The organism is Nicoletella semolina (assembly GCF_004345745.1).
Lineage (GTDB): Bacteria > Pseudomonadota > Gammaproteobacteria > Enterobacterales > Pasteurellaceae > Nicoletella > Nicoletella semolina.
The window spans coordinates 1-57,671 of sequence record NZ_SLXJ01000010.1; the positions used below are offsets into that span (position 1 = coordinate 1).

At 39.0% G+C, this 57,671-nt stretch carries 57 protein-coding genes (1 of these 57 running past the window's edge); 51 read left to right on the top strand and 6 right to left on the bottom strand.

Features of this window, described 5'->3' with window-relative positions; genetic code table 11:
- Positions 1–610: 610 nt before the first annotated feature.
- The 24 genes from mnmG (at position 611) to rbsK (ending at position 23,976) form a co-directional block, all read left to right on the top strand.
- Positions 611–2,500 (top strand): tRNA uridine-5-carboxymethylaminomethyl(34) synthesis enzyme MnmG, encoded by a 1,890-nt coding sequence (mnmG, locus tag EV693_RS06830; RefSeq protein ID WP_132501620.1) that lies wholly within the window; start codon positions 611–613, stop codon positions 2,498–2,500.
- 165 nt (positions 2,501–2,665) lie between these two features.
- Positions 2,666–3,295, top strand: coding sequence for a 16S rRNA (guanine(527)-N(7))-methyltransferase RsmG (gene rsmG / locus EV693_RS06835; protein ID WP_132501621.1), 630 nt, complete (start codon positions 2,666–2,668; stop codon positions 3,293–3,295).
- A gap of 206 nt (positions 3,296–3,501) precedes the next feature.
- Positions 3,502–5,154, top strand: a complete 1,653-nt coding sequence (locus EV693_RS06840) for a peptide ABC transporter substrate-binding protein (protein WP_132501622.1) — start codon at positions 3,502–3,504, stop codon at positions 5,152–5,154.
- A gap of 343 nt (positions 5,155–5,497) precedes the next feature.
- Positions 5,498–5,878: an ATP synthase subunit I gene (locus tag EV693_RS09770; protein ID WP_132501623.1), complete on the top strand. Its 381-nt coding sequence runs from the start codon at positions 5,498–5,500 to the stop codon at positions 5,876–5,878.
- A gap of 29 nt (positions 5,879–5,907) precedes the next feature.
- The gene (gene atpB / locus EV693_RS06850) at positions 5,908–6,699 is read left to right on the top strand and encodes a F0F1 ATP synthase subunit A (RefSeq protein ID WP_132501624.1); all 792 of its coding nucleotides are present in this window, start codon (positions 5,908–5,910) and stop codon (positions 6,697–6,699) included.
- 108 nt (positions 6,700–6,807) lie between these two features.
- The gene (gene atpE, locus EV693_RS06855) at positions 6,808–7,062 is read left to right on the top strand and encodes a F0F1 ATP synthase subunit C (RefSeq protein WP_132501625.1); all 255 of its coding nucleotides are present in this window, start codon (positions 6,808–6,810) and stop codon (positions 7,060–7,062) included.
- Positions 7,063–7,127: 65 nt separating this feature from the next.
- Positions 7,128–7,598 (top strand): F0F1 ATP synthase subunit B, encoded by a 471-nt coding sequence (gene atpF, locus EV693_RS06860; protein WP_132501626.1) that lies wholly within the window; start codon positions 7,128–7,130, stop codon positions 7,596–7,598.
- A 13-nt stretch (positions 7,599–7,611) separates the two neighbouring features.
- Positions 7,612–8,145, top strand: a complete 534-nt coding sequence (atpH, locus tag EV693_RS06865; RefSeq protein WP_132501627.1) for a F0F1 ATP synthase subunit delta — start codon at positions 7,612–7,614, stop codon at positions 8,143–8,145.
- A gap of 12 nt (positions 8,146–8,157) precedes the next feature.
- Positions 8,158–9,699, top strand: a complete 1,542-nt coding sequence (gene atpA / locus EV693_RS06870) for a F0F1 ATP synthase subunit alpha (protein WP_132501628.1) — start codon at positions 8,158–8,160, stop codon at positions 9,697–9,699.
- A 23-nt stretch (positions 9,700–9,722) separates the two neighbouring features.
- Positions 9,723–10,589 (top strand): F0F1 ATP synthase subunit gamma, encoded by an 867-nt coding sequence (atpG, locus tag EV693_RS06875; protein ID WP_132501629.1) that lies wholly within the window; start codon positions 9,723–9,725, stop codon positions 10,587–10,589.
- 20 nt (positions 10,590–10,609) lie between these two features.
- Positions 10,610–11,983 carry a F0F1 ATP synthase subunit beta gene (atpD, locus tag EV693_RS06880; RefSeq protein ID WP_132501630.1) on the top strand — a complete coding sequence of 458 codons (1,374 nt, stop codon included), beginning with the start codon at positions 10,610–10,612 and terminating at the stop codon, positions 11,981–11,983.
- A gap of 57 nt (positions 11,984–12,040) precedes the next feature.
- Positions 12,041–12,460 carry a F0F1 ATP synthase subunit epsilon gene (locus EV693_RS06885; RefSeq protein WP_132501631.1) on the top strand — a complete coding sequence of 140 codons (420 nt, stop codon included), beginning with the start codon at positions 12,041–12,043 and terminating at the stop codon, positions 12,458–12,460.
- Positions 12,461–12,730: 270 nt separating this feature from the next.
- Positions 12,731–13,801 (top strand): ABC transporter substrate-binding protein, encoded by a 1,071-nt coding sequence (locus EV693_RS06890; RefSeq protein ID WP_132501632.1) that lies wholly within the window; start codon positions 12,731–12,733, stop codon positions 13,799–13,801.
- 11 nt (positions 13,802–13,812) lie between these two features.
- Positions 13,813–14,610, top strand: coding sequence for an alkaline phosphatase family protein (locus tag EV693_RS06895; RefSeq protein ID WP_132501633.1), 798 nt, complete (start codon positions 13,813–13,815; stop codon positions 14,608–14,610).
- A 17-nt stretch (positions 14,611–14,627) separates the two neighbouring features.
- Positions 14,628–15,464 (top strand): ABC transporter permease, encoded by an 837-nt coding sequence (locus EV693_RS06900; protein WP_132501634.1) that lies wholly within the window; start codon positions 14,628–14,630, stop codon positions 15,462–15,464.
- Positions 15,465–15,468: 4 nt separating this feature from the next.
- Positions 15,469–16,266, top strand: a complete 798-nt coding sequence (locus EV693_RS06905) for an ABC transporter permease (protein ID WP_132501635.1) — start codon at positions 15,469–15,471, stop codon at positions 16,264–16,266.
- On the top strand, positions 16,266–17,258 hold the full coding sequence (locus EV693_RS06910; protein WP_132501636.1) for an ABC transporter ATP-binding protein: 993 nt from the start codon (positions 16,266–16,268) through the stop codon (positions 17,256–17,258). The genes EV693_RS06905 and EV693_RS06910 overlap by 1 nt, the downstream gene beginning before the upstream one ends.
- Positions 17,255–17,908: an HAD family hydrolase gene (locus EV693_RS06915; protein WP_132501637.1), complete on the top strand. Its 654-nt coding sequence runs from the start codon at positions 17,255–17,257 to the stop codon at positions 17,906–17,908. Before EV693_RS06910 ends, EV693_RS06915 begins: the two co-directional genes overlap by 4 nt.
- A gap of 48 nt (positions 17,909–17,956) precedes the next feature.
- Entirely contained in the window at positions 17,957–18,946 is a 990-nt protein-coding gene (locus EV693_RS06920; protein WP_132501638.1) for a substrate-binding domain-containing protein, read from the top strand.
- A 111-nt stretch (positions 18,947–19,057) separates the two neighbouring features.
- Positions 19,058–19,477 (top strand): D-ribose pyranase, encoded by a 420-nt coding sequence (gene rbsD / locus EV693_RS06925; protein ID WP_132501639.1) that lies wholly within the window; start codon positions 19,058–19,060, stop codon positions 19,475–19,477.
- 64 nt (positions 19,478–19,541) lie between these two features.
- The gene (gene rbsA, locus EV693_RS06930; protein WP_132501640.1) at positions 19,542–21,023 is read left to right on the top strand and encodes a ribose ABC transporter ATP-binding protein RbsA; all 1,482 of its coding nucleotides are present in this window, start codon (positions 19,542–19,544) and stop codon (positions 21,021–21,023) included.
- A gap of 80 nt (positions 21,024–21,103) precedes the next feature.
- Entirely contained in the window at positions 21,104–22,051 is a 948-nt protein-coding gene (gene rbsC / locus EV693_RS06935; protein WP_132501641.1) for a ribose ABC transporter permease, read from the top strand.
- A 65-nt stretch (positions 22,052–22,116) separates the two neighbouring features.
- Positions 22,117–22,989, top strand: a complete 873-nt coding sequence (gene rbsB / locus EV693_RS06940; RefSeq protein WP_132501642.1) for a ribose ABC transporter substrate-binding protein RbsB — start codon at positions 22,117–22,119, stop codon at positions 22,987–22,989.
- A gap of 57 nt (positions 22,990–23,046) precedes the next feature.
- A complete protein-coding gene (gene rbsK, locus EV693_RS06945; protein WP_132501643.1) occupies positions 23,047–23,976 on the top strand; it encodes a ribokinase in 930 nt (309 codons plus the stop codon).
- 58 nt (positions 23,977–24,034) lie between these two features.
- On the opposite strand, the gene dapF is transcribed toward rbsK, so the two are convergent.
- Positions 24,035–24,859, bottom strand: a complete 825-nt coding sequence (gene dapF, locus EV693_RS06950; RefSeq protein WP_132501644.1) for a diaminopimelate epimerase — start codon at positions 24,857–24,859, stop codon at positions 24,035–24,037.
- A 160-nt stretch (positions 24,860–25,019) separates the two neighbouring features.
- Between dapF and EV693_RS06955 the strand changes: the two genes are divergently transcribed.
- Complete coding sequence (locus EV693_RS06955) at positions 25,020–26,342, top strand: anaerobic C4-dicarboxylate transporter (RefSeq protein ID WP_132501645.1); 1,323 nt, start codon at positions 25,020–25,022, stop codon at positions 26,340–26,342.
- A 120-nt stretch (positions 26,343–26,462) separates the two neighbouring features.
- Here EV693_RS06955 and EV693_RS06960 read toward each other — a convergent pair whose 3' ends face one another.
- The gene (locus EV693_RS06960; protein WP_132501646.1) at positions 26,463–27,992 is read right to left on the bottom strand and encodes a YifB family Mg chelatase-like AAA ATPase; all 1,530 of its coding nucleotides are present in this window, start codon (positions 27,990–27,992) and stop codon (positions 26,463–26,465) included.
- Positions 27,993–28,216: 224 nt separating this feature from the next.
- On the opposite strand from EV693_RS06960, the gene secE reads away from it, so the two are divergent.
- From secE to phoR, 8 genes are all read left to right on the top strand, one after another.
- Positions 28,217–28,624 carry a preprotein translocase subunit SecE gene (gene secE, locus EV693_RS06965; protein ID WP_132501693.1) on the top strand — a complete coding sequence of 136 codons (408 nt, stop codon included), beginning with the start codon at positions 28,217–28,219 and terminating at the stop codon, positions 28,622–28,624.
- 1 nt (position 28,625) lies between these two features.
- Positions 28,626–29,186, top strand: a complete 561-nt coding sequence (gene nusG, locus EV693_RS06970) for a transcription termination/antitermination protein NusG (protein ID WP_132501647.1) — start codon at positions 28,626–28,628, stop codon at positions 29,184–29,186.
- A gap of 599 nt (positions 29,187–29,785) precedes the next feature.
- On the top strand, positions 29,786–30,826 hold the full coding sequence (pstS, locus tag EV693_RS06975; protein WP_132501648.1) for a phosphate ABC transporter substrate-binding protein PstS: 1,041 nt from the start codon (positions 29,786–29,788) through the stop codon (positions 30,824–30,826).
- A gap of 79 nt (positions 30,827–30,905) precedes the next feature.
- A complete protein-coding gene (gene pstC / locus EV693_RS06980; RefSeq protein ID WP_132501649.1) occupies positions 30,906–31,856 on the top strand; it encodes a phosphate ABC transporter permease subunit PstC in 951 nt (316 codons plus the stop codon).
- A complete protein-coding gene (pstA, locus tag EV693_RS06985; protein WP_132501650.1) occupies positions 31,856–32,704 on the top strand; it encodes a phosphate ABC transporter permease PstA in 849 nt (282 codons plus the stop codon). The genes pstC and pstA overlap by 1 nt, the downstream gene beginning before the upstream one ends.
- Positions 32,705–32,723: 19 nt before the next feature.
- Positions 32,724–33,494, top strand: a complete 771-nt coding sequence (gene pstB, locus EV693_RS06990; RefSeq protein ID WP_132501651.1) for a phosphate ABC transporter ATP-binding protein PstB — start codon at positions 32,724–32,726, stop codon at positions 33,492–33,494.
- Positions 33,495–33,622: 128 nt separating this feature from the next.
- Positions 33,623–34,318, top strand: a complete 696-nt coding sequence (gene phoB, locus EV693_RS06995; RefSeq protein WP_132501652.1) for a phosphate regulon transcriptional regulator PhoB — start codon at positions 33,623–33,625, stop codon at positions 34,316–34,318.
- Entirely contained in the window at positions 34,318–35,610 is a 1,293-nt protein-coding gene (gene phoR, locus EV693_RS07000; protein ID WP_132501653.1) for a phosphate regulon sensor histidine kinase PhoR, read from the top strand. The genes phoB and phoR overlap by 1 nt, the downstream gene beginning before the upstream one ends.
- An 83-nt stretch (positions 35,611–35,693) precedes the next feature.
- On the opposite strand, the gene EV693_RS07005 is transcribed toward phoR, so the two are convergent.
- A complete protein-coding gene (locus EV693_RS07005; protein ID WP_132501654.1) occupies positions 35,694–36,266 on the bottom strand; it encodes a protein-methionine-sulfoxide reductase heme-binding subunit MsrQ in 573 nt (190 codons plus the stop codon).
- Positions 36,266–37,219, bottom strand: coding sequence for a protein-methionine-sulfoxide reductase catalytic subunit MsrP (gene msrP / locus EV693_RS07010; RefSeq protein WP_132501655.1), 954 nt, complete (start codon positions 37,217–37,219; stop codon positions 36,266–36,268). Before msrP ends, EV693_RS07005 begins: the two co-directional genes overlap by 1 nt.
- 126 nt (positions 37,220–37,345) lie before the next feature.
- Between msrP and EV693_RS07015 the strand changes: the two genes are divergently transcribed.
- The 8 genes from EV693_RS07015 to menH all read left to right on the top strand — a co-directional run bounded on the left by EV693_RS07015 (position 37,346) and on the right by menH (position 44,665).
- The gene (locus tag EV693_RS07015; RefSeq protein ID WP_132501656.1) at positions 37,346–37,918 is read left to right on the top strand and encodes a sigma-70 family RNA polymerase sigma factor; all 573 of its coding nucleotides are present in this window, start codon (positions 37,346–37,348) and stop codon (positions 37,916–37,918) included.
- A gap of 23 nt (positions 37,919–37,941) precedes the next feature.
- Entirely contained in the window at positions 37,942–38,124 is a 183-nt protein-coding gene (locus EV693_RS09795) for an anti-sigma factor family protein (RefSeq protein WP_132501694.1), read from the top strand.
- A gap of 53 nt (positions 38,125–38,177) precedes the next feature.
- On the top strand, positions 38,178–39,422 hold the full coding sequence (gene proA, locus EV693_RS07025) for a glutamate-5-semialdehyde dehydrogenase (protein WP_132501657.1): 1,245 nt from the start codon (positions 38,178–38,180) through the stop codon (positions 39,420–39,422).
- A 21-nt stretch (positions 39,423–39,443) separates the two neighbouring features.
- A complete protein-coding gene (locus EV693_RS07030; protein WP_132501658.1) occupies positions 39,444–40,307 on the top strand; it encodes a virulence factor BrkB family protein in 864 nt (287 codons plus the stop codon).
- Complete coding sequence (gene dtd / locus EV693_RS07035; protein WP_132501659.1) at positions 40,304–40,738, top strand: D-aminoacyl-tRNA deacylase; 435 nt, start codon at positions 40,304–40,306, stop codon at positions 40,736–40,738. Before EV693_RS07030 ends, dtd begins: the two co-directional genes overlap by 4 nt.
- A complete protein-coding gene (tilS, locus tag EV693_RS07040) occupies positions 40,739–42,028 on the top strand; it encodes a tRNA lysidine(34) synthetase TilS (protein WP_132501660.1) in 1,290 nt (429 codons plus the stop codon).
- Positions 42,029–42,103: 75 nt separating this feature from the next.
- Entirely contained in the window at positions 42,104–43,810 is a 1,707-nt protein-coding gene (gene menD / locus EV693_RS07045) for a 2-succinyl-5-enolpyruvyl-6-hydroxy-3-cyclohexene-1-carboxylic-acid synthase (RefSeq protein WP_132501695.1), read from the top strand.
- A 21-nt stretch (positions 43,811–43,831) separates the two neighbouring features.
- Positions 43,832–44,665 (top strand): 2-succinyl-6-hydroxy-2,4-cyclohexadiene-1-carboxylate synthase, encoded by an 834-nt coding sequence (menH, locus tag EV693_RS07050; protein ID WP_132501661.1) that lies wholly within the window; start codon positions 43,832–43,834, stop codon positions 44,663–44,665.
- A gap of 88 nt (positions 44,666–44,753) precedes the next feature.
- Here menH and pepQ read toward each other — a convergent pair whose 3' ends face one another.
- On the bottom strand, positions 44,754–46,076 hold the full coding sequence (gene pepQ / locus EV693_RS07055) for a Xaa-Pro dipeptidase (RefSeq protein WP_132501662.1): 1,323 nt from the start codon (positions 46,074–46,076) through the stop codon (positions 44,754–44,756).
- Between the two features lie 26 nt (positions 46,077–46,102).
- Between pepQ and tusA the strand changes: the two genes are divergently transcribed.
- Complete coding sequence (tusA, locus tag EV693_RS07060) at positions 46,103–46,342, top strand: sulfurtransferase TusA (RefSeq protein ID WP_132501663.1); 240 nt, start codon at positions 46,103–46,105, stop codon at positions 46,340–46,342.
- 104 nt (positions 46,343–46,446) lie between these two features.
- Here the strand turns inward: tusA and tpx are convergent, their stop codons facing one another.
- Entirely contained in the window at positions 46,447–46,941 is a 495-nt protein-coding gene (gene tpx, locus EV693_RS07065) for a thiol peroxidase (protein WP_132501664.1), read from the bottom strand.
- Between the two features lie 212 nt (positions 46,942–47,153).
- On the opposite strand from tpx, the gene EV693_RS07070 reads away from it, so the two are divergent.
- The 9 genes from EV693_RS07070 to EV693_RS07110 form a co-directional block, all read left to right on the top strand.
- On the top strand, positions 47,154–47,894 hold the full coding sequence (locus tag EV693_RS07070) for a 1-acylglycerol-3-phosphate O-acyltransferase (protein ID WP_132501665.1): 741 nt from the start codon (positions 47,154–47,156) through the stop codon (positions 47,892–47,894).
- Positions 47,895–47,909: 15 nt separating this feature from the next.
- Positions 47,910–49,319, top strand: coding sequence for a multicopper oxidase domain-containing protein (locus EV693_RS07075; RefSeq protein WP_132501666.1), 1,410 nt, complete (start codon positions 47,910–47,912; stop codon positions 49,317–49,319).
- A 152-nt stretch (positions 49,320–49,471) separates the two neighbouring features.
- Positions 49,472–50,131, top strand: a complete 660-nt coding sequence (locus EV693_RS07080) for a 7-cyano-7-deazaguanine/7-aminomethyl-7-deazaguanine transporter (protein WP_132501667.1) — start codon at positions 49,472–49,474, stop codon at positions 50,129–50,131.
- 261 nt (positions 50,132–50,392) lie between these two features.
- Complete coding sequence (locus tag EV693_RS07085) at positions 50,393–53,353, top strand: type I restriction endonuclease subunit R (protein WP_132501668.1); 2,961 nt, start codon at positions 50,393–50,395, stop codon at positions 53,351–53,353.
- Positions 53,354–53,499: 146 nt separating this feature from the next.
- Positions 53,500–54,639: a Fic family protein gene (locus EV693_RS07090; RefSeq protein ID WP_132501669.1), complete on the top strand. Its 1,140-nt coding sequence runs from the start codon at positions 53,500–53,502 to the stop codon at positions 54,637–54,639.
- Positions 54,640–54,660: 21 nt separating this feature from the next.
- The gene (locus EV693_RS07095) at positions 54,661–54,894 is read left to right on the top strand and encodes a hypothetical protein (protein ID WP_132501670.1); all 234 of its coding nucleotides are present in this window, start codon (positions 54,661–54,663) and stop codon (positions 54,892–54,894) included.
- Positions 54,895–54,963: 69 nt separating this feature from the next.
- Complete coding sequence (locus tag EV693_RS07100) at positions 54,964–56,031, top strand: restriction endonuclease subunit S (RefSeq protein ID WP_132501671.1); 1,068 nt, start codon at positions 54,964–54,966, stop codon at positions 56,029–56,031.
- A gap of 17 nt (positions 56,032–56,048) precedes the next feature.
- Positions 56,049–56,663 carry a DUF6037 family protein gene (locus tag EV693_RS07105; RefSeq protein ID WP_132501672.1) on the top strand — a complete coding sequence of 205 codons (615 nt, stop codon included), beginning with the start codon at positions 56,049–56,051 and terminating at the stop codon, positions 56,661–56,663.
- A gap of 33 nt (positions 56,664–56,696) precedes the next feature.
- On the top strand, positions 56,697–57,671 hold the 5' portion of the coding sequence (locus EV693_RS07110; RefSeq protein ID WP_132501673.1) for a type I restriction-modification system subunit M. 639 nt of this gene lie beyond the right edge of the window; only the first 975 of its 1,614 coding nucleotides appear in the window; it begins with the start codon at positions 56,697–56,699; the stop codon falls past the right edge of the window.

Sequence of the window (57,671 nt, forward strand, 5' to 3'; positions counted from 1 at the left end):
CTATCTCAAATCTCATCAAGCACAACAGTGCGCCGTTGTGTGCCGTGCATTATAGGTAAATTCAAAATCTATGCAACCTATTTTTGCAATTTTTTTTATTAAAAAGGAATAACCGATTATAAAAAATACAACCAGCATTTATTTAACTCTACTAGCGGTTGAGTTTTAAACAAAAATAACAACACCATCGCAGAATTACAGCTAAACGAATTGCTTACTTGAATAAAAACTAGTCTAACAATAAAAAGATCTTTAATTAGCTTTTATCCTGTGGATAAGTTAGATCATTACCTGTAATTAACTTGAGATCTTACTCATAATAACTTATTGACCAGGCGCAATTGTGGATAACTCGTCTTGTTACCCACAACAAAAACAGCACATATAGCCACGATCTATACACATCTCATATATATACAACCTATTGAATAATCTATCAAAAAATCAATTATCCACATAAAAATGGATCCCTAATCATTATAAAAATAAAAGATCTATATATAAACGATCCTATTATTAGGATCTAAACAAATCGCCGTTTTCCCTGTATTAAATACTCATTTTTAAGGTAGAATAAGTTCCTTACGATCTTAAGTACAGAGAACAAACAATGATTTACCGTGAAATTTATGACGTTATTATTATCGGCGGTGGACACGCAGGAACAGAAGCAGCACTTGCACCTGCAAGAATGGGATTAAAAACCTTATTACTAACACATAATATTGACACTTTAGGACAGATGTCTTGCAATCCAGCAGTAGGTGGAATTGGAAAGGGACATCTTGTAAAAGAAATTGATGCAATGGGCGGTTTGATGGCAACAGCTACTGATCACGCAGGTATTCAATTTAGAACGCTAAATTCAAGTAAAGGTCCAGCAGTTCGTGCAACACGAGCACAAGCAGATAGAGTGCTTTATCGTCAGGCTGTGCGTACTGCTTTAGAAAATCAACCTAATCTTGATCTTTTTCAACAGGAAGTCATAGATATTGTCATTGAAAATAATCAAGCCACAGGTGTTGTAACTAAAATGGGGCTAATATTTAAAGCTAGATCTATTATACTTACAGCAGGGACGTTCTTAGCGGGAAAAATCCATATTGGATTAGATAATTATACAGGTGGACGAGCAGGTGATCCAGCGGCAACCACTCTTGCACAAAGATTGCGTGATCTTAATTTGCGAGTTGATCGTCTTAAAACGGGAACACCTCCACGTTTAGACGCTCGTACCATTAATTTTGAAGTATTAGCAAAACAACAAGGTGATGAAGTGCTGCCTGTTTTTTCTTTTATGGGATCAGCAAAGCAACATCCTCGCCAAATTCCTTGTTATATCACTCACACAAATGAGCAAACTCACGATTTAATTCGTCGAAGTCTCGATCGTAGCCCAATGTATACGGGGGTTATTGAGGGAATAGGTCCACGTTATTGCCCATCAATCGAAGATAAGGTTATGCGTTTTAGTGATCGCAATAGTCATCAAATCTACTTAGAACCTGAAGGATTAACTACGATAGAAGTTTATCCAAATGGTATTTCGACCAGTTTGCCATTTGATGTACAAATGGGAATCGTCAATTCAATGAAGGGCTTAGAAAATACACGAATAGTCAAACCAGGTTACGCAATTGAATATGATTATTTTGATCCAAGAGATCTCAAACCAACCCTTGAAACGAAAACAATAAATGGACTCTTTTTTGCAGGGCAAATTAACGGTACAACGGGTTATGAAGAAGCCGCAGCACAAGGGTTATTAGCAGGTATAAATGCAGGATTACAGGTTCAAGGCAAAGAACCTTGGTATCCCACTCGTGATCAGGCCTACATAGGCGTGTTGGTTGATGATCTTTGCACACTAGGGACAAAGGAACCTTACCGTGTATTTACATCTCGTGCAGAATATCGATTATTACTGCGTGAGGATAATGCCGATAGTCGCCTAACACCTATCGCACATAAATTGAGCTTAATTGATGAAGCTCGCTGGTCTCGTTTTAATCAAAAAATGGATAATATTGAAAGAGAACGATCAAGACTTAAGCAAATTTGGGCTCACCTACAAATGCCAAATTTGAATGAAGTGAATCAGTTATTAAATAGTCCATTAGCTCGTGAGGCGAGTGGAGAGGATTTATTACGTCGTCCTGAAGTGAGCTATCAAGCATTAACCCAAATTGAACCTTTCTCGCCAGCTTTAGAGGATCTTGAAGCTGCAGAGCAGGTCGAAATAGCGATCAAATATCAAGGCTATATAGAACATCAGTATCAAGAGATTGAGAGACATAAACGCCACGAAAATACCTTAATTCCAGCAGAGTTTGATTATCACAAGGTCGATAGTCTTTCTAACGAAGTGCGAGCTAAGTTGTTACAACATCGTCCTGTATCTATAGGGCAAGCCTCTCGCATTTCGGGGATTACACCTGCGGCAATTTCTATTTTACTCGTGGCATTGAAAAAGCAAGGAATGCTGAAGCGAGGTGAATAACTTAATTGATGTTTACTATTTTTAACCGCCTTGATGAATTAGTTGGCTGAGTTTAGTTTATCAATAGATTGATAGCAAGCGGTCAAAAATGGCTAATTTTTTGCAAAAAGAATGGCTATTTGTAAAAAAATTACTAATAGATATAAACGTTGAGGAATTGACAAAATGAAGAAAAAACTAGACCGCTTGTTAAATCAGGCATATCTTGTTTTAAGTGAACAGCAAAAAAATCAACTGGTTGATTTTGTTAATTTATTGGATAAATGGAACAAGGCGTACAACCTGACTTCAGTGCGAAATCCTGATGAAATGTTAGTTAAACATATTATGGATAGTTTGGTTGTCAGCCCATATTTAGTGGGGGAAAAGTTTATTGATGTCGGTACAGGACCAGGGTTACCAGGTATTCCATTAGCGATAGCCAATCCAGATAAGCAATTTGTGCTACTTGATAGCCTAGGTAAGCGAATTCGCTTTATTCAACAGGTTCTTTTACAGCTAGGGATAAAAAATGTAGAACCTATTCAAAGCCGAGTAGAAGAATATACCGAGAGCCAATTTGACGGCATATTGAGCCGAGCATTTGCTTCGTTAAATGACATGGTCGAATGGTGTTATCATTTGCCGAACAAAACAGGTTGTTTTTATGCTCTTAAAGGAATTTATTCGCCTGATGAAATTGAACATATTCAACAGCCGATAAGTTTGTGTAACGTTATTTCGCTTGATGTGCCAGAGCTGATTGGAGAACGGCATTTAGTCATTCTTCGTAAAAATAATGAAGAAATACATTAATTGAATTGTGGTCTTTTTGTGGCTCTTTGCTGTTTTGCAATGTTTATACAAAAACAGACCGCTTGTTTGCATTAAATTTAACAAAAAGATAACAGAAAAATGTGATAAATATCACAAAAATGAATATTTATGCTGGTAATATGCTAATTTATTTTATAAAGTGGCACTGTTTCTCTATATTATATTTTATATACAGGGGGTATTATATGCTCGACAAACAAACAAACAAACAAACAAACAAACAAATTTGGATTAAAACGCTCATTGCCTCTGCAATGGTGTTTACATCAAGTTCTCTCTTTGCTGCAAAAGTGCCAGCAGGCGTGCAATTAGCAGAAAGACAGTATGTTGCTATCGCTGGAACTGAGCCAGAAACCCTTGATCCACAAAGAATGTCTGGAAGCCCTGAAGGTGATATTGCTCGTCAATTATTTGAAGGATTATTTGTCAATGATCCTGATGGTAAGGTTGTACCAGCATTGGCTTATAAATGGGAGCATAATGATGATTATACTCAATGGACGTTCCATATTCGCCCTGAGGCAAAATGGTCTAATGGTGAAGCGGTAACAGCTCACGATTTTGTTTATGCATGGCAACGATTAATTGATCCAAAAAATGCGTTCAAATATGCCGATTATTTAAGTATTTTAAAATTAGTCAATGCTGATGAGATTATCAAAGGTGATAAACCTGTAGAGAGTTTAGGTATTAAGGCGATCGATGATCATACTTTGGTGCTAACGCTTTCGCATTCAATTCCGTATATCCCTGACCTATTGACACACTATGTGTTATCACCAACGCCCAAGAAAATCATTGAAAAATATGGTGAACGTTGGGTGTCGCCTGAAAATATGGTTGGGAACGGTGCTTACTTAATTGATCAACGTGTAGTTAATGAGAAAATTACCTTTAAGCGTAATCCAATGTATTGGAATGATAAAGAAACAGTCATTGATAAGGCAGAAATATTGATGATTACGAGTGAAAATGCGGTTAACCGTTATAGGGCAAATGATTTAGTTTTAGCTGGAGTCCCTTCAGTGATGTATAAGAAGCTAAAAGAAGAGTATCCTAGTCATATGCTCGTTAATCAAAGATTAACCAATTCAACCTTACAAATAAATTTACAGCGTGATCATTTCAAAGATGTCCGTGTGCGTAAAGCATTAAGTTTAGCTGTAGATCGTGATATTTTGGCAAAAAATGTATTGGGAAGAGGTGAGAAAGCGGCTTATTTATTTACGCCTAAAATCATCAATGGTGCAGAAAAATTCAAAGATCCTGATTTTGCTAGCTGGACACAGGAAGAACGTAACAAAGAAGCGATTAGATTGCTTAAAGAAGCAGGTTATAGTAAACAGAAACCACTTGAATTTGAATTACTTTACTACAAAAATGAGAGCTTAAAAAATATTATGGTTGCGGTAGATTCTATGTGGAAGAAAAACCTCCAAGGTATAGTTAAAGTAACATTACGTAACCAAGAGTGGAAAACTTATTTAGGTACACGAAGTGAAGGTAAGTTTGATATGGTATGGGCTGCTTGGGGGGCAGATTATAATGAGGCAACCACTTACCTGAACTATTTCCTTTCGAATAGTACATTTAATGATATTGGTTTTAAAGATGAAAAATATGATGAATTAGTGAAATCATCATACAAGGCAAAAACAGATGAAGAACGTAGAAATATTTACGCTCAAGCAGAAGAAAGACTCATTTCGCTTCACCCTATGATCTCTCTTTATAGTCCCATTGGAGTTTCTTTAAAACGCCCGTACCTAAAAGGGTATGAGGGAAAAGATCCCCAATCCCAATTCCGCTTTAAAGATTGGTATTTAGAGAAATATTAATCTGAAATAAGGAGAATCATAACAAAAATGAGAGGTAAAATTATCTCTCATTTTTTATCTGCTAACATTTTTATTATTTTGTTTTTTTGAACTATGTTGAGCGATTTGCTGTTTTTTTGCAAAAAATGAGGAAAAAATCACAAAAATGTCGGTAACTTCAAATTTTTAAAGGGCTTTTGGCTTGAAACTGACGAACGATTACGTATAATTCCGATGTATCTATGTATATTTTATATAGTGGTTAAAATCTAGTCATTTTAGTTTTATTACTGATTAGATATAGGATTGACTTGGAGGATATTTGTCTGCGGTTATAACAAATGCAAAGCGACAGTATCGACTTGTGTTACTTATTGAAACGATGTTAATTTTAGCGATTGCGTTAGTTTTGATAGGGATAAGTATTAAGCTAAGTATTAGTTTTTTTATTGGCTCAATGGGCAGTTTTTTTCCTTTTGTTTTATCGGTTTTTTTTGTATTTTTTCGAAAGAATATTGCAAGTAGCCAAAAGAATGGTAGCTCAAAGACCACAAATAGTGCAAAAGTATTGTATCAAAGTGAATTACTGAAATGGGCGACCACGATTGTTCTGTTTATTTTAGTGTTTACACTTTATCAGACGGTTGATTTTATTAGTTTTTTTGCAGGTTATTTTTTTTCATTGCTATGTAATACGGTATTGCCGATATTGATCATTTCAAGGGAAAATAAGATAAAAAGGTAACAATTTTTTTATTTATTAAAGGATAATATATGGCAGGTCAAACTACGGCAGATTATATCAGCCATCATTTGGCATTCTTGAAAACAGGTGATGGTTTTTGGAATGTACATTTAGATAGCCTCTTCTTCTCACTACTAGCAGGTGGGATTTTTTTATTTTTCTTTTATCGTGTTGCAAAAAAAGCGACTAGTGGTATTCCTGGTAAATTCCAATGTTTTGTTGAAATTGTGGTTGAATGGGTTGATGGAATGGTGAAAGATAATTTCCACGGTCCTCGAGGCGTGGTTGCACCATTAGCACTTACTGTATTTTGTTGGGTTTTCTTGATGAATGCGTTTGACCTCATTCCAGTGGATTATCCTCCTCAATTTGCTGCGTTATTGGGAATTGATTACTTGCGAGCGGTGCCTACAGCAGATATCAGTACAACATTAGGGCTTTCTATTGGTGTATTTGGACTTATCATTTTTTATACCATTAAATCGAAAGGTTTAACAGGATTTGCAAAAGAATATACATTACACCCATTTAATCATTGGGCATTTATTCCAGTGAATTTTTTACTTGAAGTTGTTACCTTAATAGCAAAGCCAATTTCATTGGCGTTCCGATTATTTGGTAATATGTACGCAGGTGAATTAATTTTTATTTTAATTGCTGTAATGTATATGGCTGATAGTATTGTGCCACAAGTATTGGGGGTGCCTTTGCATTTAATTTGGGCTATTTTCCATATTCTTGTGATTACTTTACAAGCATTCATTTTTATGATGCTGACGATTGTTTACTTAAGTATGGGCTATAACAAAGCTGAACATTAAGTTTCCAATGAGGTGTGAGCGGTGATTTTTTAGAAAATTTTTGCAAAGACCTTATTATTTTTTATTTTTCTTTATTTTTTTATCTTTCCATTTAACAGGAGAATTTTTATGGAAAACATTATTACTGCAACGATTTTCGGTTCTGTAATCCTTTTAGCTTTAGCAGCATTTGGTACTGCAATTGGTTTTGCATTACTTGGTGGTAAATTCTTAGAAGCTTCTGCTCGTCAGCCTGAATTGGCATCAAGCCTTCAAATTAAAATGTTTATCGTTGCAGGTCTTTTAGATGCGATCTCTATGATTGCGGTAGGTATTGCACTACTCTTTATTTTCGCAAACCCATTCATTGCTTTATTAGGCTAATCAAGTTGGGTAAAAACAGAACATCACTCGTTTAGGGTGATAAGTCCAACTTTGAGGAGGTCGTTGTGAATTTAAATGCAACATTAATTGGTCAGCTCATTGCGTTCGCTCTATTTGTAGCGTTCTGTATGAAGTATGTATGGCCACCAATTATTAAAGCAATTGAAGAACGTCAGGCAAATATTGCTAATGCACTTGCTGGTGCTGAAAAAGCCTTGCAAGAACAAGCCGATACGAAAATTTTGGTTGATCAAGAGTTAGCTAAAGCTCGTGAAGAAGCTCAACACATCATTGATTTAGCCACAAAACGCCGTAATGAGATTTTAGATTCTGTTCAAGCTGAAGCGGAGGTCGAACGAGCTAAAATTATTTCACAGGGTTATGCTGAAGTTGAGAATGAGCGTAAGCGTGTCCAAGAAGAACTTCGCCAAAAAGTTGCTGCATTAGCGGTAGCGGGTGCGGAGAAAATTGTTGGGCGTTCGGTTGATAGTGCAGCGAATAACGATATTATCGATAAGCTCGTTGCAGAATTGTAATTAAGAGGGGCCTATGTCAGAATTTACTACAGTCGCTCGCCCCTATGCTAAAGCAGCGTTTGATTTTGCTTTAGAAAATGGTCAGTTAGATAAATGGCAAGAAATGTTACAGTTTTCGGTTGCTGTTGCTGAAAATGAGCAGGTTGCAGAATTAATTAATTCTCAACTTGCAAGCGGTCAAATCGCTGACTTTTTTTGCAAAATTGGCAATGAAGAGCTTGATCAATACGGTCAGAATTTTATTCGTGTAATGGCGGAAAATAAGCGTTTATCCGTTTTGCCTTTTGTCTTGAAAGCATTTAATGAATTTCGTTTTGCTTATGAATCAACAAAAGAAATTGAGGTTGTTTCTGCAGCAGAACTCAGTGAAGCTCAAAAAGCAAAAGTCGTGGAAGCAATGGAAAAGCGTCTTAATAGACAAGTCCGTCTGATTTCTCGTGTTGATAATTCGCTACTTGCAGGGATTATTATTCGTTACGATGATACTGTAATTGATGGTAGTAGTAGAGGGCAACTAAATCGTTTAAGCCGAGAGTTGGGCTTATAAGAGGAATATAAAATGCAACTAAATTCTACAGAAATTAGTGAACTGATTAAAAAGCGAATTGCCCAGTTTAATGTGATGAGCGATGCTCAAAGCACTGGAACAATTGTTTCGGTAAGTGATGGAATTATTCGTATTCACGGATTATCTGATGTAATGCAAGGTGAGATGATTGCATTACTAAATAATCGTTATGCTATTGCACTTAACTTAGAAAGAGATTCGGTTGGTGCAGTCGTAATGGGACCGTATACAGACCTTGCCGAGGGGATGGAAGTAAAATGTACTGGTCGTATTTTAGAAGTACCAGTTGGTCGTGGTTTGCTTGGTCGCGTCGTTAATACATTAGGCGAACCAATTGATGGTAAAGGTGAAATAGTTAATGATGGTTTTTCACCAATTGAGGTAATTGCTCCAGGCGTTATTGATCGCCAATCGGTTGATCAGCCTGTTCAAACAGGCTATAAAGCGGTGGATTCAATGGTGCCAATTGGTCGTGGTCAGCGTGAGTTGATTATCGGCGACCGTCAAACGGGTAAAACGGCTCTTGCGATAGATGCAATTATCAATCAGCGTGATTCTGGGATTAAATGTATCTATGTGGCAATTGGGCAAAAAGCTTCAACTATTTCAAATGTAGTGCGTAAATTAGAAGAACACGGTGCGTTACAAAATACTATCGTGGTTGTTGCTTCTGCATCAGAATCTGCAGCGTTGCAATATCTTGCACCTTATGCAGGGTGTGCAATGGGAGAATATTTCCGTGATCGTGGTGAAGATGCTCTAATTGTATATGATGACTTATCTAAGCAAGCGGTCGCTTATCGTCAAATTTCACTTTTATTACGCCGTCCACCAGGTCGTGAAGCTTTCCCAGGTGATGTATTTTATCTTCATTCTCGCTTACTTGAGCGTGCTTCTCGTGTCAATGTGGATTATGTTGAACGTTTCACTAAAGGTGAAGTAAAAGGAAAAACAGGTTCTTTAACGGCTTTACCAATTATTGAAACACAAGCTGGGGACGTTTCAGCGTTCGTTCCGACAAACGTGATTTCAATTACAGATGGTCAGATTTTCTTAGAGTCTGGATTATTTAATGCAGGTATTCGTCCTGCGGTAAACCCAGGTATTTCGGTTTCTCGAGTGGGGAGTTCTGCTCAAACGAAATTAGTGAAAAAAATGTCAGGTGGTATTCGTACTGCTCTTGCACAATATCGTGAACTAGCCGCATTTGCTCAGTTTGCTTCAGATTTAGATGATGCAACACGCAAGCAGCTTTCACACGGTCAGAAAGTAACTGAATTACTGAAACAGAAACAATATGCACCAATGTCTGTTGCTCAATTAGGCTTGGTTTTGGCTGCGGCCGAATTTGGCTTTTTAGACGATGTTGCTGTTGAACGTATCGGTTCTTTTGAAGCTGCTCTTTTAGAGTATGCAAATGCTCATTATGCAGACTTTATGAATGAGCTTTCAGTTTCAGGTGATTTCAATGATTCAATCAAAGAAAAATTAACTGAAATTTTAAGTAGTTTTAAAAAGAATAGTGCGTGGTAATGCTACTTTAGCGGAGAAATAATATGGCAGGTGCTAAAGAGATAAGAACCAAAATTGCGAGTGTTCGTAATACTCAGAAAATTACTAAAGCGATGGAGATGGTTGCCGCGTCAAAAATGCGGAAAACACAGGAACGTATGGTTACGTCTCGCCCTTATTCCGAAACTATTCGCAAGGTAATCAGCCATATTGCCAAAGGAAAAATTGGTTATCAACACCCTTTTTTAACGCCTCGAACCACTAAAAAAGTAGGATATCTTGTCGTGTCTACAGATAGAGGTTTGTGTGGCGGTTTAAATGTGAATTTATTTAAATCGGTATTAAATGAATTAAATTCACAAAAACAGAAAGGTGTGAGTGTTCGTCTGAATTTGATTGGAAATAAAGCAATTTCATTTTTCCAAAATATGGGTGTAGAAGTTAATGCTCAGGTTTCAGGTTTAGGCGATACCCCTTTAATGGAAGATTTAGTTGGTGTGATAAACGGTATGGTTAAAGCTTATCGTGAAGAAGAGGTTGATGAAATCTATATTGTTTACAATAATTTCGTCAATACAATGTCGCAAAAGCCAATGGTTCAACAACTGCTTCCTTTAAAAGAGCTTGATAATGATGATTTAGATTCAAATAACACTTGGGATTATGAGTATGAACCTAATCCTCAGGTTTTATTAGATAGTTTATTAGTACGCTATATTGAATCTCAAGTTTATCAAGCAATTGTTGAGAATCTTGCGTCCGAACAGGCAGCCCGAATGGTAGCAATGAAAGCAGCAACTGATAATGCAGGTAATTTAATTGATGAATTGCAGTTGGTGTATAACAAAGCTCGTCAGGCAAGTATTACGAATGAATTAAATGAAATTGTTGCAGGTGCTGCAGCAATTTAACACAGAATAGAGGAACGGTAATGACAACTGGAAAAATTGTACAGATTATCGGTGCAGTCATCGACGTTGAGTTTCCGCAAGATGCAGTACCAAAAGTTTATGATGCATTAAAAGTTGAATCAGGATTAACACTTGAAGTTCAACAACAGTTAGGTGGTGGCTTAGTGCGTTGTATCGCATTGGGGACATCAGATGGTTTAAAACGTGGCTTAAATGTTGAAAATACAGGGAAAGCGATTGAAGTCCCTGTTGGTGAAAAAACACTTGGTCGCATAATGAATGTGTTAGGTGAGCCAATTGATGAAGTAGGTGATATTGGTGAGGAAGAACGTTGGGCTATTCACCGTGCTGCACCAAGTTATGAAGAACAAGCAAACAGTACAGAGCTTCTTGAAACAGGGATTAAGGTTATTGACCTAATTGCTCCATTTGCAAAAGGGGGGAAAGTTGGTCTGTTTGGTGGGGCTGGTGTAGGTAAAACTGTGAATATGATGGAGTTGATCCGTAATATTGCAATCGAACACTCTGGTTACTCAGTTTTTGCTGGAGTTGGTGAACGTACTCGTGAAGGAAACGATTTCTATCACGAAATGAAAGATTCTAACGTACTTGATAAAGTTTCTCTCGTTTATGGTCAAATGAATGAACCACCAGGCAATCGTCTGCGTGTCGCATTAACGGGTTTAACAATGGCAGAAAAATTCCGTGATGAAGGGCGTGATGTATTATTCTTTGTGGATAATATTTATCGTTACACTCTTGCAGGGACAGAGGTTTCTGCATTGTTAGGACGTATGCCATCAGCGGTAGGTTATCAGCCGACACTTGCAGAGGAAATGGGTGTGCTTCAAGAGCGTATTACTTCAACTAAAACAGGATCTATTACTTCTGTTCAAGCCGTGTACGTTCCTGCTGATGACTTAACAGACCCATCTCCAGCGACAACCTTTGCTCACTTAGATTCAACGGTTGTATTAAGTCGTCAAATTGCATCATTAGGTATCTATCCTGCGATTGATCCACTTGATTCAACTTCACGTCAGCTTGACCCTCTTGTTGTGGGAGAAGAGCATTATAATGTTGCTCGTGGCGTACAAAAGACGCTTCAACGTTATAAAGAGTTAAAAGATATTATTGCAATTTTAGGTATGGACGAATTGTCTGAAGAGGACAAACTCGTGGTATCAAGAGCTCGTAAAATTGAGCGTTACCTTTCTCAGCCTTTCCACGTTGCAGAAGTTTTTAATGGTGTACCAGGTAAATTCGTTTCACTTAAAGACACAATTCGTGGTTTCAAAGGTATTTTAGAAGGTGAATATGACCATATTCCAGAACAAGCGTTCTATATGGCAGGTTCAATTGACGAAGTGATTGAAAGAGCGAACAAGCTGTAATTGTTCCCTATAGCCGAGATTTTTCTCGGTTATTGACAATTTGATAAGGAGAACAAAATGGCATCTCAATTTCAACTAGTGGTTGTTAGTGCAGAAAATAAAATCTTTGATGGTCAAGTAAAGAGTATTCGAGTATCAGGGATTGATGGTGAGCTAGGTGTGTATGCTGGACATACACCTTTGCTGACGGCAATTAAACCTGGTATGGTAAAATTTACGCTTGCAGATGATAAAGAAGAATTTATCTATGTATCAGGTGGTTTTTTAGAAGTTCAACCCAAAACGGTTACCGTTCTTGCGGATACTGCAATTCGTGGTGATGAATTAGACGAACAGCGAATTTTGGCTGCGAAGCGTCAAGCGGAAGAAACGCTCAGTAAAAATACTGATGCAGATCTGAGTGCCAAATTAGCAAGAGAGATTGCAAAATTACGAGTTTATGAACTCACTAAAGCAAAATTAGCCAGCAAGCACTAAACGAAAACGCTTTGACTATAAGTTAAAGCGTTTTTTCTATTCCCATCAATCCCTCTTTAAATTTTCAATCTTCGTCTTATTTAACGCATAAACAAGCGGTTGTTTTTGAATAGGATTTTGCAGCGTATTATTCCCTCTGCTTAGCTTACATTTCTTTCTTGCACTATTTTTAGATTGCTAGCAATTTGTCATCATTTTGCAATATTTGATTGTTATATTACGCACATCTTCAGTATGGAGATAGTCAAGATAAACCTAGAGGAGAGATCTATGCACTCAATATACCTGAATAGAAAAAGGATTGCTATTTTATGTATCACACTCGCGTTGAGTATTTCTTCTGCTTATGCGAATACTAATTTACAGCAATTAGAAGATGCAGCAAGAAAAGAGGGCGTGATCAATAGTATTGGAATGCCTGATACTTGGGCAAATTGGAAAGATACTTGGACACAATTAGAGCAAAAATATGGCTTGAAGCATACCGATACAGATATGAGTTCAGCACAAGAGATTGCCAAGTTTGAAGCAGAGAAAAAGAATGCGACAGCAGATATTGGTGATGTAGGTATTTCTTTTGGACCGATTGCGGTAAAAAAAGGTGTTACACAAGCATATAAAACAAGTTACTGGAATGATGTACCAGATTGGGCTAAAGATGCTGATGGGCATTGGATGCTAGCCTACACCGGCACTATTGCATTTATCATCAATAAAGATACTGTGAAAGAGAATCCTCGTAGTTGGAGTGATTTATTAACGGGTAAGTATAAAGTTACAGTTGGTGATGTGAGTGTTGCTGCTCAGGCTGTGAATGGTGTTCTAGCTGCAAACTATGCCTTCGGTGGAGATGAAAAAGATTTAACTCCGGCTTTGGATTTTTTTGCCAAACTAGCTAAGCAAGGACGTTTGGGAATGGTTGATCCAAATATTGCCAATCTAGAAAAAGGTGAAATTGATGTTGCAGTAGTGTGGGATTTCAATGGATTAAATTATCGCGACAAGATTGATCCTAAGCGTTTTGATGTATTGATTCCATCTGATGGCAGTGTGATTTCAGGTTATACTACTATTATCAATAAATATGCGAAAAATCAAAATGCAGCAAAATTAGCTCGTGAATACATCTTCTCTGATCAAGGACAAATTAATCTAGCACGTGGTTATGCTCGCCCAATACGTGCAGAGAAAATAGACTTGCCGAAAGATGTGCTAGAAAAATTGCTGCCAGCTGAGCAATACAAAAACGCCCGTCCAATAAAAGATGCAAAAGCGTGGGAGGAATCTTCAAAACAGCTTCCGCGTCTATGGCAAGAAAAAGTCATTATTAATATGAAATAGGTGAGTTAATTATGAAAGCAATCCTTGTTATTTTAGATGGACTAAACTACACGACAGCATTACAAACAATGGGATACTTGCAGGCTTTATGTCAGCGTAATATTGGTAAGCTTTATCGTGTGAGTAGCGAGTTGCCAGCACTTTCAAGACCGTTATATGAATGTCTGCTAACAGGGGTTGCTCCAATTGAAAGCGGTGTAGTGAACAATGGGGTTGTTCGCTTATCGAATCAACAAAGTATTTTTCATTATGCTCGTGCTAAAGGTTTAACGACAGCAGCGGCAGCTTATTATTGGGTGAGTGAATTATATAACAATGCTCCGTTTGAACCTGTTAGGGATCGCCATACTTACAACGCAGATTTACCTATTCAATATGGGCATTTTTATTATGAGGATCATTACCCTGATTCTCATTTATTTGCTGATGGAGATAGCCTTCGTCACTATCACCAGCCTGATTTTATCTTATTTCATTCGATGAATATTGATGATATAGGACATAAGTATGGACAAGATAGCAGACAATATAGAGAAGCTGCACGAAATGCGGATAATTTGTTATCAATCTGTTTGCCAAAATGGTTGGATGAGGGATATCAAGTGATTGTAACCGCTGATCATGGTATGAATAATGATGGTAATCATCGAGCAGATTCAGAAACTGAGGCAAGGGTGCCTTTTTATGTGTTTGGTGAGGTATTTAGTTTGTTAGATACGGAAATTTTACAAACACAAATTTGCGGTACTATTTGTCAGATTTTGGGCGTTGATCATGATAAGCCATTTTGTGCTGAGTTATTAAAGTAAGAAAATTAGGTAAATATATGAAAGGGAAATGGTTTGCAGCATTATTAACATTACCATTTTTATTTTTTTTCTTTGCTTTTCAGATCGTTCCTTTGAGTTGGATTGTATTAAATAGTTTTCAAACAGAAGAGGGAGTTTGGGGCATTGCAAATTTTATAGAGATTTTAAATTCTTCGTTTTATTTACAAGCGATTCGCTACTCTATTGAGATTTCTTTTTGGTCTAGCCTTTTTGGATTAATTATTGCTTTATTTGCTACTCATTCCTTAAGTGTATTGCGTCCTTCAAGAATTGGCAATTTTATTTTGTCATTTAATAGTATGACGAGTAATTTTTCAGGCATTCCTTTGGCATTTGCTTTTATTATTTTACTAGGTGCAAATGGCACACTTAATTTATTACTACGCCATTATCAGTTTGAAGCAATCGATATCTATTCCAAATCTGGGATTATTATCATTTATACCTATTTTCAAATCCCATTAGCCATAATGCTGTTATACCCTGCATTTGAAGCTATAAAAAAAGAGTGGCAAGAGGCTTCAGCTTTATTAGGTGCGAATATTATTTCATATTGGTGGCGAATTATGCTACCTGTTTTAATGCCTGCGTTATTAGGCACATTTGTTATTTTGTTTGCCAATGCGATTGGTGCATATGCTACGATTTATGCTTTAACAAGCGGTAATTTTAATATTATTCCAATACGCATAGGAACTTTAGTCTCTGGAGATATTTTCCTTAATCCTTATTTAGCCAGTGCGTTATCCATTTTCTTAGTGTGTTTAATGTTTTTTATTACATTAATTCACCGCCTCTTAAATAAACGTTATCATTATCAAAATAAGACATAATAAAATGCGGAAAATCAAAATAGAACAACTCTATCATTATCTTGTGTTGGCATTAATAATGCTAATTTTAGTTGCACCAATGTTGGCTACGATTGTTTATTCCTTTTCTACCAGTTGGGGCGTTTCACTTTTACCTGAAGGACCCACTTTCGATTGGTATGTTTCCCTTTGGACAGATGAACGTTTTTTAGATTCTCTGATACGATCTTTGTGGATTTGTCTAGCTACATTATTCATAACCCTTATTTTCACTTTCCCTGTTATTTTTGTTATCCATTATTACTTCCCTAAATTAAAATCTTTGATGAATGTTGTGGTTGTTTTGCCTTTTGCGGTGCCTCCAGTGGTAGTGTCTGTTGGTTTGCTACAAATTTATTCAGATGAACCGCTTGCAATAACAGGTACGCCGTGGATTCTCATTGGTTGTTATTTTATTATTGCTTTGCCTTTTATTTATCGAGCAATTGAAAATAATTTAACAGCGATAAATTTGCGTGATTTGGTGGATACTGCACATTTGTTGGGAGCCAATACATTTCAAGCGGTATGGTTAATTATTCTGCCTAATTTAAGAAATGGGATGTTATCTGCTATTTTTCTCGCATTTTCATTCCTAATTGGTGAGTTTCTGTTTGCTAATATGTTGGTGGGTGGACAATACGAGACATTACAAGTTTATTTATACAACATAAGGCATCGTAGTGGACACTACTCGAGTGCATTGGTCGTGTCTTATTTTCTACTCATTCTAATTTTTGCATTATTAGCAAATACGCTAAGTCGAGATAAAAGGAAAAATTAATGTCTTATTTAAATGTACTTAATCTAACCAAAAAATACACAGAAAATACAATTTTTGAAAATATTTGCTTTTACGCCTCTAAAGGTGAGTTTGTTACCTTATTAGGACCGAGTGGTTGTGGTAAATCAACCTTGTTACGCTGTATAGCAGGTTTAACGGAAATTGACAGTGGTCAGATTTTATTAAATGAAAAAGAGATAACCTATTCTTCCCCTCAAAAACGAAATATTGCAATGGTATTTCAAAGTTATGCACTCTTTCCAAATATGACGGTTTATGAGAACGTCGCATTTGGATTGAAAATGCGTAAAGTGAATGCTAAAGAAATTAAATCACGTGTCAGTAATATTCTAGAATTAGTTGAATTAGAAAAATATCGGGATCGCTACCCACAACAATTATCAGGAGGGCAATCTCAACGGGTTGCATTAGCCCGTTCATTAGTTATACAGCCAGATTTATTATTGCTAGATGAACCTTTATCTGCACTTGATGCGAGGATTCGTAAACATTTACGCCAACAAATACGTCATATCCAGCAAGAACTTAATTTAACCACCATTTTTGTCACGCACGATCAAGAAGAAGCACTAATGATGTCAGATCGTATTGTGTTAATGAATCAAGGGAAAATAGAGCAGGCTTGTGATGCAGAAACCTTATATTTAGCACCTAGAAATCGCTTTAGTGCCAGTTTTATCGGAAATTATAATATTTTGAATCGCACTGATGCGTCAAAATTGCTAGGAAGAAATATACAGACAGATATTGCAATTCGTCCAGAATCAATTAGTTTACAAAATGATATGGAGCAGGGAGAGGGAGTAATTATTGAGCGAAATCTGTTGGGTAATATTATTCGCTATAAAGTGCGAGTAAATGAGGTTGATCTGGTTGTTGATAAGCTTAATTTATCAAGAGAGCATTTCTTTCCACTCGGTACACTTGTGCGTATTCACATAGAAGAAGAGCAAATAAGGAATTTAGAATGAGTATTGTACTTTTTGATCTAGATGAGACCTTGATTAACGGTGACAGTGCTTCTTTGTGGAGTGCTTTTATGCTCGAAGTAGGTTTAGTAGATAACGCATTTTTATCGCAAGAAAGAGCCATAATGCAAAAATATTCATCGGGCAAAATGTCAATGTCTGAATATATGGCATTTACCCTCACACCACTGCGAGCTTTATCTCAACAGAAACTTGCGGATTATGTTGCTCATTTTGTGGATAAATATATCTCTTCTCGTTTTTATCCACAGGCGTTGGAAAAAATAAACGATTATAAGCAAGCCAATCGGCGTTTAATCATTATTTCTGCTACTGCAGACTTTATTGTTACCGCCATAGCTAAAAAGTTGGTAATCCAAGAGGTGATCGCTGTTCAAACGGAGGTAGTTGATGGTTGTTATACCGGTAAAACAATCGGTGTATTAAGTTATCAGCAAGGAAAAGTGGAACGCTTAAAAGATTACTTAGGAAATGAATATGAAGGATTAATTCGCACTGCGACCTTTTATTCAGATTCTTGTAATGACCTTCCATTATTAAATGAAGTGGCTTATCCTAAAGTCGTTAATCCTGATGAAATGCTACGCACTGTTGCAGAACATTCGGGGTGGCCAATTTTATATTGGCACTAATAATATATGCTATAATGGCTAAAAGTCTTTTTGGATAGTTTGTATTACATGCCTACAATGAAGGATATTGCACGTCTTGCAGGCGTATCCCTTTCTACCGTTTCTCACGTTGTGAATCAATCTCGTTTTGTGAGCGAAGAGATTACTCTGCGAGTACAAAAGGTCATCGAAGAATTAAATTACAAACCTTCACTCGTTGCTCGTAGCCTTAAAATTAAACAAACCAAAACGATCGGAATGCTGGTGACAGCCAGCAATAATCCTTTTTTTGCAGAAGTGGTGAGGCACGTTGAGCGTTATTGTGAGCGACATAATTATCATCTCATTTTAGTGAATACCGAAGCCAACATCGAAAATCTTGAGAAACACCTTGGGCGTTTATTGCTTAAACAAGTTGATGGGTTGCTATTGATGTGTAGTGAACCGCAAGATTTTTCGACTAAAATATTAGCCGAAATCAGTTTGCCGACGGTGGTCATTGATTGGTGGCAGCAGCCACTAACAGCCGATATTGTTCACGAAAATTCAGAATTGGGTGGTTATATTGCTACAAAATCGCTGATTGATGCAGGTTATACTGAAATTGCAGTGATTACAGGCGAGCTAACAAAACCGCACGCTGCGAATCGTTTGGCAGGGTACAAGTGGGCGATATTGGAGCAAAATTTGCAACTCAATCCAGAATGGATCGTTGAAAGTCATTTTCACTACGAGGGGGGAGTACAAGGAATGCAAGCCTTGTTGCAGCTGTCTCACAAACCTAGAGCCATTTTTGCGATGAGTGATAGCATTGCGATAGGTGTTTATCAAGCCATTTGGCAAGCAGGGCTGCGTATTCCGCAAGACATTGCCGTTATCGGCTATGATAATATTGAGCTTGCCCAGTATCTTTCTCCGCCACTATCGACTATTCACCAACCTAAAGCGAGGCTGGCGAAAAATGCGGTACAGCAATTACTTGCTCGCATTCATAATCCAACCAAGAAAGTGGAACATATCTTACTCACCCCTGAATTGGTTCATCGAAAATCTTTTTAATCGTTATTTTGCGAAGTAGATCACATTTTCAATAAAATCTGTTTGTTTTTTATGCTTTGTTTTTTTATTATCATCGAAACGTTTCGATAGACTGGTCACGGAAGAGTTTAAATGAAAAAAACGACGATTTTAAATGCTCAACTTTCCCAAGTCATTGCCACAATGGGGCATACCGATGGGCTGACGATTTGTGATGCAGGATTGCCTATTCCATTAGAGCAGCAATGTGTGGATTTAGCTTTAACCAGAAATATTCCTAACTTTTTATCCACTGTTGAAGCGGTGTTAAGCGAACTATTTGTGGAAAAAATTGTGCTGGCGGACGAAATAAAGCGTAATAATCCCCAAGTTGAAGAACGCTTGTTACAACTTATTGCAAATATTAGCCAGCAGCAGGGTAAGGTTATTTCAGTGGAATATTTGCCACATAGTGAATTTAAGTTACAAAGCAGTCAGGCTAAAGCAGTTGTGCGGACAGGGGAGTGTTCGCCTTATGCTAATGTGATTCTCTATTCTGGTGTACCGTTCTAGCGGTCTAAATCAATGATAATTTTGCAAAAATAATGCAATAGAGGCAGAGAGTAAAGAGGCTGATATGGAGACGTTATTAAAAATTAAAGGGATAGATAAAGCGTTCTTTGGTGTGCAAGCGTTAAAAAATGCCTGCTTGAATGTTTATGCTGGGCGAGTGATGGCGTTGATGGGCGAAAATGGTGCGGGCAAATCAACTTTGATGAAAATCTTAACAGGGATTTATCAGCGAGACGCAGGCACGATTGAGTATCTAGGGAATGAGGTTAATTTTGCCAATCCTAAAGCCTCTCAGGAATCTGGATTGAGCATTATTCATCAAGAATTGAATATTCTGGGCAATTTATCCATTGCGGAAAATATCTTTTTAGGTCGAGAATTTACGCACTCTTGGGGAGCGATAGATTGGCGTAAAATGTACACCGAAGCAGACCGCTTGTTGGCTCGATTAGGGATTTCATACAGCAGTAAGCGGTTGGCCTGCGAGTTGTCGATTGGCGAATTACAGATGGTTGAAATCGCCAAAGCATTAAGTTTTGAATCAAAAGTGATCGTGATGGACGAACCGACTGACGCCTTGACAGATAAGGAGACCGAAGCGTTATTTGATGTGATTAAAGAATTAAAATCACAAGGACGAGGCATTGTCTACATCTCGCATAGGATTAACGAAATATTTACCATTTGCGATGACATTACTGTACTGCGAGATGGGCAATTTATTGGCGAAAAAGCAGTGGTGGATTTGAATGAAGATCAGCTGATTGAGATGATGGTTGGGCGTAAGTTAGATGAACAGTATCCTTATCAAGCAGTGTCAAATCAGTCGCCATTGCTTGAGGTGAAAAACTTATCTGGCGAGGGCGTCAATAATGTCAGTTTTATGCTTAATTCGGGGGAAATTCTTGGTTTTTCAGGTTTGATGGGAGCAGGGCGGACAGAATTGGCAAAAGTGTTGTATGGGGCATTAAGACGTACAGGCGGTGAGATTTATCTTCACGGTAAAAAAATGAATCATACCACGCCTCAGCAGGGTTTAGCCAATGGCATTGTGTATATTTCTGAAGATAGAAAAGGTGATGGGCTTATTTTAGGTATGTCGGTCAAGGAAAATATGTCGCTTACCGCATTGGATTATCTGTCAGATTGGGGGCGAATTGATCAGAAAAAAGAGCAGATGACTGTTGCGGATTTTATTGATTTATTTGCAATAAAAACGCCCACAATGCATAAAATCATTGGCGAACTTTCTGGTGGCAATCAGCAAAAAGTGGCGATTGCCAAAGGATTAATGACTCGTCCTTGTGTGTTGATTCTTGATGAACCGACCAGAGGCGTTGATGTTGGGGCAAAGAAAGAGATTTATCAGCTCATTAACCGTTTTAAATCCGAGGGGTTAAGTATTATGTTGATTTCCTCTGATATGCCTGAGGTGCTGGGAATGTCAGACCGTATTGTGGTGATGCGTGAAGGGCGGATTAATGGCGAGTTTAGTCGTATGGAAGCCACGCAGGAAAAACTGCTTGCGGCAGCTATTCAACATTAAGCGGTCTGTTGTGTGAAAAATTTTGCAAAATTTCTGTGAAAACTCACCGCTTATCAATAGGGTAACTAAAAGGAAATACTATGAATGTAAAAAAATTGCTTATTGAACAGCGGTCTATCATTGCGTTGTTGGTACTGATTGCTGTGGTTTCAAGTTTAAACCCTCATTTTTTCAGTAGCGATAATTTGCTTAATATTCTCCGCCAAACATCAGTCAATGCCATTATCGCGATTGGAATGACCTTTGTGATTTTAATCGCAGGCATTGATCTTTCTGTGGGATCAGTGCTGGCTTTGACAGGCGCTGTTGCTGCAACGTTAATTGGGTTCGATTTATCTATTTATTTGGTTGTGCCATTGGTGTTGCTTTTTGGCGCGTTGATAGGGGCAGTTAATGGTGCGTTAGTGGCTTTTGGTAAGGTGCAAGCCTTTATGGCAACGCTTATCACTATGTTGCTACTGCGAGGGGTAACCATGATTTATATGGACGGAAGACCGATCAGCACAGGCTTTTCTGAACAAGCTGACAGCTTTGCAGAATTAGGCACAGGCGTTTTTTTAGGTGTGCCAATCCCTGTTTGGCTCACGGCGAGTTTATTTATCCTCGCTTGGTTTTTACTGACTCAAACTCGTGTGGGGCGTTATATTTACGCACTAGGTGGAAACGAGGCAGCAACAGCGTTATCTGGGATTAATGTCAATAAAGTGAAATTATTTGTGTTTGCGGTGAGCGGTTTTCTGGCAGCTCTCGCAGGCTTAATTGTTACCTCTCGTTTAGGTTCAGCACAACCGACAGCAGGGACAGGCTATGAATTGGACGCTATTGCCGCCGTAGTCGTGGGAGGGACGAGCTTAATGGGCGGTAAAGGACGTATCTTCGGCACATTGATTGGGGCATTGATTATTGGTTTTCTCAGTAATGCCTTGAATTTATTAGATATTGACTCTTACTACCAACTGGTCGCAAAGGCGTTGGTGATATTGACGGCGGTGATTGTTGATAATGTTATTGGGCGTAAGCACGCTTAATGATCGTTTTATTTAGTTAATGTTATTGTTCTCTCTGTTTTTTATCTCATTTCAAAGGAATTTTTATGAAAAAATTAACAACCCTTAGTCTTGCTTTAGGTCTCGCTTTTTCTGCGAAAGCAATGGCTCAAGAAACTCTCGCATTAGCGATTTCAACGCTAGACAATCCATTTTTTGTTACCTTAAAGGAAGGTGCAGAGAAAAAAGCACAAGAATTGGGGTATAAATTGGTGGTATTGGATTCGCAAAATGACCCTGCGAAAGAACTTGCGAATATTGAAGATTTAACCGTGCGTGGGGCGAAAGTTCTATTAATTAATCCAACGGATTCCGATGCGGTAGGGAATGCAGTGGCAATGGCGAACAAGAAAAATATTCCTGTGATTACCCTTGACCGTGGTGCGAATAAGGGCGAGGTGGTCAGTCATATTGCGTCTGATAATGTAGCTGGCGGCAAAATGGCAGGCGATTTTATTGCTCAAAAAGTGGGAAAAAATGCAAAAGTTATTCAACTTGAAGGTATTGCTGGCACATCGGCTGCTCGTGAGCGTGGAGAGGGGTTTAAACAAGCGGTAGCCGCAAACCAGTTTGAGCTTTTAGCTAGCCAGCCTGCAGATTTTGACCGAATTAAAGGCTTGAATGTGATGGAAAATTTACTGACCAATCAACGCGAGGTAAAAGCGGTATTTGCACAAAATGATGAAATGGCGTTAGGGGCGTTGCGTGCGATTCAAGCTTCAGGTAAAGACGTTGTTGTCGTTGGATTTGACGGCACAGACGATGCAGTCAAAGCGGTAAAAAGAGGGAAATTAGCCGCAACGATTGCACAGCAACCTGAGAAAATTGGGGAGTTAGGGGTTGTTACGGCGGATAAGCTGCTTAAAGGGGAAAAAGTGGAAGCGACCATTCCTGTGCCGTTAAAAGTCATTTCACAATAAGTTTGCTGTTATTCAATCCTCTTTTATAAAAGGGGATTGATGACTAAGGGGTAAATAATGAAAAAACTTTGTGTGTTAGGCAGCATTAATGTTGATCACGTTATTCATATTCCTCAATTTCCCCAAGCAGGTGAAACGCTCACAGGCTATGATTACCATCAGGCGTTTGGCGGAAAAGGGGCAAATCAAGCCGTTGCGGCTGCTCGGCTGGGGACGGAAGTTTCATTTATTGGAGCTATTGGCGAAGATGATATTGGTCAGACGATGAAAAATAGCTTTGCTAATGAGAAGATTAATACTCAAGGGATTGCGGTTATTGCAGGGCAAAATACAGGGTTGGCGATGATTCAAGTTGCAGACTCTGGAGAAAATAGCATTGTGATTTCTGCAGGTGCGAATGCGAGTCTTGATGAAACGAGAGTGCTGCAGCACAAGGCGTTGATCGCTGAAGCGGATTATTTGCTGATGCAATTGGAAACGCCATTGCCAGCGGTCAGTTTGGCGGCAAAATTTGCAAAAGAGACAGGGACAAAGGTGGTTTTAAATCCAGCTCCTGCCAAGCCGTTACCCAAGGAGTTATTGGCGTTGGTGGATATGATTACGCCGAATGAAACGGAAGCGGAAATATTGACAGGGGTAAAAATTGTTGATGAACAGACCGCGTATCAGGCAGCACAAGCCTTTCATCAATTTGGTATTGAATTAGTGCTCATCACGCTTGGTGAAAGAGGTGTGTATGTGAGTCAAAAAGATAATCAAGCGGGTGAAATTATAGCTGGCTTTAAAGTGGAAGCAAAGGATACGACCGCCGCAGGCGATACCTTTAATGGGGCGTTGATTAGTGCATTGATGGAGCAAAAAACGCTAAATCAAGCGATTCGCTTTGCTCACGCAGCTGCTGCAATTTCAGTTACTCGAAAAGGGGCTCAAAGCTCAATTCCTTATCTTGCAGAAGTAGGTGAATTTTTAAGCAAATGTCATCATTAAGTGGATTAGCTTGCAAAAATATCCGCCCTACTCAACGCTTGTATCTGAAAATAAAGGATTACAACTTAATAAAACCGTCGTAAACGTGGGTGGCATCGCCTGTCATAAAGAGAGGGGTGTTCTCGCCTTTCCAATGGATATGCAATGTGCCACCTAGTAAATCAACTTGAACATTGCTATCTAGTATACCTTGCATAATACCGACTGCAACAGCCCCACACGCACCGCTGCCGCACGCTTGAGTCTCTCCTGCACCTCGTTCAAAAACACGCAGTTTGATATGGTGGCGGTTGATCACTTGCATAAATCCGATATTGGCTCGTTCAGGAAAACGTTCGTGGCTTTCAAGTAATGTGCCTAGCTCTTGGACTTTTGCGGTTTTTATATCTTCCACTTGCAGCACGCAGTGCGGATTTCCCATTGAGACTACGCCACAAAAAACGGTTTGTAGATCGGTGCGTAAAATATAATTTTTTTCAAATTTATTGGCAGTAAAAGGAATCTCGCTAGGTTGCCAAATGGGTATGCCCATATTGACCTGAATTTGTTCGTTTTCTTTAAGGCTTAGTACCATTTTGCCTTTATTAGTACTGACTTGAATGTGTTCTTTATTGGTAAGCCCTTTTAGTTTAACAAAGCGAGCAAAGCAACGAGCCCCATTGCCACATTGAGCCACTTCGCTGCCGTCAGCGTTAAAAATGCGGTAATGGAAATCAAGTTCTGGATCGTATGGCGGTTCAACTAATAAAAGTTGATCAAAGCCCACACCTCGATGACGATCTGCTAATTTACGAATAATTTCACTGGTTAGATAGACGTTTTGAGTAACACCATCAATGACCATAAAATCGTTACCGAGTCCGTGCATTTTTGAAAATTGCATACTGTTTCCTCTATTTTCTATGAAGAATATCAATAATTAGAAATTTTTATTAAATGAAGGTATAGCGATAATAATTATTTATTGATATAGTTCGCAACCTTTTCATTTGGCGACTTGCAAAAGTGAGTCATTCTTTCATATAACGTTGATTGGAGCAAATATGTCAGCGATGTTTATTATTCAATTTGCTATCGTTCTCCTTTGTATCTTAATTGGTGCAAGAATCGGTGGTATCGGTTTGGGGGTAATGGGTGGTTTTGGGCTTATTATTCTCACTTTTGTTTTTGGTTTAAAACCAGCAGGATTTCCTATTGATGTGATGTTTATTATTATGTCAGTGGTGTCTGCGGCGGCGGCAATGCAGGCTTCTGGTGGTTTGGATTATATGATTAAAATTGCCAAAAATATTTTAAGACGTAATCCTAAATATATTACATTTATTGCCCCTTTGGTTACCTGGACATTTACTGTGTTGGCAGGGACAGGACACGTTGCTTACTCCGTATTACCCGTGATTGCAGAGGTGAGCCGTCATAATGGTATTCGCCCTGAGCGACCGCTTTCTATGGCCGTTATTGCTTCACAATTTGCGATTGTTGCCAGTCCAATTGCGGCAGCAGTTGCTTCTGTTGCGGCATTTCTTGAGCCTCAAGGGATTAATATTGGCGATATACTAATGGTTACTATTCCTGCGACATTACTTGGATTAGGGATTGCTAGCTTGATTGTGAATAAAATGGGCAAAGATTTGAAAGATGATCCGCACTACCAAGCCTTACTACAAAACCCTGAGTATGTGAAACAAAACCATCTCGATCAGAACGATCAGAATATACCATTAAAACCAACTGCAAAATTATCTGTTGGCTTATTTCTTTTAGGGGCAATATTAGTGGTGCTTATGGGAACAGTTTCATCATTACGCCCAGTTTTTGACGGTAAACCTATGGGAATGGCAAATACGATTGAAATTGTTATGCTTACCACAGCGGCATTAATTATGATTCTTTGTAAGCCAAATGGTAATGAGGTTACGCAAGGTTCTGTTTTCCACGCAGGTATGCGTGCGGTGATTGCAATTTTTGGGATTGCGTGGATGGGTGATACTTTGATGCACGCACATATGCCAGAGGTTAAATCAATGGTATCCAATTTGGTTGAAACTGCACCGTGGGCATTTGCGATAGCTCTCTTTGTTTTATCTGTGTTAGTGAATAGTCAAGGGGCAACTGTGGCAACGTTATTCCCAGTGGCAATTGCAATTGGTATTCCTGCACCAATTCTTCTTGGTGTTTTTGTAGCGGTAAACGGTTATTTCTTTATACCAAACTATGGTCCGATTATTGCTTCAATTGATTTTGATACCACTGGCACAACTCGTATCGGACGCTTTATTTTTAACCATAGCTTTATGATTCCTGGTTTACTGAGTATGGTCTTTTCTATTGCATTTGGCTTGTTATTTGCCAACCTGTATTTTTAATTTTACTTCCCTTTTTATTCGATTTCTTCACTTCCTCCGTTTAAGGAGGGAGTGAATTTTTCTTTACTTGATTTGCTGTATAGCAGAGCTTTTTTATTCATACTTTTTTATTTACTCATACTACCCACCTTGCAAACGCTGTAATAGTCTATCCATTGCTCGATAACCTAGTGCTTCAGCAAGGTGAAGTTGTTGGATATGCGTTTCATTTGCTAAATCGGCTATTGTTCGTGAGACTTTAAGTATTCGATGGTAAGCTCGTACAGAAAGCCCTAACTTAGTGAGAGCATTTTCTAAAAATAGTGCATCTTTGTCATTTAATGCACAATCTTGTTCAATTTCACGAGTTGAAAGTTGAGAATTGATTTTTCCACGGCGGTTGAATTGGATTTTTTGTGCAGCAAGTACACGCTCACGCACTTGTTGGCTGGTTTCGCCTCGTTGTTGGTTATCTGTTTGCAATGCTCCCTGCGGCAATAATGGCACTTCAATTGAAAGGTCAAACCGATCTAAAAATGGTCCAGATAAACGGTTAAGGTAACGCATTACCTGTTGGGGAGAGGCTCGATTGTGTGTACCTTGATAATGTCCTGTGGGGCTAGGATTCATTGCAGCAATGAGCTGAAAGCGAGCAGGAAATTGTACTTTAGCGTTCGCTCTAGAGATGATAATTTCGCCTGATTCAAGTGGCTGACGTAGAGCATCAAGGACTTTACGTTCAAATTCAGGTAATTCATCTAAAAACAGAACACCATTATGAGCAAGTGATATTTCCCCTGGTTTAGGGAGTGAGCCACCACCAACTAAAGCCACCATTGAAGCACTGTGGTGTGGCGATCTAAAGGGTCTTTTTTTCCAATTTTGATAATTTAGTTCATTGTGAACAAGACTAGTAATTGATGCTGTTTCAATTGCTTCACCATCACTCATCTCAGGAAGTAAATCCGCTAAACGACTAGCAAGCATCGTCTTTCCCGTTCCTGGTGGACCAAGAAAGAGTAAATTGTGTCTGCCCGCGGCGGCAATGGTTAAAGCTCTTTTGGCGTGCTGCTGCCCAATAATATCGGTCAGATCTCGACGTTCAAGCGGTGCGTATTCATCTGTTTTTTGCAAAAACTGCTGAGAAATGGGGAGTTGATCACGATTGTTGAGGAAATTAACTATCTGTAATAACGAGGTGGCGCAGTAGGTTTCTGTATTGGATACGAGAGCAGCCTCCGTTGAATTTTGTCGAGGAATGATAATTTGCCGCTTTGCTTTTTGTGCTGACAGTATAGCGGGAATGGTGCCGTGTATTCCTCGCAAATGACCTGTTAAGGCGAGTTCCCCTAGGAATTCAAACTGTTTTAATTTATCTGAATCTATTTGACCAGAAGCGGCAAGAATGCCAATCGCAATAGGAAGATCAAAACGTCCGCCCTCTTTAGGTAAGTCGGCTGGTGCAAGGTTGATGGTGATGCGACGTGCAGGAAAATCAAAATTGGCATTGAGCAATGCACTGCGTACTCGATCTCGAGCTTCTTTTACCGTGGCTTCAGGCAATCCAACCAATACCAGGCCAGGGCTTCCGTTGCTGATATGCACTTCAACAGTGATTAAAGGTGCTTCTACGCCTATTGAGGCTCGGCTGTACACAATAGATAAGGACATAATTACAAAATTCAGGTTACATAGAAAGTTGGAGAATGTGGTGAAGCGTAGTGAAATTTAAATAATCTTTACATAATAAAAAATTATTTTTTCGATCTTGATCGCAAAAATAAAGTTTTATCAGAAAATGCATAAAATATCGTGGTAAGAAAATGTGGCAAATGGTAGAATTACGCCCTTCGAAAGTGAAGCATTCTCTTTTTAAATCAAATTTCGGATTAATTATGGCAAAAGAAAATAAAAATTTGGAACAGCTCGAGCATTCAGGGCAAAGAAGCAAAGGTGTAAACACTATGTTATGGTTAATGGCAATCATCTTTGTTGTCGTTGCAGCTGTGGGTAATGTTTATTTTGTTACGCAATTATCGTTGGTTGTGCGAGTGTTGGCTTTAGTTGGTTTATTAGTTGGTGCAGTGGTGTTTATTGCCTTTACTAACCAAGGTCAAAAGGCAATTGGCTTTATGAAAGAAGCTCGTCAGGAATTGCGTAAAATTATTTGGCCTACTCGTCAAGAATCTACCCAAACTACGTTGATAGTTTTAGGCGTATGTGCAATTGTTGCATTGGCTTTGTGGGGGATTGACGCTTTAATCATTAATGTAATTACTTTTTTAACCAACTTGAGGTTCTAACATGAGCGAAATAGAAGTAAAAGAAGCCACTAAAATGCGTTGGTTTGTATTGCAAGCATTCTCTGGTTTTGAGTCTCGTGTTGCAATGACATTGCGTGAATATATTAAACTGCACAAAATGGAAGATCAGTTTGGTGAGGTGCTTGTTCCTACAGAGGAGGTGGTAGAAAACGTAGCGGGTCGCCGTCGTAAAACCGAAAGAAAATTCTTCCCTGGTTATGTGCTTGTTCAGATGGAAATGAATGATGATACTTGGCACTTGGTCAAAAGTGTGCCAAGAGTGATGGGATTTATTGGCGGTACTGCCGATAAACCAGCTCCAATTACACAGCGTGAAGCAGATCGTATTTTAAATCGTCTCCAAGAAACAGTGGATAAACCTCGTCATCGCAAAGAATTTCACCCAGGGGAAGAAGTACGTGTTTCTGATGGACCATTTGCTGATTTTATTGGTGTTGTGGAAGATGTGGACTATGACAAAGGGCGTCTTAAAGTTTCTGTTTCAATCTTTGGTCGGGCAACACCTGTTGAACTTGATTTTAATCAGGTAGAGAAACAATAAGATAATTCATTTTGATACCTTAACGGAGTTTCTAATGGTTCTCACGCATTTCGTGGGCTATTCTCCGTGGGTTATTAAGGTTGGTCAAGTTTGTAGTTAAACCAACTGGTACTTAAGTTAGTGATATTCTCCCAAAATCTTACTGACCATAAAGATATGGTTATGTATGAAATGGCTTAGGTTTTTGTTACTTATAATCCTGAACTACCTGAATACTACAGATACCCTTATTGCAAGATAGCCAATCAACCACAGGGTAGGCAAAAGGTCTGCTCCTTTATTGTATTAATTCTCTATTGAGTTATTTTTCAAGCTCTGACAACAATTTCGAGATTCTCTCTCCTATAAAAATTTCGATGAGAGAATTTACTTAGCTCAATTATAGTTAAATTTTTCACCTATTAGCTTGTTTTCTCCGCTTATCTTTATTTAGTTATTTTTACGCTAAAGCGGTCAGTTTTAGCGAAATTTTTGCAAAATTTTTCCTAAAACTCACCGCTCCCCCTCTAATATTTACACTTCTGTCATCATTTTGTCATATTTTTTGCCTACACTGCAGGTCGTGAAGTTATTTGTTTTACATTCACAAGGAGAAAAATATGTTGAATAAAGTAATAAAAAAACTGGCATTACTCGGCGTTTCTTTATCTGTTGCAGCAGCCGTACAAGCGGAAACTATTACAGGTGCAGGAGCTTCTTTCCCTTATCCTATCTATGCAAAATGGGCTGGATTATATGAAAAAGAAACGGGTAATCGTGTAAATTACCAATCCATTGGTTCTGGTGGCGGTCAGCAGCAAATTATTGCCAAAACGATTGATTTTGGTGCATCAGATGATCCGATGAAAGCGGATGATCTTAATAAACATAATCTCTTGCAGTTCCCCGCTGTGATTGGGGGAACTGTACCTGTGGTTAATCTTCCTGAGATAAAATCAGGTGAGCTTAAACTTTCAGGCACAGTATTAGCCGATATTTTCTTAGGCAAAATTAAGCAGTGGAATGATCCTGCAATCCAAGTACTTAATCCAAATCTCAACTTGCCTGCAAAAGACATCTTAGTAGTACGCCGTTCTGACAGTTCTGGTACAACATTTGGCTGGACAAATTATCTCTCTAAAGTATCACCAAAATGGAAAGAACAAGTGGGTCAAGGAAAATCGGTTAAATGGCCTGTAGGTCAGGGAGGTAAAGGGAATGAGGGAGTTGCAGCTTATGTTAAACAGCTTAAATATTCTCTAGGTTATGTGGAATATGCGTATGCGAAACAAAATGGTTTGGCGTGGGTATCTCTACAAAATGCGGCAGGTAAATTTGTACAGCCCTCTGGCGAGAGCTTTATGGCTGCAGCTGCCAATGCAAATTGGGACAGTGTGCCGAATATGGGGGTGATACTCACCAATGAAGCAGGCGATAAATCTTGGCCAGTTACTGCTGCAAGTTTCATTTTGTTACACAAAAATAGTGAGAAACCAGAACAAACTAAAAGTGTATTTAAATTCTTTGATTGGGCATTCTCAAAAGGACAAGCTGCAGCGGCAGAACTAGACTATGTGCCATTGCCAGATAATGTGGTTGAAAAAATTAAAGCACAATGGAAAACAGAAGTAAAAGATTCACAAGGTAAGTCTTTATACTAAACTTTTATTCACGCAGGGAACAAGCGGTCAATTTTTGATGATTATTTGTTGCCCTGCGTTTTATTTAATAAAGAACATTATGCACAAAATAGATAATAAATGCCTTAACCACCCTTGGGTTGAAGGTGTATTTAGAAATACAACTCGTTTTTTTGCGATCTTTGTTTTTATTTTATTAGCTGCGATTCTCGTTTCTCTAGTGATAGGGAGCTGGGATTCTTTGCGTGAATTTGGTATCGCATTTTTATGGACGAATGAGTGGGATCCCGTCCAAAACCAATATGGTGCTTTAGTGCCAATTGTTGGTACACTGATTTCAGCTGGTATTGCACTGTTGATTGCAGTGCCGATTTCATTAGGTATTGCTACATTTCTAACTGAGCTTGCACCAGATTGGCTAAAACGCCCAATTGGCACAGCAGTTGAAATGCTGGCGGCTATTCCGTCTATTATTTATGGTATGTGGGCATTATTTGTCTTTGTACCGCTCTTTCAGGAATATGTCCAGCCGCACTTGATTGATATATTAGGTGATATTCCTTTGATTGGTGCGTTGTTTTCTGGTGCACCTTTTGGTATCGGATTATTCACAGCAGGCTTAGTGTTAGGAATTATGATTATTCCTTTCATTGCATCTGTAATGCGTGATGTGTTTAGTGTTGTTCCTCCTATGCTTAAAGAGTCTGCATACGGTTTAGGTTCAACAACGTGGGAAGTAATATGGAAAATTGTGTTGCCTTATACCAAAACAGGGGTTATCGGTAGCATTATGCTAGGGTTAGGTCGTGCGTTAGGTGAAACAATGGCGGTTACCTTCGTGATTGGCAATGCTTTTACATTGCCCGATTCTATTTTCTCACCATCAACTTCGATTGCCTCTGCAATTGCAAATGAGTTTAATGAGTCAGGAGGTCTGCAAAAGTCAGCCTTGATGGAGCTTGGTTTAATTCTGTTTTTAATCACAACTATCGTGCTTTCAGCTTCTCGTTTGTTAATTATGCGTATGACACAAAAAGAAGGAAAAAAATAATGAAAGCCTATCAAAATCAACGGTTTTACTGTCGGAAAATTAAAAACCAAATAATGCTGGCACTTGCCTATCTTGCAGTTTTATTTGGTTTATTTTGGTTAGTATGGATTATCTACACGCTGATTGTGAAAGGCATTCCTGCACTGTCGATTGATCTCTTCTTATATTCCACGCCAGCACCTAATGAAAAGGGGGGCTTAATCAATGCCATAATTGGTTCAATTTTGATGGTGTTGGTGGCAACCTTGATTGCAACACCTGTCGGTATTTTAGCTGGGACATATTTAAGTGAATATGGTCGATATAGCAAACTGGCAAAAATTACACGCTTCTTAAATGATGTGTTACTTTCTGCCCCATCAATTGTTATTGGTTTGTTTATTTATGCAATTTACGTTGCTCAAGTTGAACATTACTCAGGCTGGGCGGGAGCAATCGCTTTGATGTTGTTGGTTATTCCAGTGGTTGTGAGAACTACTGATAATATGTTGAATCTCGTGCCAAATAATTTGCGTGAAGCAGCGGCAGCTTTGGGCTGTCCGCAATGGAGAGTGATTACAATGATTTGCTACCGAGCTGCACGTTCAGGGATTATTACAGGCGTACTACTTTCAGTGGCTCGTATTGCAGGTGAAACCGCACCACTGTTATTTACTGCACTCTCTAATCAATTCCATTCGTGGGATATGAATGCTCCAATGGCGAATTTGCCTGTTGTGATTTATCAATACGCCGCTAGTCCATTTGCGGATTGGAATACACTTGCTTGGGCAGGTGCGACACTTATCACGCTGTTTGTCTTATCCCTTAACATTCTGACTCGTATTTATTTCAGTAAACATAAATAAAGCAAAAAGGAAGAAAAGAATGACTGCTTTAAATATTGTTCCAAAATTAACGATTAACAATTTAAATTTTTATTATGGCGATTTTCACGCATTAAAAAACATTAATTTATCCATTGCAAAACATAAAGTAACCGCATTTATTGGTCCATCAGGCTGTGGGAAATCCACCTTGTTACGAACATTAAACCGAATGTTTGAACTTTATCCAAATCAACGAGCAACAGGTGAAATTAATTTAGATGGTGAGAATCTATTAACTTCAAACGTTGATATTTCAATTATCCGTGCCAAAGTAGGAATGGTTTTCCAAAAGCCAACCCCCTTTCCAATGTCTATTTATGACAATGTTGCTTTTGGCATTCGTCTATTTGAGAAATTACCGAAATCAGAACTTAATGATCGAGTTGAATGGGCATTAACTAAAGCTGCATTATGGAATGAGGTAAAGCATAAACTTAATCAAAGTGGAGACAGTTTATCGGGTGGTCAGCAGCAACGCCTTTGTATTGCAAGAGGCATTGCGGTAAAACCTGAAGTGTTACTGCTTGATGAACCGTGTTCTGCTCTTGATCCAATTTCCACAATGAAAATTGAGGAGTTGATCACTGAATTAAAACACGATTACACTGTTGCAATTGTGACACACAATATGCAGCAAGCCGCACGCTGTTCAGATTACACGGCGTATATGTACCTCGGAGAGTTAGTGGAATTCGGTGAAACCAAGCAGATTTTTGATAAGCCTCGATACCAACGGACAGAGGATTATATTAAAGGTAGAATGGGTTAGATCAAAAAAGGAATGAGATAAAAAAGGTTCAAAAAATAAGTTTACCTTGTACAAACGGTCTGTTTTTAGTAAAAATATGCAAATATATATTCAAAACTGACCGCTTGTAGATAATTTAAGGAACGGCAATGACAGACAAAATTTTGGTTGTTGAAGATGAGCGAGCGATCCGAGAGATGGTTGCTCTTTTTCTAACGAAGCAAGGTTACAAGGTACTGGAAGCAGAAGATTATCAAAGTGCTATTGATCAGCTTGCCGAAAAGCCGAAACTTATTTTGTTAGATTGGATGTTGCCTGCTCGCTCGGGAATTCACATTATTGATTATCTTAAAAAGCAAGAAGACACTGTGAATATCCCAATAATTATGCTAACCGCACGCAGCACGGAAGAAGACTGCATTACTTGTCTCAATGCTGGGGCTGATGATTATATTACTAAGCCATTTTCGCCTAAAATCTTACTTGCTCGCATCGAAGCACTGTGGCGACGTAGTTATGATCCGCCAAGTCCTTTATTAAAATTTGAAGAGATTACACTTGATCAACAGGCACAACGTGTACGTATAGCACAACAAGAAGTCGATTTAAGTGCAACAGAGTATAAATTTTTACATTTTTTTATGACTCATCCAGAAAAAGTCTATCGGCGTGAACAGTTACTTAATTTTATTTGGGGGAATGATATTTATGTGGAAGATCGCACTGTTGATTCCTACATTAGGCGATTACGAAAAAGCCTTGAACCCTATGGATCTGACCGTTACATTCAAACAGTGAGAGGCTTTGGCTATCGTTTTTCTAACCATTTTCAAAATGAATCATAATGAAACTCAAGATCTCGTTAAAGCATTTTATTTTAGAATTGTTGATTGCTGTGTTAAGTTCTTGGCTGCTGAGTATATTTGCTCAAGACTTTAGCCTGTGGTTTATGATTAGTTTGTTGATTTTATTGATTTGGCATCACTATAATGAATTTAGCTTATTACAAATTTTAAACCCAAACAGATCGCTTCCTCAGCGTAAAACGGTTTCAACAATTGAACATATCTCACAAACAGCCCGTTTTTATCAAGCTCGTTCACGCAAAGATAAAATTAAAAACCTACGCTTACTGTCAAAATTTAACCGACAGATTCAAGCATTACCCGATGCGTTGATTATATGTGAAACGACGGGGCTTATTTCTTGGTGTAATCAAGGATCGCAGGAGCTATTTGAATTTACATGGGATAAAACAGCACTTAAAAACATATTTAATATTATCTTTTACCCCGAATTTAAACACTATTTTTATCAATCTAAACGAAAACGTCCACTGGTGTTGCTCACTCATAATCAACGCTATATTGAGGTAAACCTACACCACTATGGTGAAGAAAATTATTTGATTGTCGCCCGAGATGTAACTTCCTTTGTACGTTTGCTACATTCTCGCCAAACTTTTTTAGCAAATATGAATCACGAATTACGCACCCCTCTCACGGTATTACAGGGCTACCTTGAAATGCTCGATCCAGAGCAAGACAATCCAGCCTTTCAAAAAAAGGCGATAGATGAAATGAAAACACAAAGTCAGCGTATGGCAACGATGTTACAACAGCTTTCGGTATTAGCTAAAATTGAACACTCGACGAATATTGAGCACGATGTTGTTGAAATGTCAGAAATGATTTTATCTCTTAAACGTAGCACTGATATTTTGAATACACATCAACAACTCATTTTTGACATTGAACCTAATATTCGAATTATGGGTGATGAAGAACAATTGCAAAGTGCGGTGTTAAATCTTATCTACAATGCTATTCGCCATTCAGGAGAGGGAGCTACCATCAAAGTGAGTTGGAAAAAACAAGGAAAAACAGCTCGTTTCTGTGTGAGTGATGATGGAATAGGTATTGAAGCTAAGCATTTGGCACACCTCACAGAACGATTTTATCGTGTTGATGAATCTCGTAGCAACAAGACTGGCGGTAGCGGATTAGGACTTGCGATTGTAAAACACGCTTTAGAACAACATCAGACTACCCTTGAGATTGTAAGTGAACCCCAAAAGGGCAGCCAATTTGCCTTTACCATTAAATCAGAACTGTTAGTAAGCAGTGGGAGTGAATAACAAATTGTAAGCGGTCAATTTTTGTCAAAAATTAACAACAATTGACCGCTTAGTCCGTGGTTTTTAGGGGAGTAATATTTTATTTAGCGTTTTTTCCAGAGCCGCCAAGCAGTGATAAAACTTGTTAGTAAGATCATAATCACAGGTGAAAGTGTGAGGCTTTTTACTGACCAGTAATAGTGAATAGTGGCGAGAATTAAAGCAGGGTAGGCTAATTGGTGAAGATTAAACCAACGAGATCCTAACCAGCGTTTAATATTAGGTAAAGATGTTATCGCCATCATTGTTAAAATAAATAATGCTACCGCACCTAAAATTAAATAAGGACGATTAATTAACTCACTACCAAATAAAGCTATGTCTTGTCCCAATTCCAGTAAAAAGTAGCTAAGCATATGTAAAAACGCCCAAAAAAACGCCCATAAACCAAGAGGGCGGCGTAGAATTTGGTAAGCATTTTTTTGCCATAATTGTAATAATATACCTAAAAGGAACATTAGACTGAAAATAAGGATTGCACCATACCCCAAAAAGTGTTGGAGTTCTTTAATAGGATCTGCCCCTAACGCTGCAACATCGTCTTGAGCAAGTACCCAAGTTAGCCAAATCAAAGGGACTGAACACCCAAAATGAATAACCAATCTAAAAACAGTCATTAATAATTTACCCTAAGATCGAGATCACGATAAAGATGTGCAACTTCCTTGTCGTAACCATTAAACATTAATGTTGGCTGACGCTTTATTGACAGCAATCCGCCACTGCCGATCACTCGTTCAGAGCCTTGAGACCAGCGAGGGTGATCAACATTTGGATTCACATTGGCATAAAAGCCGTATTCGTGCGGTGCAAGTTTTTCCCACGTTGTGCGTGGGCGTGTTTCAGAAAAAGTAATCTTCACAATAGATTTAATGCTCTTAAATCCATATTTCCAAGGTACAACGAGACGAATTGGTGCGCCATTTTGTGGTGGTAACGTTTTGCCATAAAGTCCAACGGAAAGCAAGGTAAGCGAATGCAGTGCTTCGTCTAGCCTCAAGGCTTCCACATAAGGATAGTCAATGCCGCCACCTAAAAAATAGTTTTTTTGTCCTGGCATTTGCTCAGGATCATATAAAGTATGAAAAACCACATATTTCGCTTTGCCAGTGGGTCTTGCTTTTTCAACTAAGCGAGCGAGTTCAAATCCGACCCAAGGTACAACCATTGACCAAGCCTCAACACAACGGAAGCGATAAATTCGTTCCTCTAGTGGGAAGGTATCAAATAATTGTGCATAATTCAGCGTAAATGGATTTTCTACTTCGCCTGTAATTTCCAGCTGCCAAGGGTTTGTTCTTAGCTCTTGTGCAAGATGGGCTGGTGAGTTTTTATCTACCCCAAATTCGTAAAAATTGTTATAACCAATCACTTTTTCTTCAGGAGTGAGAATGAGTCCATTGTCTGCACTTGTGGTAAACTCAAGTGGTGAAACAGCTGCTTTTTTTTGTGCAACACTAATATTTGGCAATGTCGTAGCCGCTACACCAAGACCAAATGCCTGAATAATTTTACGGCGTTGATGAAAAATAGCTTCTGGCGTAACGTCAGTAGATTTGAATGATTTCATTGACTTTCCTTGTTTTTAGCATAACCTGTTCAACCTTAGACTGATATTCTACTAAAACCTTACAAAATTTAATGAATTTCCGTATAGAATTTACCTATTTATTCATTTATCAATTCATAACATAAAATGCCAAGTACACCACAGACGCTGGATAGCTACCGCCCAGAAGAGCTTGAAACCATTCGCAGGCAAATGCTACATTTTGCAAAACTTCAGCTACAAGATATTGATTTAGCTGAAGATGTTGTACAAGAGAGTCTTGCAAGTGCCTATAAAAATGCCTCGTCATTCAAAGGTCGTGCTGCATTAAAAACGTGGATTTTTGCCATTCTAAAAAATAAGATCATCGACATACTTCACCATCAAAAACGGACAGTTACGCTATCAGAATTAGATACTGATAACTCATCTGAGTTTTTCGATAAAAATGGGCATTGGCAACAAAATATGTCTCCTAATGAGTGGCGAGGGATAGATAGCCAAATTTATCAACAAGAGTTCTGGGTTATTTTTGACCTCTGTTTAAATAAATTACCGCCGTTGCAGGCTCGTGTCTTTATGATGCGAGAACATTTAGAATTGACGAGCCAACAAATTTGCGATGAGTGCGGTATATCAACAGCCAATTTACACGTTTTGTTATATCGCTCTCGTCTACAGCTACAACGTTGCCTGACAAAAAATTGGTTTGAGAAATAAAATGGGATTGGAAAACAAATATGATGAATTGTCGACAAGCTACCGCTATAATCTCCCGCTCTTTAGAGCAAAAATTGACGTATTCAGAACAATTAGGGCTTAAATTTCACTTGCTACTTTGCTCAAGGTGTCGCTGTTTTCGTCAAAATAATTATAAACTTAGCCAACTAGTTAAAGATTACTGCCATCGGACAGAAAAGATTTAGTGCTATTTATATGCCATTCAACTATATTTAATCTAACTACAGAAAAATAAATAATGAAAACCCTTGCTAAACAAGCTAGAGAAGCCTGTATCATCTTGGCACAGTCTAGCCAATCGGATAAAAATCGAGCCTTATTCGCACTTGCTGACGCTCTGCAGACTCATCGTGCAGACCTTCTCTCTGCGAATGCACAAGACGTTGAAAATGCAAAGCGTCAAGGCTTGTCGTCTGCCATCATTGACCGCCTTTTACTCACCCCTGAACGATTGGATAATATTGCCAATGATGTCCGAAGTATCGCAAGCTTACCCGATCCTGTCGGTCAAATTATAGATGGTGGTATATTAGACAGTGGATTATGTATTAAGCGTCAGCGTGTGCCACTTGGTGTGATTTTAGCCATTTACGAAGCTCGTCCAAATGTAACTATAGACGTTGCTGCACTTTGTTTAAAAACAGGTAATGCGGTGATATTACGAGGCGGAAAAGAGACAACTGACACAAATGCCGTGCTTGTCAAGATTGTACAATCGGCACTATCAGCAGCACACTTACCTCCAAACGCCGTACAAGCTGTAACAAATCCTGATAGAGGGTTGTTATTAGAACTATTGAAACTCGATCGAGAGATTGATATGGTGATTCCTCGTGGTGGTGCTGGCTTACATCAGTTTTGCAAAGAAAATTCAACCATTCCTGTCATTGTTGGTGGGATTGGGGTATGTCATATTTATGTGGAAGCAACCGCTGATTTAGAACCTTCCCTTGAGGTGATCGTAAATGCGAAAACCCAGCGTCCTAGTACTTGTAATACGTTAGAAACGCTCTTAGTCGATCGCAAAATTGCAGCACAATTTTTACCTAAACTAGCGCAACGCTTAGAAGAAGCAAAAGTCACCATTCACAGCGATGATTTTCCAACCGCATTGCAAAAAAATGGCATTATTCAACCGCTCGATCCTAGTCGCCTAAATCAAGAATGGCTTTCTCTTAATCTCAATGTGGTTGTGGTGGAAGGTATAGATAACGCTATTGAGCATATCCGAACTTATGGCAGCCAACACTCTGAATCCATTCTCACAAACGATCACCTCAAAGCTCGCCAATTTGTACAGCAAGTTGATGCTGCAGCCGTTTATATTAACGCAAGTACACGCTTTACCGATGGTGCACAGTTTGGTTTAGGGGCAGAAGTGGCGGTCAGTACTCAAAAATTACACGCTCGAGGTCCAATGGGGCTTGATGCCTTAACGACTTACAAATGGGTGTGCGAAGGCAATTATCTTTGTAGAAAATAGCCCAAGACAGGGAACTAAAAAATGAAAGAAAAATTTTTAACCTTTTTTAAATTATTCATTCACCGAATGAACGAGAATAAAGTCAGTGTTTTTGCAGGCTATTTGACTTATACCACCTTACTTTCTATCGTGCCAACAATTATGGTCGTGTTGTCGGTATTCTCTTTTTTTCCTATGTTTGATGAAGCGGCTGCACAAATTATTTCATTTACTTATGACAATTTTGCTCCACATGCAGGTGATGTGGTACAAAGATATTTAGATATGTTCGTTGAAAATTCGAGAAAAATGGGACTGGTCAGCATTTTGGGACTAATCGTTGTTGCAGTAATGCTTATCTCAAGCATTGATAACGCACTGAATCAAATTTGGCACACCTCTCAAAAACGCCCACTGATTCCCTCTTTCTTGATTTACCTCGCCGTACTTATTTTGGGACCTATTTTTGCGGGCTTAAGTATTGCCATCAGTTCTTACCTTTTCTCGCTGCGTATTTTTGAAGATCGAGGGGTACTTTCTTTACATTATATTTTAGAATTTGTGCCATTTATTATTACTTGGTTAATGTTTAGTCTTATTTACCTTGTTGTCCCAAATACCCATGTTCGCTTTAAGCACGCAGCCATTGGTGCATTACTTGCAGGGGTATTTTTTACACTTGGTAAACAGGTTTTCATTTGGTACATCACCACTTTCCCTTCTTATCAAGCCATCTACGGTGCATTGGCGATCATTCCAATTATGTTTGTGTGGATTCAACTAAGCTGGCAAGTCGTGTTGTTAGGTGCTCAATTTGCTTCCACATTAAAAGATTTGGAGATGATTGAGCAAGGCACGCTAACTAATCCTCTTAGTGAAACCCACTCATCTTTGGAGCAACAATGATTGCATTAATCCAACGAGTAAAATGGGCAAAGGTTGAAATTGCTAAACAGGTTGTTGGGAAAATTGATTCTGGACTGCTGGTTTTTTTGGGTGTTGAACAACAGGATAACGAAGAGAACGCCAACAAATTATTAGAAAAAGTCCTCAATTATCGAGTGTTTTCCGATGAACAAGGAAAAATGAATCTTAATGTACAGCAGGCTAACGGTCAGCTATTAATTGTGTCTCAATTTACCTTAGCCGCAGACACACAAAAAGGACTAAGACCGAGTTTTTCTCGTGCAGCAGCCCCTCAACAAGCAGAAAAACTCTATCATTATTTTCACCAGCAAGCCTTGCAAAAAATTGATACGCAAACAGGGCAATTTGCCGCCGATATGCAAGTCAGCTTACAAAATGATGGACCTGTTACATTTTGGTTGCAAGCATAAATGTTGTCGTATATTCATTCACAAATTCAACACTACCTCCCAGATCAAAAACAATTTCTGATTGGTTTAAGCGGCGGTGTTGATTCCGTTGCGTTGCTTCATCTCTTCAAAGATCTACGCTTTCTTCACCCCATCACATTGCGTGCCATTCACATACACCACGGGCTTAGCCTCAATGCTGACCATTGGGCTGAATTTTGCCAAGCTCTGTGCCACCAATGGCAAATTCCATTGGTTGTTGAAAAAGTGAGTGTTGAGGGAAAAGATGGCGTGGAAGCTAACGCTCGCACTGCTCGTTATTGTGCTGTGGAGCAAGCAATCCTTACTAATGAGGTTTTTGTAACGGCACATCATCTTGATGATCAAGTGGAAACCTTTTTCCTTGCCTTAAAACGGGGGAGTGGCATTCAAGGATTAGCAGCAATGCAAGCGGTCAGTTTTCGCCAAAATATGACGCTATTTCGCCCCCTGCTAACCATTGATAAAAAGCAGATCATCGCCTACGCCCAACAACATCAACTACATTGGATTAACGATGAAAGTAACGAGAATACGAACTACGATCGTAATTTTCTACGCCACCAAGCACTTCCTAAATTCACAGATCGTTGGTCGCATTTTTCTAAAATGGTGGCTCGCTCAAGCCAACATTGTGCTGAACAACAACAATTGATTGAAGAACTACTCACACCAGAACTCACAAAGTACCAAGATATAGAAAAACGCACACTGAACATACAAGATTTCAGCCACTTTTCCCACGCCAAGCAGCAGCAATTAATCCGCCTATGGCTAAAGCAGTACCATATTCCAATGCCATCGTTGGCTCAACTTGAACAAATTTTATCCTTAATCTTTGCTGCACAAGATAAAAACCCACAACTCACCCTAGGTAGATGGACTCTCCGTCGCCATCATTCTTTTATCTACCTCACGGCGAAAATAGAACCACTCTCTTTCCTTTCTCACCCACTACAAGCTCAAGATACCTTCCATTTACCCGCCCAACTAGGCTACATAGAGCGTAATCAACAAGAGATTACTTACACATTTTCAGGTAAAACTGACCGCTTACAGCTACCTGAAGCGTTAAAACAAAAAGTGGTTAATATCCGATTGCAGCAGAAAGGAAAAGTGAAGTGCTACGGGCGATCGCAGCGAGAAGAAATGAAAAAAATCTGGCAGCAACATCGCATTCCTGTATGGGAAAGAGACCGTACCCCTATTGTATTTATTGACGACCTATTTATTGGAATACTATCCATTAGAAATCGAAAAATCGATCCTTAAGCGAGAAGTTTTGCTCAAAATTTTGCAAAATTTTGTTACAATCAGACCGCTTAACTTATAAGAGAAAAATGAATGATGACTATCAGCACCTTTAATCGTACTTGGGCGAGAGTGATATTGTCTGCCCTATGGCGTTATGGCGTAAAACACTTTTGTATCGCTCCAGGTTCTCGCTCTACACCCTTGACACTTGAAGCAGCGTATTTACAAAACCAGCAGCTTGCACAATGCCATGTACACTTTGATGAGCGAGGGTTAGGTTTTTTTGCTTTAGGGATTGCTAAAGCAACAAATGCCCCTGTTGCGATCATTGTCACATCAGGTACCGCAGTGGCGAATTTGTATCCAGCCATTATTGAAGCCAGCATTACAGGACAAAAATTAGTCGTGCTATCTGCTGACCGCCCACAAGAATTGATTGGGTGTGGTGTCAATCAGGCGATTGAACAGCAAGGAATTTTTGCCAATTATCCGATTAAAAATGTCAATTTACCGAAACCGAGTCAGCAATTTACTGCTCGTTGGTTAGCGGCAACGGTAGAGAATGTTTGTTCAATACAACGGCAACAAGGCGGAGTGATTCATTTGAATGTACCATTTGTTGAGCCACTTTATGAGGCGGACGAAGAGGCGATTGGCTGTGATCCGTGGCTTGCACCTATTCAGCGTTGGTTAAATCAGCCTAAAGTGCGTTGGTTCGATAATCAATCTATCCAAAATGATGTTTTAATGCACGAAAATTGGGATTATTGGCGGACAAAAAAAGGCGTAGTGGTGGTTGGAAAACTGCCTCTTGAGCAAGGAATGGGCTTAAAAGCGTGGGCAGAAACTCTTGGTTGGTGTTTGATTAGTGATGTGCAGTCAGGCATTGATGCAAGCCTGCCTTATGCAGATATTTGGCTCTCTAACAAGACCGTGGAACAGCGTTTATTACAAGCGGATATTGTGGTGCAATTTGGTTCGCAGATTGTCAGCAAGCGAGTCAATCAATTCCTCAATGCGTTTCAAAAAGAGTTTTGGTTAGTTGATGAATCCAGTAATTATTTAAATCCTTTTGCTCATCAGCAGACTCGTTTTGTCGCTAAAGCACACCATTTTATTCGAGTTCACCCACCTTTACGCCAAAAACCGTGGCTACTTGAACCGCTTGCGTTATCGCAATTTTGTGCTTCGTTTATTGAAAAACAGGTCGGTGGAAATTTAAATGAGGCTTCATTAGCACATCATATTGAGAGAGTGTTGCCCGCTGGTGGGAATTTATTCCTCGGTAATAGTCTGTTTGTGCGTTTAGTAGACGCATTATGTAAATTGCCAGAGGGCTACCCTGTTTATACGAATCGTGGTGCGAGCGGCATTGATGGCTTGATTGCAACAATGGCAGGCGTAGCAAAAGGCAGTGATATAGCGACAGTGGGCGTGATTGGTGATATTTCAGCCCTTCACGATCTTAACTCAATGGCATTATTACGTCAGGTAACGCAACCCACTATTTTATTTATTATCAACAATAATGGCGGAGCAATTTTTGATATGCTGCCTGTTGATACACAGGTTAAGGATAAATACTATCGCCTTTCACACGGTTTAGAATTTTCACAAATTGCAACAATGTTTGGATTAGAATATTTGCGTCCTTATACTTGGGCTGATCTCGGCACGAAATTGAAGCAAGCATACGTGCGTAAAAGTGCCACGATTGTTGAGATTAAAGTGAATGATCAAGAGGGTAGTTCACTGTATAAATCGTTGCTTGAACAAATTTCACGTGCTTCTATTGATTAATAATATACTTATTGGTCTATGATGTTAGCGTATCAATGGCATGCCAGAACAGGTATTCCTGTGGTTTTTTTACACGGTCTGCTTGGCTCCCAAGCGGATTGGTCTGGTGTGTTAGTTGAGTTACAGAGGTTAGTTGATTTGCAAAAATTGCCTCAAATTCGACCGCTTGTGATTGATTTACCTTGCCACGGAGGCAGCCAGCAGATTGCTTGCCGTGGTTTTAGCGAGATTCGACAAGCACTCGATATGACCTTAAATAAGCTAATCCAGCAACCTTTCTGGTTAGTTGGTTATTCATTGGGGGGGAGAATTGCATTGGATTATGCAATCAATGCATCTCATTCCCCTCATTCTGCAGGTTCTCTCTATCTGCTCGGTGCATTACTGGAGGGGGCAAATATTGGCTTAAAGACTGAAGAAGAGCGACAGCTGAGATGGAAAAGTGATCAGGCTTGGGCAAGTCGTTTTCGCCAAGAAACATTGAGTGAAGTGCTAAAAGATTGGTATCGACAACCTGTTTTTGCTCATCTTTCTGCCTTACAAAGGCTTAATCTCATTGATCAACGCACAAATAACGATGGTAAGAAAATTGCCCAAATACTGGAGGCGACAAGCCTAGCTAAGCAGCCTTGCTATGATCAGTTATGCAATAATTTGGTCAAATCTCACCGCTTACACAAAAGATTTCATTTCTTTATCGGTGAATTCGACCGAAAATTCCGCCAAATGGCGACAGAGAACCATTTATCGCACACTCTTATTAGGGAAGCTGGGCATAATACGCATTTGGAACAGCCACAGCAGTTTGTGCAGCAACTGCTTCAGTTTATTGGAACGCATTCCTCATCAAGCTAGTTTCAGTCGTTACTTGACCCTATATCGCTGTTGCTTACTTCTTGCCAAGTGTTTAATTGCCAATAAGCGGTAAGTTTTATTAAAAAAATTACAACAATATTTGTTGTTGGGCTTGAGCGGTTAGATTTTCCACCTTGTTCGCTCGCACCACCACGTTATCCTCCGAACGAATCCCTCCAAATACCTTAAATTGCTCAATCTTTTGCCAATTGAAATAACGTCCAAGTGAGTGGTTTTTCCAAGGATCTAACAACATTTCAATAAAATACAACCCAGGTTCAATTGTCAGAACCATATTTTCAGCAAGATCACGAGTACAGCGTAAACTTGGATACATATCGGGTGCTGCCTTGTGTGTGCCACGCTGATTTTGCTGAAACCCTGCCACATCGTGCACTTGTAGCCCAAGTTGATGCCCCAAACCGTGAGGGAAAAAGCTACGGCTAATACCAGATTCAAAAATTTGTTCCGCAGGCAATCGTACAAAATCAAATTCTTGTAATGCTTGTGAAATCCATTGGTGCATTTGGGTATGGTAATTTAAATAATTCACGCCCACTTGCAGGCAACTAATCGTATCCAGTTTGAATTGATCAATTTTAGCCACTAATGCAGCAAACTCACTGTGCGGATCAAAGGCGTATGTGCGGGTAATATCGGAAGCATAGCCAAGGTAAGTGGCACCAGCGTCAATAAGAAAACTATAGCGAGAACTCGGCAATTGATGCTCAAGAGTGGTGTAATGCAATATAGCGGCATTCTGATTGATTGCCACAATATTGCCGTAAGGCACATTAGTGTCTGATTGTAGGCTTGCTTGTAGATAAGCAAGATTGATCTCAAATTCACTTTTGCCGTCAAAAAAGGCTTGTTGGGCTACTTGATGCCCTTTTAGAGCATTGTATTGTGCTTGAAAAATACACTCAATTTCAAATTCGGTTTTGATTGAACGCTCAAAATGCAGTACATTAAGCACCTTTTGCGGATTGATCTGCTTAAAGCCTAAATTGTGGGCTAAAATCTCATTTTCACCGATAAAAGCACAACGCTCTGGTTGCTGAATGAAAGACTTTATTTGCATTGGTTCATTTAAAATTTGCCAGTCAAAAACCGCTGAAAAAAACGTCTCTGTTGGTGGATTAGGGGTAGCGTGCCAGTAATCTTGGGGAGCGTAAAAGTAGACTTTCGGTTTATTTTGACCATCAACAAATAGCCAACTCTTTTCCGCCATAGGGTGAGGGAAAAAGTAATTAAAATGCGGATTGACCTTAAAAGGTGCGTCCTGATCATCTAGAAAATAGGATTTGGCAGCCCCTGCATAAATCCACAATCCGTCTAAACAAGTCGCTTCCAAAATATGCTGAACAACTTGTTGTAGATGTGCGATGTGTTGTGTGAAACGTTGCTGCATATAAGCTCCTACATTGAGAGAAATAAATGAGAGAATTAATTTATCATCATACCTTAGACACCACTGGACTTCGTTGTCCAGAGCCTGTAATGCTTACCCGAAAGACGATTCGTCAAATGCTAGAGGGAGAAATATTATTGATCATCGCAGATGACCCTGCAACCACTCGGGATATTCCGAGCTTTTGTGCATTTATGGATCATCAGCTACTGAAATATGAGGGTGACAAGTTGCCTTATCGTTATTGGATAAAGAAAGGATTATAAATTTCCTTTCGTTTATTAGGCATAATGGAAGAAGTTATTGTAGGGAAAATCAATGTATTAGTATTGTAAACGTAAAAGCAAACCAAGATTTTCCCTAAAGCAATTTATGCTAATGTAGCTAAAGCACCATCATAATCAGGCTCTTGCTTAATTTCTGGTACGAGTTCACTATGTAAAACACGATTGTTCTCATCTAATACAATCACTGCACGAGCCGTTAAACCTGTGAGCGGTCCAGATGTAATGTCAACGCCTAAAGCACGATGAAAATCCTTATTACGGAAAGTCGATAGTGTTTGTATATTTTCAATGCCTTCAGCACCACAAAAACGTCCGTGTGCAAAAGGCAAATCAGCTGAAACACACAACACAACCGTATTTTCGCATTCTGTAGCTTTTTGATTGAATACTCGCACAGAGGTCGCACAAATGCCAGTATCAATACTTGGGAAAATATTGAGAATTTTACGCTTTCCGCTGAAACTAGAAAGAGACACATTTTCCAAACTAGAATTAACTAAAGTAAAATCTGAAACAATTTGTTCAACTTGTGGAAAGCTCCCTTCAACATCAATCGGATTGCCTGCTAATGTAACCATAAAAAAACCTCGTTGTGATCTAAACAATGAAAAAATGTCCTTCACTATACCGCTTTTTTATTAGAATGAATAGTGGCTAAATCTTACAAGCGGTGCATTTTATTAAAAAATTTGTAACAATTTTCTTTTTTGGATATTGCAGAGCATCCGTTATACTGCGGATCTATTTTCAAGATACATTCACTATTTTCGATAAATTAAAGGGTTATCTCATGTTAAAACTCATTCGAATTTTTATCGTTGGATTGGCTGCTATTCTGATTAGCTTGATCGGCACAATTTATGCACTACTGCGTTTACGCCACCCAAGTAGCGTAGGGGTCGTTGCTCGTATGTTTAGTCAATTACATAAATTATTAGGTATCAAATTAATTTGCCGCCCAATGCCAGAATTTAACCAACCAGCCATTTATATTGGCAATCACCAAAATAATTATGATATGGTAACGATCAGCTCCATGATGCCTGAACGCACTGTTAGTGTCGGAAAAAGCAGCCTTATCTGGGTTCCGTTTTTTGGCTTAGTCTACTGGGCAACAGGGAACATTTTCATTCGCAGAGAAAAACGCAGCAGTGCAATTAGTACAATGAACCAAGTAGCCAGTATTATCAAACAGCGGCAAATCTCTATTTGGATGTTCCCTGAAGGAACCCGCAGTCGAGGTAAAGGATTACTGCCATTTAAAACAGGGGCATTTCATACTGCCATTGCCGCAGGCGTGCCGATTGTACCTGTCGTTTGCTCCACGTTGCACAACAAAATCGATCTTAATCGCTTAAATAATGGCGTGGTCATTTGTGAAACATTACCGCCTATTGAAACATCAGGATACAATCGAGACAATATCAAAGAATTGATTGAGAAATGCTACACCGCTATGCAAACTAAGATCGCAGAATTGGACAATGAAGTAGCGCAGCTAGAAAATTTACAACAAGAAAACTCACAATAATATAAAAATTTCAATATGAAGATTTCTCGCCGCCAATTTCTTACACGCAGCAGCCTAGCAGGAGCAATTACCTTAACGTCTGGTCATATCCTTGCACAGCAACGCCCTAAATTAGTTATTCCTCCTTTAATTGAAATGGGGAGAGGGCGCCCAATTAGGCTAGATTTTCGCCCTGCCCAAACACAGTTTAACGCAGGGCAATTGGTCGATATTTGGGGTGCAAATGGACGTTATCTTGCCCCTACAGTCAGGGTTAAGTCAGGTAGTTTTGCCAAGTTAAATTATGTCAATAACTTGCCGCAAGCCATTTCTATTAACGTTCAAGGTCTACTCGCTCCGACTGAAATGATTGGCTCAATGCAACGCAAATTAGCAAGCGGAGAAAGCTGGTCTCCTGTTGTTGCAATTCAACAAGCGGCGTGTACAGGCTGGTATCACGCAGAAACAATGCTACATTCAGCCTACCAGATTTATCGAGGATTAGCTGGACTGTGGATAATTGAAGATGAAAAAAGCAGAACGCCCACCCTTCCTCGCAAATATGGCGTAGACGATATTCCTCTTATTCTACAAGATCAACTCATCAGTAAAGAAGGCAAACAGCTACTAGATACACACGCATCACAATTTCTAGGCAACCGCCTTTTTGTGAATGGTCAAGAATCGCCTTATCTCAATGTGCCACGAGGCTGGGTAAGATTACGAATCGTGAACGCTTCACTTTCACGTCAATATGATCTACGACTAGATAATGGCAAACCATTGTGGCTCATTGCAACAGGAGCAGGTTTTCTTGCTGAACCACTCGAACAAATCTCTATCTCACTCGCTCCGTCTGAAAGAGCTGAATTATTGATTGATTTAAGTGACGGCGAAAAGGTCTCCCTGATAAGCGGTCAGATTCGGCACTTTTTTTACAAAATCGAACAGCTCTTTAGCGATCATAACGATTTACAAAATAACGTTGTTTTAGAATTACGCCCTGAGGGATTAGCCCCTGCATTTCGACCCTCAGTTCAACTGCCCCCTTTTGATGAAACAGATTTCCATCTAAGTATTAGTAATCAACGGACATTTTCTATTCGTCCGCTAGATTTTCTCATCAACAAACAACGCTTTGATCCCAAACGCATTGATTTTTCAGCTAAAAAAGGCACGGTTGAACGCTGGCATATTCATAGCTATTCAGCCATTGGTTTTACCTTACAAGGTGCGACATTTATTGTTGAAACCCGATCAGGAGAATCAGAACCTTACTCAAAATTGGCGTGGAGAGATACCGTGTGGATTGAAAAAGACGAAGAAATCACCCTGCTTGTCCGCTTTCAACATCTCGCCAATGAAAAATTGCCCTTTAGTTTTGGTGTTTCTGATTTTATGCTCCGAGACAGAGGCTGTATGGGACAATTTACCGTTGTAGAATAAATTAGAATAGCACTTAGGATTCAACCTCCGACATAGTGTTAAGCAAAAATATCAGAAAAATACCTTGATTTTTCGATTTAAATTCTTATCATCTCGCCCTTCTCGTTTTGGGTTCCCTCACCCCAAATTTATTAACAAAAAGGTATATAAAAATGCTATCTTATTTTTCTAGCGAACAAAAATATCGCTCACTAGTGCTATTGTCATTGTTCCATATTTTTATCATCACCATCAGTAACTACCTAGTTCAAATTCCATTTGAGATCTTGTTGCCTTTTGAATGGGGAGTCATCCCAACAACTTGGGGAACATTTAGCTTTCCTTTTATTTTTCTGGCAACGGATTTAACGGTTCGTGTTTTTGGTGCAACATTGGCTCGCAAAATTATTTTTGCCACAATGCTTCCTGCTCTTGCTATCAGCTATGTTATATCCGTCATTTTCTTTGAAGGAAGATTTCAAGGATTGACAATGCTCACTAGCTTTAACCTATTCGTCTTTCGAATCGCTCTTGCCAGCTTTTCAGGCTATATAGTCGGACAATTGCTAGACATTACTGTTTTTAACCGACTACGCCAAGGTAAAATCTGGTGGCTTGCCCCAGCAAGTTCAACACTCTTAGGCAGCTTTATTGACACTTTTGTATTTTTTGCGGTCGCATTTTACCAAAGTGATGACCCCTATATGGCAGAACATTGGTTTATTATTGGTGCAGTCGATTACGCATTTAAGCTACTCATAAGCCTACTTCTTTTCCTTCCGCTATACGGCATATTATTGAATTTCATCATAAAGAAATTTAAACTCGATTAGGATAAACAGTACTATGTAATAGTTGCACAAAGACCGTATAATTAAAACGGCTTAAGTTCTTACTTATCGAATTCGGTAAGGACTTTTTATTACGGCATAAAAACTATCAAAGCAGAAATTAAGCGAGCGGTTATTGCTGTTAAAAGAAAGACAAGAGAGATTAGCAAAAGGAATTAATGCTTCAACGTCACTGACGATACCTATCTTAATTACCAGTTTTGTATTAAAATTACTCAAATTTTTAATTTCGTATCACCGATCATGAACTATACCGAAGCTGCAATCGAACAAAAATTTATCCAAAAACTGATTGATTTAAAATACACGCACCGACCAGATATTACGGATAAAAAATCATTGGAGAAAAATTTCCGTGAGAAATTCGAGCGGTTAAATGGTGTGCACTTGACCGATAGTGAATTTGAACGGTTAAAATTGGATATCATTACGCCAGATGTTTTTGCTGCTGCAAAAATGTTGCGAGAAACACACACTTTTATTCGTGAAGATGATGTGCCGCTTCACTATACGCTGGTCAATATTAAAGATTGGTGTAAAAACGATTATGAAGTCATCAGCCAATTACGTATCAATACCGAAAATAGCCATCGCCGCTATGATGTGATTTTGCTGATTAATGGCATTCCTGTGGTGCAAATTGAGCTAAAAACCCTGCAAATCCCGCCGAAAAAAGCCATCGAGCAGATTATTGAATACAAAAACGACACAGGAAATGGCTACACGAACAGTTTGCTGTGCTTTATGCAGCTTTTTATCGTCAGTAACGAGAGCAGCACTTATTATTTTGCCAATAATCAAAACAAACATTTTGCCTTTGCTGCTGATGAACGCTTTTTGCCTGTATACCGTTTTGCTGATGAATCCAACCGTAAAATTAATCATTTAAGTGATTTTGCCGATAAATTTTTAGAAAAATGCACTTTAGGCAGAATGATTAGCCGCTATATGGTGCTGGTGGTAAGCGAACAAAAGCTGTTGATGATGCGTCCGTATCAGATTTATGCGGTAAAAGCGATTGTGGACTGCATCCAAGAAAATCGCGGTAATGGCTATATTTGGCATACCACAGGCTCGGGTAAAACACTGACTTCATTTAAAGCTGCTACTTTGCTAAAAGACAATCGTGATATTGATAAATGCCTATTTGTGGTAGATAGAAAAGACCTCGACCGCCAAACTCGAGAAGAATTTAACCGCTTCCAACAAGGTTGTGTAGAAGAAAATACTCATACGCATACTTTGGTAAACCGCCTGTTATCTAATCATTTTACCGATAAAGTGATTGTTACCACCATTCAAAAATTGGGCTTGGCACTCAAAGAAAATGGGGCGTACCGTCCCCAATTAAGCCGTCTGAAAAACAAACGAATGATCTTTATTTTTGACGAATGTCACCGCAGCCAGTTCGGTCAAAACCATCAGGCGATAAAAAACTTCTTTCCTAACTCACAACTATTTGGTTTCACAGGAACGCCCATTTTTGAAGAAAATGCCAGCTACAAACGCATTGACGGCACGGACGCTTCCTATCAAACCACAGAAGATATTTTTGAAAAGCAACTGCACGCCTACACCATTACCAACGCCATTGACGACGGCAATGTATTAAAATTCCACATTGATTATTACAAAGCTGAAAATACTAAAGGCATATTAGCAACCCACCCTGTCACCAAACAGGCAATTGTGGACTCCATTTTAAAAAAGCACGACACCGCCACAGGCGATCGCCGTTTTAATGCCCTTTTTGCTACCGCCTCCATCAATGATGCAGTGGAATATCAGCGTTTGTTTAAAGCAGCACAAGCCAAATTACAGGCAAGCAATCCCGATTTTGTGACGCTTAACATCGCTTGCGTCTTTTCGCCCCCAGCTGAAGGCGATAAAGACATCGCTCAAATTCAGGCAGATTTACCGCAAGAAGAGCAGGACAACAAAAATGACCCAAGCGGCAAAAAAGCAGCATTAAAAGCGATTATCGACGACTACAACAATCAATACGGCACTCACCACAGTATCAACGAATTTGACCAGTATTATCAAGATGTTCAAAAACGGATTAAAGATCACCAATATCCCGACAAACACTATCCACACCAAGACAAAATCGACATCACCATCGTCGTCGATATGTTGCTGACAGGTTTTGACAGCAAATACCTAAACACGCTGTACGTGGATAAAAACCTAAAATATCACGGCTTGATTCAAGCATTCTCCCGTACCAATCGAGTACTAAATGCCGCCAAACCGTATGGTAATATTTTGGATTTTCGGGGTCAGCAAGATCAGGTGGACGAAGCCATCAAACGCTTTTCAGGACAAGATCAAGAGCGAGCTAGAGAAATTTGGATTGTCGATCCTGCCGAAACCGTGATGGATAAACTACAAAAAACAATGAGCAAGCTGCAAGACTTTATGTCTTCGCACGGCTTAGCCTGTACGCCGTCGGAAGCCTACAATCTTAAGGGCGACACGGCACGGGCAGGCTTTATTAATCTGTTCAAAGAGGTACAACGTTGTAAAACCCAACTTGGGCAATACACCGATTTAAGCGAAGAACAGCAGCAAACCATCGAAGCCATTTTACCCGATGATACACAAAGAGCATTCAAAGGCGTGTATCTGGATATGGCACAGCAAATCAAATTGCAAAATCAGCAGAAAAACAGACCGCTTGCTCCAGAGCTGGAGCAGCTTGACTTTGAATTTGTGCTGTTTGCATCAGCGGTTATCGATTACGACTACATCATGAAGCTGATTGCCGACAACAGCATCAAGCCGAAAAAACAGCAAATGAGCCGTACTCAACTGGTTGAACTAATCGCTGCCAGCAGTGATTTAATGGACGAAAAAGACGACATCATCGCCTATATTGATAGCCTAAAAACAGGTGAAGCATTGAGCGAAAAAGAAGTCAAAGCAGGTTATCAGGCATTTAGACAGACAAAAAATAATGAAAAACTGACCGCTATTTCACAAAAATACGGCATTTTAGGCGAAACGTTGTCCGCTTTTGTTGGTGAGATTCTAAACCGAATGATTTTTGACGGCGAAAAACTCACCGACCTACTCGCACCTTTGGAGCTTAGCTGGAAAGAGCGTCGCATCAAAGAACTGGCCTTGATGGAAGAGCTTGTGCCATTGCTGAAAAATATGGCGAAAGGCAAAGAAATTTCAGGCTTAAAAGCGTATGAATAGGACTTTTCTTAAAATAAACCAGTTGCTTATTTTGAGAAAAAGGGTTTTCTCGAAATAACTCGCTATCTTATTTTGAGAAAAATGGGTTTCTCAAAATAATGGGGTGTGTTATTTTAAGAAAAATACAAAATTTTTGAGGCAGTACGATGACATCAACACAAAAAATAGAAGATTTTATCGCTGGCAAATGGCAAAACCGCTATCAATACAAAAGTTTTGAGCCAACCCATATCAATACCTCTTGGATATGGGAAGAGCCTAAAATCAATACGATGCTAGAGCGAGCGACCAAAGCTCTGGGCGAGCTGAATGCTTTTTCTTTAATCGTGCCAGATATTGACCTGTTCATTCAGATGCACATCACAAAAGAAGCACAAACATCCAGCAAAATTGAAGGTACACAAACCCAGCTTGATGAAGCCTTAATGCCCGAAGAACAGATCCAACCTGAAAAACGGGACGACTGGCGAGAAGTGCAAAATTACATCAAAGCGATGAACCAAGCTGTAGACAGTTTAAAAACACTCCCCCTGTCAAACCGCCTACTAAAAGAAACGCACCATACATTGATTAGTGGTACAAGAGGCAGAGAAAAGCTGCCTGGAGAATTTCGTAGCAGTCAAAACTGGATTGGCGGTTCCAGCTTAATGGATGCAGCATTTATTCCACCACATTATGACAACGTTGCTGAATTGATGGGCGATTTGGAATTATTTTGGCACAACGATGAGATTTTTGTTCCCCATCTTATCCGTATTGCAATTAGTCATTATCAATTTGAAACCATTCATCCATTTTTAGATGGCAATGGGCGTGTTGGGCGGTTATTGATTCCCTTGTATTTAATCAGCCACGGCGTGTTGGAAAAGCCCTCTTTTTATATTTCCGACTTTTTTGAACGCAACCGAGCCAGCTATTATGATGCCTTGATGGCAGTGCGTCTGCGTAATGATTTATTACACTGGGTGCTGTTTTTCTTAAATGGTGTGGAAGAGACGGCAAAAAAAGGTTGCCAGACATTTCGTCAAATTTTGGTGTTGCGGCAAGAAATGCAGGCAGCAGTAATGGCAATGGGCAAACGGGCGGAAATGGCGGATAGTCTGCTAAAGCTACTTTATACCCAACCTGTACAAACGGCACAAAGTGTCGAGCAAATTTTAGATATATCGCCATCTACGGCAAATACCTTACTAAAAGAGTTTGAAAAGGCAGGGATTTTGCAAGAAATCACGGGCAATAAACGCAGCCGCATGTATGCGATGATACGCTATTTGGGTATTTTTTGATCAACTAAAGAGCATAAATCAATGAACAAACAAGACAGCCACACAATCACCCCCAAACTGCGTTTTCCTGAGTTTCAGACAACACTTTGGAAAGAACAAAGTTTATCTACAATTGGAGACTCTTACAATGGATTATCTGGGAAAACGAAAGAAGATTTTGGCAAAGGGAAACTATATATTCAATATAAGCAAGTTTTTGCAAATTCAAAGATAGATGTATCCAATTGTGGCTTGGTGAATATTGCTCAACAATAGAACCAAAACAAAGTCCAATATGGCGATGTATTATTTACTACTTCTTCTGAAACTCCTGAAGAAGTTGGAATGTCATCTGTCTGTTTAAATCATATTAATGAATTATATTTAAATAGTTTTTGCTTCGGATTTAGACCGAAATCAGAAAAAATACTATATCCCAAGTTTTCACAATTTTTATTTAGAAATTATACATTTAGGTATAAGGTCATAAAATTAGCACAAGGAAGCACAAGATTTAATATTTCCAAATCTAAATTTGCTGATTTAAAAATTGCTTTACCCGAACTCGCCGAACAACAAAAAATTGCCGATTGTCTCTCTTCGCTTGATGAATTGATTGAATTACAGGAACAAAAACTTGCCGCCCTAAAACAGCATAAAAAAGGCTTGATGCAGCAATTATTCCCAAGCCACAATGACCTGCAAGCAAGCAAGCAAGCAAGCAAGCAAGCAAGCAAGCAAGCAAGCAAGCAAGCAAGCAAGCAAGCAAGCAAGCAAGCAAGCAAGCAAGCAAGCAACATAGTATATCCGAGGCTTAGATTTCCGCAATTTAAAAATTGTAACGGTTGGGAGGTTGTTGAGTTGAAGGACATTGCATTAATTAATCCGAAGAAAGAAAAATTACCTGATGATTTAGATATTAGCTTTCTTCCTATGTCGTTAGTGTCTGAATATGGGCAAGTAACTAGCTTTGAAACTAGAAAAGTTTATGAAGTTAAAAAAGGCTATACCTCATTTAAAAACAAAGACATTATTTTTGCAAAAATAACACCTTGCTTTGAAAATGGTAAAGCCGCATTGCTTGATGATTTAGAAAATGGTTATGGCTTTGGTAGTACAGAATTTCATATAATTAGATCTCAAAATAACTGTAACCCCAATTTCTTATTTTCTTACCTTTATTCAGACACCTTATTAACCAAAGGGGAAAAATCAATGACAGGCTCTGCTGGTCAGCAACGTGTACCAGCCCAATTTTTTGAGAACTATATAATTGCAGTTCCATCTACCGAAGAACAACAAGCCATCGCTGATTGCCTGTCATCATTAGATAGCCTGATTAGCGAACAAAACCAACAGATAAGTAACCTGAAAGTCCATAAAAAAGGCTTAATGCAGCAGTTGTTTCCATAATATATGAATTAAGTGAAATGAATATGTGGTTTGAAAATTTAAAACCTTTGCTTAAAGATATGCGTAAGAAAAAATGGGTCATCGAATCGTGGTTATTTTCTTACAATAAAATAGATACTATTGTTATTCTTGAACTATACGAAGATGGCGATAAAAAAACAAATGAACATTCATTGGCTGAAATTTCATTTTACAAGGTTGGGGGGAAGGAAAAATTAAGTGCTTATTTAGACTGGTATCAAGTTTATTTTCATAAAGCAACGGATTTTTATCGCTTTTTCAATATAGATAGGGATAATCCTAGCCGTGGGAGATCGGTTTTCCAGCATTTCTCAGAATATTTTGCCCAATTTATTCCAATACAAAAAAATATATCAAAAGATAAGCAGCAAAATAGCTTAATTATTTTTCATCTAAATAAACAATCGGGCGATGGACGGTATTGTTTTGCGATAAGAAGAAACCCCAATAAAAATGATGGCTCTATGGGAAAAAGAAGTTGTGTTAATAGAGACAAAGCAGAGTTACTTCGCCCAAATCTATTTGAAAAATACAAAAAGGACGAAAATATCAGCTTTTATTTTTCAGAAAATTCAGATAAAAGAAAAGTCAGATCAAGAAATTATGGCTAATTTTGCCAATAAGCAGTTTAATTAGGAACACTAATGACCCAAGAACAACTTAATCAATTAGGCAAAACCCTGTGGGCGATTGCCGATCAGCTTCGTGGAGCGATGAATGCTGATGATTTTCGTGATTATATGCTGTCGTTTTTGTTTTTACGCTACCTATCCGACAATTACGAGCTTGCCGCCCAAAAAGAACTGGATAAAGATTATCCAAAGTTTGCCAAAGAAGACAAACGCACGCCGCTTGCGGTGTGGTATGACGCAAACGCCGATTTTGTTGCTGATTTTGAAAAACAGATGCGTCGCAAAGTACATTATGTCATCAAGCCTGAATTTTTATGGGGCAGTGTTGCCGAGCTGGCACGTGTGCAGAGTAAAGAATTGCTCGATACCTTGCAGAGGGGGTTTAAATATATTGAAAACGAATCCTTTGAAAGCACGTTCGGCGGTTTGTTTTCTGAAATCAACCTAAATTCAGAAAAACTTGGCAAAAACTATGGTGAGCGTAACGCCAAATTGGCAGAAATTGTTAAACGTATTGCCGAAGGCATCAGCAAATTTTCTACCAACAGCGATGCGTTAGGTGATGCTTATGAATACCTAATTGCTCAATTTGCTTCGGGTTCGGGCAAAAAAGCAGGTGAATTCTACACGCCGCAACAGGTTTCCACCATTTTATCTCGCATTGTTACGCTAGACAGCCAAAACCCTGCCAGCGGTAACAAGACTAAATTGTATAATGTATTAGATTTTGCTTGTGGTTCAGGCTCTCTACTGCTCAATGTGCGTCATCAAATAGCACAGAACAACGGGCATATCGGCAAAATCTACGGTCAGGAAAAAAACATCACGACTTATAATTTGGCACGAATGAATATGTTGCTGCACGGCGTGAAAGATACGGAATTTGCTATTCATCACGGTGATTCTTTGCTCAATGATTGGGACGTATTAAACGAAACCAATCCTGCCAAAAAATTGACATTTGATGCCGTTGTTGCCAATCCCCCA

Coding starts and splice junctions, on each gene's coding strand:
- atpH (WP_132501627.1), top strand. CDS start 7,612: ATGTCAGAATTTACTACAGTCGCTCGCCCCTATGCTAAAGCAGCGTTT.
- EV693_RS09795 (WP_132501694.1), top strand. CDS start 37,942: ATGAATTGTCGACAAGCTACCGCTATAATCTCCCGCTCTTTAGAGCAA.
- EV693_RS07090 (WP_132501669.1), top strand. CDS start 53,500: ATGACATCAACACAAAAAATAGAAGATTTTATCGCTGGCAAATGGCAA.
- EV693_RS06955 (WP_132501645.1), top strand. CDS start 25,020: ATGTCAGCGATGTTTATTATTCAATTTGCTATCGTTCTCCTTTGTATC.
- EV693_RS07080 (WP_132501667.1), top strand. CDS start 49,472: ATGCTATCTTATTTTTCTAGCGAACAAAAATATCGCTCACTAGTGCTA.
- rbsK (WP_132501643.1), top strand. CDS start 23,047: ATGAAAAAACTTTGTGTGTTAGGCAGCATTAATGTTGATCACGTTATT.
- mnmG (WP_132501620.1), top strand. CDS start 611: ATGATTTACCGTGAAATTTATGACGTTATTATTATCGGCGGTGGACAC.
- EV693_RS06915 (WP_132501637.1), top strand. CDS start 17,255: ATGAGTATTGTACTTTTTGATCTAGATGAGACCTTGATTAACGGTGAC.
- msrP (WP_132501655.1), bottom strand. CDS start 37,219: ATGAAATCATTCAAATCTACTGACGTTACGCCAGAAGCTATTTTTCAT.
- EV693_RS06840 (WP_132501622.1), top strand. CDS start 3,502: ATGCTCGACAAACAAACAAACAAACAAACAAACAAACAAATTTGGATT.
- EV693_RS06900 (WP_132501634.1), top strand. CDS start 14,628: ATGAAAGGGAAATGGTTTGCAGCATTATTAACATTACCATTTTTATTT.
- tusA (WP_132501663.1), top strand. CDS start 46,103: ATGAGAGAATTAATTTATCATCATACCTTAGACACCACTGGACTTCGT.
- nusG (WP_132501647.1), top strand. CDS start 28,626: ATGAGCGAAATAGAAGTAAAAGAAGCCACTAAAATGCGTTGGTTTGTA.
- pstB (WP_132501651.1), top strand. CDS start 32,724: ATGACTGCTTTAAATATTGTTCCAAAATTAACGATTAACAATTTAAAT.
- EV693_RS07105 (WP_132501672.1), top strand. CDS start 56,049: ATGAATATGTGGTTTGAAAATTTAAAACCTTTGCTTAAAGATATGCGT.
- rbsC (WP_132501641.1), top strand. CDS start 21,104: ATGAATGTAAAAAAATTGCTTATTGAACAGCGGTCTATCATTGCGTTG.
- EV693_RS06895 (WP_132501633.1), top strand. CDS start 13,813: ATGAAAGCAATCCTTGTTATTTTAGATGGACTAAACTACACGACAGCA.
- EV693_RS06905 (WP_132501635.1), top strand. CDS start 15,469: ATGCGGAAAATCAAAATAGAACAACTCTATCATTATCTTGTGTTGGCA.
- phoB (WP_132501652.1), top strand. CDS start 33,623: ATGACAGACAAAATTTTGGTTGTTGAAGATGAGCGAGCGATCCGAGAG.
- secE (WP_132501693.1), top strand. CDS start 28,217: ATGGCAAAAGAAAATAAAAATTTGGAACAGCTCGAGCATTCAGGGCAA.
- dapF (WP_132501644.1), bottom strand. CDS start 24,859: ATGCAATTTTCAAAAATGCACGGACTCGGTAACGATTTTATGGTCATT.
- EV693_RS06960 (WP_132501646.1), bottom strand. CDS start 27,992: ATGTCCTTATCTATTGTGTACAGCCGAGCCTCAATAGGCGTAGAAGCA.
- EV693_RS06920 (WP_132501638.1), top strand. CDS start 17,957: ATGCCTACAATGAAGGATATTGCACGTCTTGCAGGCGTATCCCTTTCT.
- atpA (WP_132501628.1), top strand. CDS start 8,158: ATGCAACTAAATTCTACAGAAATTAGTGAACTGATTAAAAAGCGAATT.
- EV693_RS07070 (WP_132501665.1), top strand. CDS start 47,154: ATGTTAAAACTCATTCGAATTTTTATCGTTGGATTGGCTGCTATTCTG.
- pstC (WP_132501649.1), top strand. CDS start 30,906: ATGCACAAAATAGATAATAAATGCCTTAACCACCCTTGGGTTGAAGGT.
- EV693_RS07075 (WP_132501666.1), top strand. CDS start 47,910: ATGAAGATTTCTCGCCGCCAATTTCTTACACGCAGCAGCCTAGCAGGA.
- menD (WP_132501695.1), top strand. CDS start 42,104: ATGACTATCAGCACCTTTAATCGTACTTGGGCGAGAGTGATATTGTCT.
- rbsB (WP_132501642.1), top strand. CDS start 22,117: ATGAAAAAATTAACAACCCTTAGTCTTGCTTTAGGTCTCGCTTTTTCT.
- EV693_RS07100 (WP_132501671.1), top strand. CDS start 54,964: ATGTCATCTGTCTGTTTAAATCATATTAATGAATTATATTTAAATAGT.
- EV693_RS07095 (WP_132501670.1), top strand. CDS start 54,661: ATGAACAAACAAGACAGCCACACAATCACCCCCAAACTGCGTTTTCCT.
- menH (WP_132501661.1), top strand. CDS start 43,832: ATGTTAGCGTATCAATGGCATGCCAGAACAGGTATTCCTGTGGTTTTT.
- EV693_RS07085 (WP_132501668.1), top strand. CDS start 50,393: ATGAACTATACCGAAGCTGCAATCGAACAAAAATTTATCCAAAAACTG.
- rbsA (WP_132501640.1), top strand. CDS start 19,542: ATGGAGACGTTATTAAAAATTAAAGGGATAGATAAAGCGTTCTTTGGT.
- EV693_RS07005 (WP_132501654.1), bottom strand. CDS start 36,266: ATGACTGTTTTTAGATTGGTTATTCATTTTGGGTGTTCAGTCCCTTTG.
- EV693_RS07015 (WP_132501656.1), top strand. CDS start 37,346: ATGCCAAGTACACCACAGACGCTGGATAGCTACCGCCCAGAAGAGCTT.
- rsmG (WP_132501621.1), top strand. CDS start 2,666: ATGAAGAAAAAACTAGACCGCTTGTTAAATCAGGCATATCTTGTTTTA.
- EV693_RS06885 (WP_132501631.1), top strand. CDS start 12,041: ATGGCATCTCAATTTCAACTAGTGGTTGTTAGTGCAGAAAATAAAATC.
- pstS (WP_132501648.1), top strand. CDS start 29,786: ATGTTGAATAAAGTAATAAAAAAACTGGCATTACTCGGCGTTTCTTTA.
- tilS (WP_132501660.1), top strand. CDS start 40,739: ATGTTGTCGTATATTCATTCACAAATTCAACACTACCTCCCAGATCAA.
- EV693_RS07030 (WP_132501658.1), top strand. CDS start 39,444: ATGAAAGAAAAATTTTTAACCTTTTTTAAATTATTCATTCACCGAATG.
- atpG (WP_132501629.1), top strand. CDS start 9,723: ATGGCAGGTGCTAAAGAGATAAGAACCAAAATTGCGAGTGTTCGTAAT.
- EV693_RS06890 (WP_132501632.1), top strand. CDS start 12,731: ATGCACTCAATATACCTGAATAGAAAAAGGATTGCTATTTTATGTATC.
- EV693_RS06910 (WP_132501636.1), top strand. CDS start 16,266: ATGTCTTATTTAAATGTACTTAATCTAACCAAAAAATACACAGAAAAT.
- tpx (WP_132501664.1), bottom strand. CDS start 46,941: ATGGTTACATTAGCAGGCAATCCGATTGATGTTGAAGGGAGCTTTCCA.
- phoR (WP_132501653.1), top strand. CDS start 34,318: ATGAAACTCAAGATCTCGTTAAAGCATTTTATTTTAGAATTGTTGATT.
- pstA (WP_132501650.1), top strand. CDS start 31,856: ATGAAAGCCTATCAAAATCAACGGTTTTACTGTCGGAAAATTAAAAAC.
- atpD (WP_132501630.1), top strand. CDS start 10,610: ATGACAACTGGAAAAATTGTACAGATTATCGGTGCAGTCATCGACGTT.
- pepQ (WP_132501662.1), bottom strand. CDS start 46,076: ATGCAGCAACGTTTCACACAACACATCGCACATCTACAACAAGTTGTT.
- rbsD (WP_132501639.1), top strand. CDS start 19,058: ATGAAAAAAACGACGATTTTAAATGCTCAACTTTCCCAAGTCATTGCC.
- proA (WP_132501657.1), top strand. CDS start 38,178: ATGAAAACCCTTGCTAAACAAGCTAGAGAAGCCTGTATCATCTTGGCA.
- dtd (WP_132501659.1), top strand. CDS start 40,304: ATGATTGCATTAATCCAACGAGTAAAATGGGCAAAGGTTGAAATTGCT.
- atpB (WP_132501624.1), top strand. CDS start 5,908: ATGGCAGGTCAAACTACGGCAGATTATATCAGCCATCATTTGGCATTC.
- atpE (WP_132501625.1), top strand. CDS start 6,808: ATGGAAAACATTATTACTGCAACGATTTTCGGTTCTGTAATCCTTTTA.